Origin of the sequence: Limosilactobacillus pulli (assembly GCF_947381555.1) — a bacterium.
Taxonomy (GTDB): Bacteria; Bacillota; Bacilli; order Lactobacillales; family Lactobacillaceae; genus Limosilactobacillus; species Limosilactobacillus pulli.
Map to the genome: position 1 here is coordinate 57,672 of NZ_CANCWQ010000002.1, position 57,671 is coordinate 115,342.

Sequence of the window (57,671 nt, forward strand, 5' to 3'; positions counted from 1 at the left end):
AAACAGCACGTCATCAACCAAGATTACGTGCTTATCGTTGATGTCGACGCCGAGATCGGTCGTCTTGACTTCTGGCTCTACCTTGTGATCAGGACGATGACGGTCATCACGATACAGCGTAATGTCGAGCGTTCCAACTGGCACCTTGACCCCCTCCAGCTGTTCCATGCGCTTGGCAAGCCGCTGAGCCAGATAGACGCCACGGGTTTTGATTCCAACAAAGACCAGGTTTTCGACACCCTTGTTTTGTTCGATAATCTCATAGGTAATACGGGTCAGTGCCCGCTGCATGCTTGAACCGTCAACGATTTCATGAGCCATGAAGTTCACTCCTTTATTTTAATTGCTGAAAGAAAAAACGTCTCTTCGCACCAAAACGAGGAGACGCAACATTTATCCGTTCCTTTTCAGCCTCACGGGACCAAGTTAAAGGTGCTCAATACTTTAATTGTTAGTGTAACTGCCTAGCTCAGCAGTGTCAACCATCAGCACCAATTCTAATGAAGACTTAATCAAGCAACATCTTATTAACCTCTCTTCAAACCAAAAAGCCCGATACATTGCAGTACCGAGCCTAATTTAATTTTGATTAGCCTAACCAAGGATCATGCAAAATAATCGTCTGCTCACGGTCTGGGCCGACCGAGATCGTAGCCAGTGGCGTTTGGGATAATTCACAAATCCGCTTCAGGTAGTTCTTGGCGTTTTCTGGCAGCTCATCATAACTCTTGATCTGCGTAATGTCACCTTCCCAACCTGGCAGTTCTTCATAGACTGGTTCACAGCGGTCCAATTCGGCCAGACTGGCTGGGTAGTAGTCAATTTCTTGACCATCCAGACGGTAGGCCTTACAGATCTTGACCGTCTTTAAGCCTGACAAAACATCCAACAGATTCAGACTCAAGTAGGTCATACCATCAACCCGACGTGCATGACGCATAGCAACCGAGTCAAACCAGCCAACCCGCCGTGGACGACCAGTTACGACACCGTATTCATGACCGACTTCGCGAATGTGGTCGCCAATCTCATCATGCAGCTCCGTTGGGAAAGGACCAGCGCCGACTCGCGTGCAGTAGGCCTTGCAGATACCTACGACCGTGTCGATCTTGTTAGGGCCCACACCCGCTCCGGTTGGTGCACCAGCCGCCCCAGAGTTGGAGGAGGTTACATATGGGTAGGTACCGTCATCAATATCCAGCATCGTCCCTTGCGCACCTTCAAACAGGACTTTTTTGTCATCATCTAACTCATTGTTGACCAACAGCGAGGTATCAGTAACGTATTTCTTCAGTTCTTGACCGTACTCGTAGTATTCATTAAAGATATCATCGAATTCGAGTGGCTCAACATGGTAGATCTTCGTAAACAGCTCGTTTTTAGCAGCCAGGTTGGCCCGCAGCTTTTCAGCAAAAACGTCATGTTCCAGCAGATCGCACATCCGGATCCCAGTCCGAGCAACCTTGTCCATATAGGTTGGCCCAATCCCCTTTTGTGTGGTACCAACTTTCTTGTCACCCTTGGCTTCTTCTTGGCACTTGTCAAGCAACAGGTGGTAAGGCAAGGTTACATGAGCGCGGTTCGAGATCTTAAGGCCATCTGTACTGATGCCATTATCGTTTAAATAATGGATTTCTTCGAGCAGTGCCTTAGGATTTACTACAACCCCATTGCCGATTACAGAAAGCTTCTTAGCACCAAAAATCCCTGAAGGAATCAAACGCAGCGCAAACTTTTTGCCATCAAAGATAATGGAATGGCCAGCATTGTTTCCCCCTTGCGAACGAACGACGACATCGGCTTCCTGACTGAGATAGTCGGTCATTTTACCCTTGCCCTCGTCGCCCCATTGACTGCCGACGATTACTACTGATGCCATTAATTAGTCACCTCATCCAAAATTTCTTTATGAGCACGTACTTACTCAATGATATTATACGATTTACCTAAAATTTGCAAGATATTAACCGAACGTTTTTAAAAAGCCCAATTAAAAATGTGCGTTTTATGCTTGACGACTTAAATTTGATTGTGCATAATAGCTAAGGTTTAACGTATTACATTTTTTAGCCACAAAGGAGCATTGACTCATGGAAACTTTTGATTACGATGATATTCAACTGGTGCCCAACAAGTGCATCATCAAGAGTCGCAGCGAGGCCGATACCAGCGTTAAATTTGGCCCTAAGACCTTTAAGATCCCAGTCGTTCCTGCTAACATGGAAAGCGTGATTGATGAGGATCTAGCAGTTTGGCTGGCCCAAAATGACTACTACTACGTAATGCATCGTTTTCAACCAGAAGACCGTGCTGACTTCGTTAAGCGGATGCACGATCGCGGTTTGTTTGCCTCCATCTCGGTCGGCATCAAGGACAGTGAATACGATTTTATCGATCAATTAAAATCCGAACATTTAGTCCCTGAATACATTACGATTGACGTTGCTCACGGACACTCTGATTACGTAATTAAAATGATTCACCATATCAAGCAACAATTGCCTGAATCATTTTTGACTGCCGGCAACGTGGCCACGCCAGAAGCCGTCCGTGAACTGGAAAATGCCGGTGCGGATGCTACTAAGGTTGGCGTTGGTCCCGGTAAGGCCTGCATCACTAAGCTGAAAACCGGTTTTGGGACCGGGGGCTGGCAGCTGGCCGCCTTGCGCCTGTGCAGCAAGGCCGCTAGCAAGCCTTTGATCGCTGATGGCGGAATTCGTCATAACGGCGATATTGCCAAGTCGGTTCGCTTCGGTGCATCCATGGTCATGATCGGCTCGCTTTTGGCTGGTCACCAGGAATCACCTGGTCACTTAATCACCATTGACGGCAAGCGCTACAAGCAATACTGGGGTTCAGCTTCAGAAGTACAAAAAGGCGCCTACCGCAACGTTGAAGGTAAGCAGATGCTGGTACCATTCCGCGGTTCAATCAAAGACACCTTGCTGGAGATGCAAGAAGATCTGCAATCCTCAATCTCTTACGCCGGTGGTCGCGATCTCAAGTCCATTACCAAGGTTGACTATGTGGTCGTTAAAAATTCCATCTTAAACGGTGACTATTAATCAACATCAAGAGGCTGAGAATTAACTCAACCGCTTAATGATGGATAATAATGCCTCAGCACAGTAGCTGGCTGGGTCGAAAACAAACGCCGAAAATCGGTCGCAAGCTGATTTTCGGCGTTTTTTCTCACTCGCTTTTTAATTAAATCAAAAAGAGCCGCCCCGCTATTTGGCGAGACGGCTCTTTTGCTATTGGTATTAATGCTTGGGAGACTTACGTCAGTGGATTTAAGGAGTTATTTTGAACTAGCCATCAACGATAACCGTACCCAGCTTGCCAGCCAAGGCATCCTTCAAACCGCTAAGTGAAGTGATGATGGCTTCACGGTCTGGGTGATCCTTGACAAATGACATGCAGGCTTCGATCTTAGGCAGCATGCTGCCGGCAGCGAATTCCTTTTCGTCGATGTACTTCTTGGCTTCAGAAATCGTCAGTTTCTTCAGCGTCTTTTGATCTGGTTGGTTGTAGTGAACATAGACATAGTCAACCGCCGTCAGAATGATCAGCTTGTCAGCGTCAATGTTGTCAGCCAACAGAGCACTCGTCCGGTCCTTGTCGATAACGGCTGGCACGCCTTGCAGACCATCATCAGTAAAGATAACGGGAACCCCACCCCCGCCACCTGCGATAACCAGGTCGCCGGCTTCGATCAGCTTGTTGATACTGTCGATTTCCAAGATCCGCTTTGGCAGTGGTGATGGAACAACTTGACGGTAGCCACGGCCAGCGTCTTCAACAAACGTGTAGCCTTTTTCCTTTTCGATTGCTTCGGCTTGTTCCTTAGTGTAGAAATCGCCAACTGGCTTCGTTGGATTTTCAAAGGCCTGGTCCTTTGGGTCAACGGCAACTTGTGTAACCATCGTAACCACGTTCTTGTTCATCCAGCGACGGTGCAGCTCGTTTTGCAGACTCTGCTGCAGGTGATAGCCAATGTAGCCTTGGCTCATCGCGCCACATTCTGGGAATGGAAAGGCAGGTGCCTTGCCATTTTCAGCGGCATAGTTCATGCCCAGATTGATCGCCCCAACCTGTGGACCATTCCCATGACTGATAACTACTTGGTTACCTGAAGATACCAGGCTGATCAAAGACCAAGCCGTGTTCTTAACCAATTCAAGCTGTTCTTCAGGTGTCTTGCCTAAAGCATTGCCCCCTAATGCAACTACTACTTTAGCCATATGCAGTTCCCCCTTGGTAATAGAATCAATTAATGATGTGGATGTTTAATTATTCACCAAGAGTGGCAACCATAACGGCTTTGATGGTGTGCATCCGGTTTTCGGCTTCACGGAAGACAACGGAGTGCTTGCTTTCAAAGACTTCGTCAGTAACTTCCATTTCCTTAAGGCCAAACTTCTTTTCGATTTCACGACCAACCTCAGTGTCCAGGTTGTGGAATGCAGGCAGGCAGTGTTCGAAGATAACGTTAGGGTTTTCAGTAGCCTTCATAACGTCCATCGTTACTTGGTATGGCTTCAGCAGCTTGATCCGCTTTTCCCACATGTCGTCGGATTCACCCATGGATACCCAAACGTCAGCGTAGATAACGTCCATGCCCTTGACACCTTCTTTGATGTCGTTGGTTACGACGATCTTGGCACCAGTTTCCTTGGCAATTTCGTTAGCCTTGTCCAGCGTTTCCTTAGTTGGTTCAAGTTCCTTAGGCGTTACAACGTGGTATTCCATACCCATAACAGCAGCACCCAGCATCAGAGCGTTGGATACGTTGTCTTGACCGTCACCAACAAAGGCAAACTTGATGTCTTGGTAGTTCTTCTTCAGAACTTCCTTAGCAGTCAGGAAGTCAGCCAGAACTTGGGTTGGGTGGTCTTCATCAGTCAGACCATTCCAAACTGGAACGCCAGAGTACTTAGCCAGAATTTCAACGTTGCGTTGGGAGAAGCCACGGTATTCAATACCATCGAACATCCCACCCAATACGCGAGCCGTGTCCTTAACGGATTCCTTGTGGCCAATGTGAGAACCAGATGGGCCAAGGTAGGTTACGTGAGCACCTTCGTCTTTGGCACCAACTTCAAATGAACAACGAGTACGAGTAGAACTCTTTTCAAAAATCAAGGCAATGTTCTTGCCTTCCAGACGCTTGCCTTCATTACCCGTGTACTTAGCCTTCTTCAGATCTTCGGCCAGGTTCAGCATGTATTCCATTTCACGGGTGTTAAAGTCAGCCAGGGTTAAGAAACTGCGGTTACGTAAGTTAAATGACATTTTTAAGTTCCTCCTTCTTAATTACAGTCTCTATCATAGAAACCGTTTTCAGTAATCTTCACAATGATTCAAAATACTTCAAAAGAAAAATTTATTTTTTTGGTTATCTTAATCTTGATATATCAAGGAATGTAAACGCTATCTTAGAAATATGCATTAAATCGGTGCATAAAACATTACCATGCAAAAAGGATGTTTCCAATCAATTAAAAATGTTAAAATTCAAGAAACATCAAAGATTTTCCAAAAACTTCAATTTGAGAATGTTTATGCTTCAGGAGGTATTTTTATGAATTTTTACATTGCTGACGATGATCCGGATACCATTGCACTGCTCAGCGATCTGATTGAAAACGACTTCAACAACTCAATCGTCGGGGCCGCCGATAATCCGCAGCAGGCCTATGATGATCTATTGCGACTGCGGGTTGACATTATGCTGGTTGACTATGGCATGCCGGTGATGACCGGGATCCAGCTGATTGAAAAGCTCAAGGCCGCCAACAGTCAGCCACATTTCATCATGATGTCATCAGTCAGCGATGCCAAGACCCGTACAGCTGCCTATCAGGCCGGCATTGATTTTTTCTTGGAAAAGCCAATCAACCTGGCTGAAACCAAGCATATTATCCGCTTGATCGCCAGCTATATATTGATGACCGATAAGCTCAACCGCATTTTTGAGCTGGTCGGCAGCAGTGCTCCTTATCATCTGCCACAATCGCAGCAGCGTCAGCAAGTTGATCGAATCAAGTCAATTCTGCGCTTTTTGGGGATTACGGCCGAAACCGGCTCTCAAGACATCATTCGTATTATTTCATTGATGGTTGACCAAAAGCTGGGCTTTAACGACATCGACTTTGCCGGCATTTTACATTTTGATGCCCATACCAAAAAAATCGTTTTTCAAAGAATTCGTCGGGCACTCAAAGTTGGGCTCAACAATCTGGCCAACATGTTTTTAGATTATCCAGACAACGAGATTTTAATGGAATATGCCAACAATCTCTTTGGCTATAAAAACGTGCATAATGAAGTTTTAAAACTCAAAGGCGTACAAAACAACGGCGGTCAGATTTCGCTGCAGCACTTTTTTGATGGTCTATTGCAAGAAAGCATCATTGAAAAATAATCAAAATAAAGCTGAGAATAGAGTCTCAAAACAAAAAAATGGCTGAAGATTACGTTGCTTAATGCGTTGATCTTCGGCCATTTCTATTATTAAAGTTATTTTATTTTGTTAGAAAAATTAGTTTTTCCCAACCTCTTTTAAATCTCTTTTATTTCACGAGCGGCCACCAAGTATAGCCATCGGTGCGCAACCTTTTGCCGTTCAACGGCCTGCAGCGCGCCAGCATATAGATTCAGCTGACCGCTGTAGCGATCGACAATACGCTGCTCAAAACGTTCCTTGAGTGGGACCGTTGACAGATCCACGTGATCAGTCTTGTAGTCAAATAATTCCAGACCATCGCCGCTGATAAAGTAGCCATCGATAATTCCATGGACCAGCACTGGCGCATCCTCTTTTTCAGTCGCCAGATTCTTGAAAAGCTGAGCAGCATTGATCAGCATGGAAAAAGGCGCTTCACGATGCAGACTATCTACATGCGTTAGAATTCGCTGCCCAAGCTCGGTTTGATAAAAGGCCACGATACCTTCAACGTCAATGGCAGCTGCCAGCTCATCACTGCTTAACAGCTGATCCATTCTTAACTGAGCGATAGTTTGTTTGACCAGCTTTTCGTCAACCACACCGCCGGTTAGATCCAGCTTTTGAAAGACCAGGTGCGTTGCCGTCCCAATCTCGGTTGCCGAAAGCTGATGCTGCTGAGTCGTCATGAACTCAGGCTGAGCAAAGTCATCACTGCGATACCAGCCACTGGTCTTGACCTGCTGCTGATCAAACGTCAAGCGTCCCATCTCGCGATCATCCGGATCCTGAGTGGCAAACAGCTGCTTGATGTCACTAACCGCTTGATAGGCCGTCGTCACGATTGCTTGCGGATGCGGATACTTCATTTCTACGACTTGACGATAGAGCTGCTGTTGTTTTGGCGTCAGCTCTGCAGTTGCCGTGGCGGTTTCTTCAGCCCGAGTCCCACGCTGAGTTGCCAAATGTTCCAGCTGCTGCTGTAATTGAGTCTGATTATAGCGCTGTGCTTTAAAATCACCGATACTGGTCTGCCACTTTGCCTCATCGCCATCTGATTCCATATCCAAATCAGTCAGATCAAAATCGGTTGCACGCATGATCCCCATTCCGATCCAGTCCAAAAATGAATGGGCATTGAGGCGGGCCTGCGCACCAATTACGGCTTGATCGCTCTGCAGGGCTTTTTGCCAGGTCTTGGCTGCCTGAGCGCGTCCTGAGCGCGTGTTGCCTTCTTTGTTTTCATTGACTGAACCGGTAATGATCAGGCGTTGCTGGGCCCTGGTCAAAGCAACGTACAGGACCCGCAGATCCTCGGCCCGGCTGCTAGCCTTTTGAGCTTCAATAATTAAGTTGCGCTGCGGTAGATCATAGAGAATCTGTGGCAATGCATCCGGATTCTGATCGGCAGCCTGTCCCAGATACTTGATACCCAGACCTGCATTGGCATCAATAATTGCCTTGCCATTTTCATCCTTAAAGCCATGTGCCGTATCAATCAAAAAGACAACCGGAAATTCCAGACCTTTCGCACCATGAATCGTCATTACGTTGACCGTATCACTGGCTAGTTGGGCAGGTGCTTCGCCAAGGTCCTGATTGCGTTTTTGCATGCGTTCGATAAAGCGAATGAATTGATACAGCCCCTTGAAGCTGCTTTCCTCATAGCCATGTGCCCGTTCATACAGAGCATGCAGATTGGCCGATCGCTGCTGTCCGCCCGGCATGCCGGCCACATAATCCAGATAGCCGGTTTCTTGATAAATCTGCCAGATCAATTCAACCAGCGAGCGCCGCTGGGCCGTTTCATGAAATTCATGCAGCTGTTTTAAAAAATACGCCGTTTTTTGATAGAGCGCGGCCAGGTCAATGCCATATGGATGATCATCAAGCAGCTTTAGATCATGATAGGTCGCTACAAAGCGCTTCAATGCCCCAAAATACTGGTCATGACGATCATTGATCCGCAAAAAGGCCATTTCCGGTTCCGTTAGATTTACGATTGGTGAGCGCAAAACGGCTACCAATGGAATGTCTTGATATGGGTTGTCGATGATCTTTAGCAATGAAACAATCGTCCGTACTTCAGTCGACTTAAAGTAGTTTTCAACGCCATGCACGGTCAAAGGAATATTCAATGAAGCAAATTCGTTGACCAACGTGTTGTTGATCGACTTAGCCCGCTCTAAAAGCACAATATCACCAGGCTTGATGTCTCGATGACCATTGGGTGCGTCTGGGTCAAAAATCTGCTCATGATTATCCAGCATCTGGCGAATCCGCATCCCTACCATCCGCAGCTCACCTGACTGACGGTCGGCTTCATGACTGGCTTGCTCGTCATTATCCTCGGCATTGGCGTCATAGAGCATCACCTCAACCGGCTTAACCTGGTCTTTTGGATACCATTGCGCTGCAAATTTCAAATGGGCTGCCTCATCATAGTCCATCTCACCGACTTGATGATCCATCAGCTGACTGAATAGCAAATTGGTAAAGTCGGTTACGTTGGGCATGGAACGGAAATTTTCGGCCAGATTGATCAATTCGCCTGGCGAGTTCGGTTGCAGCTGATCCTCTTTGACAAACGTCTGATATTTATGCAGGAACATCGTTGGATCGGCTTGACGGAACCGGTAGATTGATTGCTTGACGTCACCGACCATGAATAGTCGATTGACACTTGGATCATGGAGCTGCTGCAATATTTTTTCCTGCAGCGGATTGGTATCTTGATACTCATCAATCATGATTTCCTTAAAGTGCCGCTGCAGATTTTTTAAAGTCTGCTTCCCGGCCTTGGTGTCAACCGTCAAAATCTGATACGCATAATGCTCCAAATCGGAAAAGTCCAGCAGATGCCGTTGTAATTTAAGCTGCTGATAGTTTTGGCGATACTGCCAGACTACGTCAACCAGTTCGTCAACGATGCCTTTAGCTCCCGCTGACAGTTTGATCAATAGACTGGCATCCATAAAGTAATGATCGTGGAGGCTTTGAATACGGTCCTTCAGATCATTGCGGGCATCTTTGATCGATTCGTAGGCGGCCATAGCTTCAAGCTCGTCTTTTTTAGGCCGTCCCTTAATCGTTGGAAACTGTTTTTTATTGAGCTTAGCGCTGATTGCATCCCAAGTATCCGATTCGATCAGCTGCAATAGCTCAGCTGCGGTTTGCGTATCTGCTTTCAGCATTGATGCAGTCGTATCTAGACCGGCTGATTGGGCTTGATGCGTTAAAGTAAGAAAGTCGGCATGAATCTGGGTTAATTCGCGTTTCAAGACGGGCAGCAGCTGTTTTTGATAAAAACTCGATTTGGTCAGCTCACCATCTGCCAACTCATACATTTTAGGCAGCTGCTTGAGCCAGGCATGCGGATCCGCTTGAGCATTGGCAACCCGATCCAGTTCCATAACGATATCGCTTAAAGCATCATCACTGCGGTCGTTGACAAAATTCAGCACCAGCTTTTCAAATGGTCGCTGGCTAGGATCTTCAATTAGTGCATCTCTGGCATAAAGCTCTTCTCTTAAATCATCCCAGACTTGATCCTGCAAAAGAATCGTTTCGGTTTCATCCGTCAGCAGACGAAACTGCGGATCCAGATCGATCAGGTAGTAGTAGCGCTTGATCAGCTGCTGGCAAAAGGCATGAATCGTACTGATATGGGCAATCGCCAGCCGGTTGATCTGATCGCGCAGATGCCGATTATTAGCTTCTTTTTCCAACCGGCGTCGAATCCGATCTCGCATATTATCGGCCGCTTCGTTGGTAAAGGTAACCATCAGCAGTTGATCGATATTAAGATTGGCGTCTTCTTTCAACATTTTGATGACCCGGTCAACCAATACCGTGGTCTTGCCTGCCCCCGCCGATGCCGATACTAAAATGTCATGGGTTCTGGCATCAATCGCTCGCTTTTGCTGTGGCGTAAACTTGGTATCACTCATTTTTATCCCCCTGTGATTGATCTTGTTTCAGCTTTTCTGCCACGTCGCGCTCAGTCAGTAAAATATCGCGATAGTGTTTTTGATCCAGCATTGGGTCAAAGCGATAGATATCTTGATAGTCGCTGTATTGCAGGCCATCTTGTTTATCCAGTCGATAAGGTCTTAGTGACGTATCGCCATTAAAGATCTGTGTGGCTGCGTTGACGATGCGTTCTTGGTTGCGAGCCAACAGTGCTGCCAGCTGTTTTTCATCAACCAGCGCCATCCCACTGTTGGCCTTGAGATTGCCGTTTTTGAACGCTCGCAGGCTGAGCAGCTGGGGCTTAAAGTCATCGATACCGCGATCCAGGTCGCTCAACAATTGTCGATCATTTAATAAAACACCGCGATAGCGATGACTCTTCAATTCCTCACTGGCCAGACTGCCACTGAGGCTCTCCCATTTAAAGACTGGATTTTGCAAATGCAGATAAAGCGCACCGGCAATCTTAGCCGTCTGCTGATTAAGCTTAAGCTGATGACTGAGACTGTTTAAATAAGACAGCATTTGCAGAGCCAAGCCATCATAAGCCTCAACCAGATTGAACTGCTGATTGCCCGACTTATAGTCAACCACCATTAAGTAGGGCTCCTGATTCAACTCAACAGCATCGATTCGGTCAATGCGGCCGCGCAGATAAACCTTGTGTCCCTGGTCAAGTGGGTAAATCAATGGGGCAAAGCTGTGTTGTCCTTGATCACTGAGGTCCATCACGCCAAATTTCTGTTCCGTTACCACGTTTTGGGCGTGGGTCAGCTTAGCCTGGTTGCGCAGTACTTTTGTCATCGTTTCAACCAGCCGTTCCAACTGTCGTTTGCGAAAGGCCAGGCGCTGGTAGTTTTGCGTCAATTGAATCAACTGTGGCTGTTGATCAAAGGCCCAGGCCATTGATTGGTGCGTAAGGTGCTGAAGCTGATCGTCATTTAATTCGCTTAACTGCAGGTTTTGTTGATTGAGCAGCCGCATAAAGCAGTCCAGACTGTCATGGAAAAACGTCCCGGATTTATCAGCCGAGATTTCCAGTTCTTCGCGCTTTTGAATGCGCAGACCATATTTAAGAAAATATTCGTAAGGGTTGCGGTAATAGTCCTGCAGCTGTGAGATTGATGCATAAAGCGTATTGTGCTGCAGCTTAGGGGCCGTTTGAGGCAGCGGCTGACCATTTTGCATTGCCTGGGTCTGAGCATCCAGTGCCTCCGGATCCCATTGTCCATACAGCCGTTCCGCCAATGCAGCCGGCAGCGGTGTCGTTTCATTGGCGTATTCGAGACTTTTGGCAGTCCAATCATAGCGCGTAAGATTTTGGACCATTAGTTTGCTCAAAAAGCTCCAGGCCGCACCCAATGGCTGATGATCATCCAATGCCTGACGCAAGACCTGCATCAAATTACCCAAAACGGCTGCTGGGGCACTGACATACGGCCAGGCCTCAAGTGCCGAATCTTGCGGCTGAGCCATAAACGGCAAATCGTCTTTGAGCTGTTTTTTATCAGCATCCCAACGATCAAAAGCCATTGCCAGATCAATCATATAAGGCGACAGACCAAGTGGCTTTTCATCATTACCAAGCTGTGGTGCCGAAATAATCAGACGCTCTTTTCCACTCATAAAGCCCAGGTAGTTTAGGAATGGCTCACCACTCATTTTCTCAACTCCACTGGCTGGCAAAAACTGCTCATCACTCAAGCAGGCATTCAACAATTCACGATCTGGATCGCTGAGCAGCCCCGTAGCCGATTTAGCTTCTGGCATAACATCACTGGTAGCTCCCATCATAAAGACAACCTTGCGCGTGTCGGTCTGCACGATCCCGGTTTCAGAGATTACGACCTGATCCAGCGTTGACGGTATCTGTGAGTACTGGGCGGTCTCAAAGCCGGCCATCAACAGATCCGCAAACTCATCAATCATAAATGGCTGCTGTTGGCCTAGAATCTGCACGTACTCATCCAAGATATTGCAAAAGACTTGCCAAACCTGCTGCGGTTCTTGGGCTCTTGTCAGATCGATCTGACTATCGGCAACCGACCATTCCTGAAGCCGCTCGACGACACCCGCACCAACCAAAAAGCTATATAGTGCCTTGGCTGCTTCAGTACCATTTTGAGCTTGATCAAGCTGATTGAAAAATTTCTGCAGCCCATTGACGTAATCCTTGATGACGTTCAACGGTGCTGAAGCCAGCCGATCGCGTTTTTGCATATCAGCATGATGCTTTAGCTCTTCTTCATCAACGTTGGGATCAAAATGCCATTTCTGCTTGCTCAGCCAGTCGTCACCAGTGCGACCATACTGCAGACACCAGTTTTCCGTTTGGTAGATGGCGTTTTGAAAATACTTTTTGGTGACTGTCCGCCCCAGATCATCATGCATGTCTTTTGGTACCAATAGGCCGGTTTTTAATAGATGCATAACGTCGCTGGTAGCAAAGTGGCGCTGATAAACCTTAAACAAAGCTTCAATCAAATTGACCAAGGGATGGTTATTCATCAGGCGTTCCAAGTCATTAAAAATCGGTACCTCATGGGCTTTAAAGACCGAATCCAGCATCGTGGCATAGCCATCCAGATGCCGCGTTAGAATCAGAAAGTCACGGTAGCGGTATTTCCCAGTGCTGACCAATTGGCGGATCTTGGCAGCAATCAAATTCAATTCAGCTACACGATTGGACGCAGTAAAAAACTGAATGCTTTTAGGATCCTTGAGTGGCTCAATGGGCAGTTCACTAAGCATCTGCGTCTGCGCGGCAAAGACTCGCTCCAAAACCTGCAGATCTTCATTGACTCGTGGCTGATCAGCCATCAGATCGTCTGCCAGTTTTACGCCTGGCGTCTGTTTGGCAAAGCGCACCAAGCGATAGTACTGACAGCCAGACTCATAAAACAGATTATGTTCGTCTGGCAGCTCATTATGATAGGACCGATCCAAGATCAATGAAATCGTAGTAGCCTGGGCATTTTTAATCAGTGCCTGAACGATCTGCAGCTCACGGGCCGTAAACTGTGAGAAACGATCTAGATAAAAATAAGCATGCGACAGATCTTTTTGCTGCAAGTATTTTACCAGCAAGGCATCAATTTGACTGATGTCTTGATAGTCGCCCAAAGCCTTGACGAATTCGCCGTAGACCATAAAAATGACCTTCAATTTAGCCTGCCAGACGTCATCTAAAACCTGATGATTTGTCTGGGCCCAGGTTTTGGCGCGTTCCATGATGGCTGCATAGTCAGTTGGCGCAATTTTAGCCGTCTGCAATTCAGTCAGCTGTTGAGTCAGTTCCTTGATAAAGCCAGGCCGCTTGACCTCACCAGCAAACATCTGCATCTCATTTTGGTGCTGATTGACAATCTGGGCCGTCAGCATCGTTAAGCCGGTTGGTGAAAGCCGCGGTGCCTGAAATGCCGGTGTATCACGCAGCAGATACCAAGCCAGCCGGCTAAATGACAATACCTGAACTTTCATCTGTGCATAAGGCTGATCATCATCAAGCGCGGCCGTATCTTTTAGGCGATTCAGCACCTCAATCTCGGTTGCAAACTTAATATGGTTGGGAACCAGATAGAAAAACTCACCATTAGGATCGGTGACCATCTGCTTTTTCATTTCAGCCAACAGACTGGCCCGGTGATCATAGGCGGCCGTTCCCAAAATAAATCTCAAGCTGCTCATTGCGCTTTCCTCCGTTTTGATTGATTGCTTCAATTTTATCATGGACCGCCGCCATAAAAGACCGTGGTCGATAATTCCAATCTTACTTCTAATTCATGAATCTTGTGAATTATTGATCAACAGTCACCGATGATCATAATCAGCATCAGACCAGCATTTATAACGAATTAAAAATAAAAATAATAAATTTTAGTTTGTTGGTTGTCTTTGTGAAGCAAAAGTGGTTTAATGTAATTGTTACTTAGTGAGCAATAACTAAGTTAGGGTTAGGACTTTCATCCCAATAAAGTCATCTTTTATCTCAAATTCAAATCTCTCTACTCCATACTTGGTGGTTTTTAATCGCCTCAATGATAACTTTTTGATGTGTCAGTTTAACTGATGTCCTAACCCGCTGAAATTAAAAAACCCGTTGGCCAATCCTTGGTCAACGGGTTTTTTAGTTCCTTTATAGAATCGGTGAGAACAAGCGTGAAAACGTCTGTTTAAAGCGCAGCCAAAGCGGTTGGACTGCAAACATCTCAGGTGTCATAACCTTGCAGTCGCGAATATCATTGACAAAGATCTGTTCCAATTGATCCGTAATGCGGTGGTCATAAATAAAGGCATTGATTTCAAAGTTAAGCTTGAAGCTGCGAAAGTCAACATTGGCCGAACCAACCGAAGCCATCTTGCCGTCAACAACCATGGTCTTGGCATGCAGAAAACCATTTTGATAAAAGTAGATCGTCGCTCCTTCGTTGGCCAGCTGGTGGGCATAATATTGCGTAGCCCGATAGACAAAGGGATGATCTGGCTTGCATGGTACCATGATGCGCACGTCAACGCCAGAATGAATGGCAATTCGCAACGCATCCAAGACACTATCGTCAGGAATCAGATACGGCGTTTGGATCCAGATATGATCCTGAGCGGCATTGATCAGCCGCAAATAGCCAAGCTTGATTTTTTCCAACGGTGATTCTGGACCATTTGAAACGATCTGCAAGGCTGTATTGCCCTGCTTGACCGTAATTGGTGGAAAGTAAGGCCGATAGTAAATGATCTTATCGTGCACGTGCCGCTGCGATGCGTTCCAATCACGAATAAATCGCTGCTGCAATGAATAAACGCCCCCACCAATCACACGTAGATGCGTATCACGCCAGTAGCCAAACTTTGGCAGTCGGCCCAAATACTGATCACCGACGTTAAAGCCGCCCACGTAGCCGATCTGACCGTCAATAGTGACGATTTTTCGGTGATCGCGATAGTTCAGCCGAAAATCAAACAAGTTGCTGTGCGTCATCAAGAAGGGTTCAGCCAGGCCGCCATTTTGTCTTAAAGCATCATAAAAACTGCGCTTAACGCCCATTGAGCCCCACGAGTCATATAAAACCCGGACCTCAACGCCTTCTGCCGCTTTCTGCTCCAACAGCGTGCGCAGCTGATTGCCGATCTGGTCGTTATAGATCGTGTAAAACTCAATATGGATGCTTTTTTTGGCATTAGCTAGATCATCAAACATCTTTTGAAACAGTTCTTGCCCATCCGTATAGATATCAACCTGATTGTGCCGAGTCAAAAACGCGTTGTCGATGCTTTGAAACAGCATGATCGTTCGTCGATACATGCGCATGGTCTGTTTTTTAGGCCGCGGCATATCCAAAAACTGCTTTTTCTGCTCTTCTAAGGCCGCGCTCAGTTCCAGTTCCGTTTGCGACTGAATCCGTTCCATCTTGTCCTGGGGCAGCTTGCGTCCTAAAAATGCATATAGGATAAAGCCCAGCACCGGAATCAGGGTCAAAACCAGCAGCCAGGCCCAGGTCGCGGCAATATCGCGCTTTTCACGAAATACCGTATAAAGCGCGGCAATTTCGTTGATTAAGATAATTCCCCAAATAATCAACTTGATAATCTGCCACGTCGTTAAAAGCATTGTTCTACCTTCCTTTCGCTTGCTTTTTTTATTCTAACGCACCTTTTGATTCGAACCAACAACTTAATTGCGCTATAATTTTTCGAAATATGATAACTATTGTTAAAAAGGAATGAACGATTATGTTTAACTCACTGCCATTGGGAATCGGCCAGTACCATCTGTTTCACGAACTGTTCAAGGCCAATCCACGACTGGCGATTATCGCTTTGGCGCTGATCGTCATCTTGGCAATCTACTTGAATCAACGCCATTAAAAAAGAGCTGGCTTTTTACCAGCTCTTTTTTGCTTATTCAGCTTTTGGTGCTTGATAGTCTTTGTTTTTGCTAATAACCAGCTTGCCATCCTGCATGTCGGCGCGCAGATGCTTAACGTCCAGGTGATCCAGATAGTAGTCGGTAACCTGGTCGCGAATCTGCTGTTCAACGACCCGCCGTAATGGACGAGCCCCCATTGCCTCATCATAGCCTTGGTCAATCAAGAAGTTCTTGGCTTCCTCGCTAACCGCAACGTCCATGCCCTTCTTAGCCAGGGTCTTGTTGACGTCTTTGAGCATCAGGTCAACGATTTGCTTGAGATCCTCTTTCGTCAGGTGGCGGAATTCAACAATGGCGTTAAACCGATTGAGGAATTCAGGACGGAAGTATGGCTCCAGCCGCTTAGTCAGGCTCTCTTCTTTATCGTCAGCGGCTTTGATCATGGCATCACTGGAGTAGCCGGCATTGGAGGTAGCAATAATAATCGTGTTCTTAAAGTCGACCGTATTGCCTTGACCATCCGTCAGTCGACCATCATCCAATACTTGCAAAAGCAGCGTGATGACTTGCGGATCAGCCTTTTCAATTTCGTCAAGCAAAACGATTGAGTAAGGGTGACGACGAACCTTTTCTGTCAGCGTATTGCTGTTGTCATCGTAGCCAACGTACCCAGCCGTAGTCCCAATCAGCTTGGAAACGGCCGTCCGATCAGAGTATTCGGACATGTCGAGTCGAATAATGTCGTCTTTGTTGCCGAACATATCCAAAGCCAATTGCTTAGCCAGTTCAGTCTTCCCGACACCGGTTGGTCCAACGAACAGGAAGCTGCCGATTGGACGATTACCTTCGTCAAAGCCGGCCCGGTTCCGCCGAATTGCTCGTGCAACGGCGTCAACGGCCTCATCTTGACCAATAACCTTGCTCTTGAGCCGACCAGCCAGGCCTTTGAGCCGTTCAATATCGCTGGCGCCCATCTTAGAAACCGGAATGCCAGTCAGCCGTTCAACTGAGTCAGCAACATCGCTTGGCGTTGCCGTAACTTTTTCAGAAGCCGAGTGATCTGCCAATTCCTTTTTCAGATCAGCAATTTTGTCCTTGCACTGCTGAGCCTTTTGATAGTCTTCTTTTTCAGCAGCTTCGTTTTGTTCTTTTTCAACGCGCTTGATCTCGGCCTCGATCTCCTTGGCATCCTTAACAGGGTGCTTAGCTGCCAGGTGAGCAGCCGTCATGTCAACCAGGTCAATAGCCTTGTCTGGCAGGCTGCGCTGTGGAATATATTGAACTGAGTAGTCGATGGCAGCCTTTAAGACATTATCCGGCAGCGTGACGTTGTGGTGCTTTTCATACAGCCCCCGAATCCCCTGCAGAATCTTAAACGTATCTTCCTTGCTTGGCGCATTGACGACAACTGGGTTGAACCGCCGTGACAGGGCGGCATCCTTCATGATGGTATTGCGGTACTCATCTTGTGTCGTAGCCCCGATAACCGTGATTTCACCACGTGACAGTGCTGGCTTCAAAATATCGGACATCCCTTTGGAGCCATTGCCATCACCAGAGCTGCCGGCCCCAATGATCTGGTGAATTTCATCGAAGAACAAGATGACGTTGCCAGCCTTCTTGACTTCATCGACCAGCTTTTGCATATTTTCTTCAAAGCTGCCCCGATATTGGGTACCAGCTTCCAAACTGGAAATATCAATGCTGATAATCTGTTTGTTTTTAATTGCGGCTGGGACATCGCCGTTGACGATGGCTTGGGCCAAACCTTCAACGACCGCCGTCTTACCAACCCCGGCATCACCAACCAAAACTGGATTGTTCTTGATTCGACGACTGAGGATTTCCGCGGTTTCTTGAATTTCTTTGTTACGACCAATGACTGGATCCAATTTACCAGCCTTGGCTTCTTCAGTTAAATTGCGCCCCAGCTTTGCCAGCATATCGCCCTTTTTAGGTGCCTTGGCAGCAGTCTGCTTGGCGCCAGTCTGTGGCAGCTTGCCGGTTTGACGATACTGAGCGTATTCTTCTGGGGTCACTTCACGTCCATTGATCAGGTAGCGGCGATTTTCGGTATTAAAACCGTTTAGGCCGCCCATCATCTGGTTAAAAATGTCATTCATGTCATCGAATGGATCTACTGGAATCTGTGCCATAAGCTATTCCCCCTATAATTTTATATTCAATTGTAGTTCGCTAAATCAGTGGTCAATAAAAGGCCCAATGCTATACACTCGACCTCCTACTGCTACACTATGCGATTATCGTTCCAAGTAATGCTCTTCCAGCTCCTTTAGCACTTCCCACATCTTGCGGTGCTGTGCCCGAGCCAAAGCATCCAAGTCGCGCAGATTAAGCGGCGTGGCACTGGTCTGCTCCTTGTTGAACGATTTATGCAAGGTCGTGTAGCCGTAGCCGGATCGCTTGGACACTTGATAGATCGTCAAGTGATTCACGTCCAAATAATGCTTGATGTCGATTCGCACCATGCTCACTTCCTTTACGTTTTTTATTATATCACGTCTGTGGTATAACACAAGTGTAAAATACCACATTTGTAAAACATTTTTAGTTAATTTATGAGATTTTTCCTTCCTTATATATTACCAATGATGAAAGCGTTATCCTTCAATATGAACCACCGCTTTTACAAACAAATCCACGCTGATAATCTCTGTGAATAAAAAAATGGATAAAAAAATTTAACCATTTTCTCACTTTAGTCCTCATGTTCCCAAAATACCGCACCGCAAACGTTTATCGCAATTTTGACATCCTTTTTGTTCCTTGATTATCTTTTGCATAAAATATAAAAATATAAGGAATAGTTGACTTTTTATTCGTATTTCTGTATATTTAATAACAATTTATAAATCAATTATAAATTAAGAGCAATCAGAAACAGAAATATCGGAGGAAGAACTTATGAAACAAGAAAAGGAAAAAATCGTTTTAGCTTATTCTGGTGGTCTGGACACCTCAGTTGCCATTGCCTGGCTCAAGAACAAAGGCTATGACGTAATCGCATGCTGTATTGATGTAGGCGAAGGCAAGGACCTGGAAGCCATCAAGGCTAAAGGTACCCAGGTTGGTGCCTACGCATCCGTTGTGATCGATGCCAAAGAAGACTTTGCAGAAAACTTTGTCCTGCCTGCTCTGCAAAGCAATGCCATGTACGAACAAGAATATCCCCTGGTTTCTGCTCTTTCCCGACCTCTGATTGTTCAAAAGCTCGTTGCCGTTGCCAAAGAATATGGTGCCACTGCCATTGCCCATGGCTGCACTGGAAAGGGCAACGATCAGGTTCGTTTTGAAGCCGGCATTCATGCCCTGGCTCCTGATATGAAGATTGAAGATCCCATTCGTGACTGGCACTGGTCACGGGAAGAAGAAATTGATTATGCCAAGAAAAATGGCATTCCCGTTCCAATTACCATGGAAAGTCCCTACTCAATCGATGAAAACCTGTGGGGACGGGCCAACGAATGTGGGATTCTTGAAGATCCATGGGCCAGCGCTCCTGAAGATGCCTACGATCGGACCAACCCAATTGAAAAAACGCCAGATACGCCTGAAATCATGGAAATTCAATTTGAGCACGGCAAGCCGATCGCCCTTAACGGTGAAGCCATGCCGCTGGCCGAACTGATCATGAAGCTCGATAAGATTGCTGGTAACCACGGAATTGGCCGAATCGATCATGTTGAAAATCGGCTGGTCGGCATCAAGTCGCGTGAAATCTACGAATGTCCAGCCGCCACGGTCCTCTTGAAGGCGCACAAGGATCTGGAAGATTTGACTCTGGAACGTGAGGCAGCCCACTTTAAGCCAGTCGTTGAACTAAAGATGGCCAACCTGATCTACAATGGTCTGTGGTACTCGCCATTGATGAAGGCCATTCAAGCATTCATTAAGGAAACACAAAAAGACGTTAACGGAACGGTCCGGGTCAAGCTGTTTAAAGGCAACGTTGTCTGTGAAGGTCGGAAGTCGCCTAATTCCTTGTATGACAAGAACCTGGCTACCTACACCTCAGCCGATGAATTTGATCAGGAAGCTGCCGGCGGCTTCATCAAGCTCTGGGAACTGCCTGACAAGGTCTATGCTCAAGTTCAGGCCAATGCTGCCAAGAACCAATCTGAATCTAGCGTAAAGGAGGAAACCATCAGTGCCGATTAAGCGGATGTGGGGTGGTCGGTTTGAAGAATCCGGTTCCGATCTGGTAAATAAGTTTGGAGCCTCGATCGAATTCGACCAGGAAATGGCCCAAGAAGATATTCAAGGATCATTGGCCCATGTCAAGATGCTTAAGGCAACCAAGATCCTTGATGCAGTGGATGCCGATGCAATTATCAAGGGACTGGAAACACTTGATAAAAAGCTGAAGCAGGGCCAGCTGTCCTTTAATATTGAAAATGAAGACATTCATATGAACATTGAGGCGCTCTTGACCGAAGAGATCGGTCCGGTTGCTGGCAAGCTGCATACCGGCCGTAGCCGAAACGATCAGGTCGCCACCGACTTACATCTATACGTCAAGGAACGACTACCCCAAGTAATCGTGGCTATCAAAAAACTGCAGCAGGTCTTAGTAGATAAGGCTAGTGCCAACGTTGAGACCATCATGCCTGGCTATACGCATATGCAGCATGCCCAGCCAATTTCTTATGGTCATTATTTAATGGCTTATTTCCAGATGCTGCAGCGTGACGCTGAAAGATTTGAGTTCAACATGCAGCATACCGACGTCTCTCCGTTGGGCGCGGCGGCTTTGGCGGGAACGACCTTTCCGATCGACCGTCAATTGAGTGCGAAGTACCTCGGTTTCTCAGATATCTATCACAACTCATTGGACGCGGTATCAGATCGTGATTTTGTCTTGGAATTTATCAGCAATGCCAGCATTTTGATGATGCACCTGTCGCGAATGTGTGAAGAGCTGATTTACTGGTGCAGCTACGAATTTGGCTATATCGAGCTTTCAGATGCCTATTCCACGGGTAGTTCAATCATGCCGCAAAAGAAAAATCCCGATACCGCTGAGCTGATTCGGGGTAAGACGGGTCGGGTCTATGGCGATCTGATGGGACTTTTGACGACGATGAAGGGCCTGCCGCTAGCATACAATAAAGATATGCAAGAAGATAAGGAAGGCGTTTTTGATGCCGTCAAGACAATCATCCCCAGCCTAAAGATCATGGCTGGCATGGTTGAAACGCTTAAAGTTAACCAAGATAAAATGGAGCATGCCGTTCATAACGACTTTTCCAACGCTACCGAGCTGGCCGACTATCTGGCAAGCAAGGGGATGCCATTCAGACAAGCGCATGAGATCGTAGGCGAGTTGGTCTTAAAGGGACTAAAGACTGGCAAGAATCTCAGCGATATCAGTTTGGATGAATACCAAAAGATCAGTCCGCTGATTGATGAAGACGTCTATCATGTCCTGCAGCCAAAAGTTGCCGTTCAGCGTCGGAACTCAGCTGGCGGAACCGGTTTTTCCCAGGTTAAGGCTCAAATTGAGGCTGCCAAAAAGTTATTAGAAGATTAAAATTAAAATTCCAGTAAGGCTGGTTATAACCTTACTGGAATTTTTTTATGTTATTTGATTAAATCAATGCGACACTAGCTGCTTTTAAGGTCTTAATGCGACATCAATCGCATCTTTGTTGATTGATTTTAAATGCATAATACGATTCGATATAATTATGTAGTTAATTTTGGAAACGTTAGGAAGAATAAAATTGAAGCTTAAGAAGTTAACCATAAACTGGTTCAGCATGCTTTGGCTGACCGTCCTCTTGATTGTGACGGTCGCGGTCTGTACTACCGCTCGCCAAATGCTTTCCCATGCTGCTGGCCAGTCCTTTTTGTTTTTATGGATGATTAAAAATACCGCTGCTTTAAGCGTTGTGGTTTTGCCAATGATGCTGGGCGCAATTGAGTTAAGGACCTCTCATCGCCAAACCACTGCAATCTTACTTGGGACTGTTGGGCTAATCTTATTTGGCATTGCCAATCATTTGAGTCAGCCGGCCATTTTGGAAAGCGTGCCTTCCGCTGAGCGCTACGTCGTTCAAAATATTTTTGTAACTTGGCTGGCATATCTGGCATTGATGCTTTTTGACCCTTGGCTTAAAAAATGGCTGCATCGTTTCAAACTACCATGGCGCCGCCGTTTTTTGATTATTTTAACGCTGACGCTCTGGCTGCTCAATCTTAATCACGCAGCCGGCGTTTTAGGTTTTGCTGGTGGCAACAGTTTTTTATGGTTTATCTATTTATTTGCCTTGGGTGACTGGCTGAATAACGACCTGCCTTTACAAAAATCGATCCGAATCGGTTGGCTGCTGGCTTTTAATCTATTGATTTTTTTGACGACGTGTCTGACGGCTTGGTTTAAGATCAATCAGCTGACGTATAATCCGCATGATGGACTGGTCTTGACTACGCACTATCAAGTCGCCATCAACGCCTTTCAAAACAACTATTTATTAATGGCTATTCTGATCGTTTTAACACTGGTCAAGCTGCTAAATTCACGCTCAGCAAGCGGCTTTTACGGTATTTTAGGCGGCTTGGTGCTGAATCTATTGGCTGTCCCCAAGCTGCTGGTGCCGTTTCTAAAGTATCAACCGGACTGGCATTTGATCGTCGCCATTTTGATTGTCTGGATAAGCACTTGGCTGCTGGCAATCTTGCTTAATCAATGGGCCACGCGCTTTGACTGGCGAATCAGGATCAATCTGACCACGATGCTAAATGGTTTGAAAATCGCCCTGTTCAGATACTGGCCACTGCTTTTGACCACCAGCATCATCTGGGGGATGACGATTTGGTCATTTGGCTATCTTTGGAACTGGCAGCTTAACATGGTGCAGTGGATCATCATGGATCACCATGCCATCGTCTGGGCCAACGTCTTGATTATGATGGCACTGGCTGGAATTTTAATGGCGCTTACCAATCGCTGGTGGATCAGCAGTACTTTGACAATCATCATCTATGGCGGCTGGCTGATTGCCTCGATTCTTAAGATTCAAGCCCGTGAAGAACCGATTCTGCCAACGGATTTGGCAACGATTACCGCTCCCAAAGAAATGCTGGGAATGGTCGATCCAACGATTCTGATTGCAGCTGGTGTTTTTGTCATCGTACTTTTAGGCTTTGCCATCGTTATCGAAATACGGTATGGCCAAAAGTGCCGCTTTAGGATTCAATGGCGTTATTTAATCGGTGCCCTTTCTCTTCTTTATCTAAGCGGCTTTGCCTTGATCAATCATACCAACTCGCCAACCTATCGCTGGGCCGAAAAAGTCGATGATACACCATATTTTTACGCTCAACTGCGTGGTGCCAAGGTCAACGGCACACTGCTGCAGTTTGCCAATAACGTTGATGTTCGAGTAATGGATAAGCCTAAAGGATATTCCAAGGCCCGTATGGAAAAAATCGGTCAGATCTATCTGCAGCAAGCAAAAAAAATCAATCGACATCGAACCCATGCTACTGTCGGCAACCAGCGGCTCGTCTTTATTTTAAGCGAAAGCTTTGCCGATCCAAGACGTGTACCTAATCTAAAGGTCAGTGGTAATCCGGTGCCATATCTGGATCAGCTTAAATCGCATACGACCAGTGGCTTGATGCTCAGTACTGGCTATGGTGGTGGGACGGCCAATATGGAATATCAAGCACTAACCGGACTTTCTATCGTCAACTTCTCACCAACCATGCCAACGCCTTATTCACAGCTGGTACCATATCAAAAACATGCTGTTGCCATTAATCAGCTGTTCTCATACAGTGATGGGATTCATCCGTTTACCGCCAATCTATACAGTCGCGTAAAAGTCTATCGCAAATTCGGCTTCAACCGTTTCTATCATCTTGATGGTGGCAGCCGCCTTTCCTATACTCACAAGATCGACAACAGTCCGCGTATTGATGACTGGTCAGCCTATCAGCAGGTCTTGTTGAACCTGAAAAACCATCATGGCAATCAGTTCATTCAGCTGGCTACCATGCAAAACCACATGCCTTATAACAATTTCTATCATCACAACAACTATAAGGTCAGTGGAACGGCCTATCGAACTCCTCAGGCTCAGCAGCAGATTGAGACCTACACGCAGGGCATCCACTATACTGACGAGGCACTCAAAAAATTCATCAGCCGTTTAGATCAAAGCAGCCAGCCGACCACCGTTGTCTGGTATGGTGATCATCTACCAGGCATCTACAACGGTGTTTCAATGGCTGAACACGGTCTGGTAATGCATGAGACCGACTATTTCATTTACAGCAATCCGGCTGCTCAGCGAATCAACCGCGGTCATGTTGACAAAACCAAGATCGTCAGTCCCAATGAGTTTATTCCGATGGCCATGGCGCAGATGGATTTGAAGGTTTCGCCATACTACGCGCTTTTGACTCAGGTTCATGAAAAACTGCCGGCAATCACGCTTGATACCAGCATTCACAGCCACAGCAATCGCCCACACAGTACTGCCGTCGAATATGTTGATCAAGATGGCCTAAAGACATCGCTTTCCTTAAAACAGATGCGGCTGTTCAACGACTATCGCATGGTTCAATACGATCTGACGGCTGGCCATCACTACCTGCTGCATGACTGGTTCATACTCAAGGTCCCACACTAACTAAAAAAGAGGCTGGGAATTAACTCAACCTCTTAACTATTTTATGGATAATAATGCCTCAGCGCAGTAGCTGGCTGGGTCGAAGACAAACTCCGAAAATCGGTCGCAAGCTGATTTTCGGAGTTTTTTCTCACTCTCTTTTAGCTAATCCGATCAGCCACGCCATTAACAATCGTCTGCAGCGTAATTTGTCTCATCTCAGCTTCAGCAGCTTTTTGTACCTGATCATAGACTTGTCCGAGGACTGGCTGAATGTTTTTGCCAACTGGACACTGCTGGTTGGTCTGTTCATCAATATGCAGTAAATGTTGGTTCTCCTCAACAGCAGCATAGACATCTAGCAGCGTTACCTCATTAGCTGATCGACTCAGCTGTGGTGCCGGAGCATCTGATTTTGACTTAAGAATGCCAGCTTTGACCATTTTGGCAATCAGGCTGCGAATCAAGCTGGGATTTGCGTCCACGCTGGCAGCCAGATCCTGACTACTGATTTTTTGACCATGGTAAATCTCTAGATAAACCAAAATATGTACGGCATCACTTAATCGATGGGAATACTTCATAATATGCGCACCTCTATTTATGATAAGGCAGACCATTGATAATCGTAAATGCACGATAGATCTGTTCGGTCAAAACCAGCCGCATCAGCTGGTGAGGCAGCGTAAACCGACCAAATGAGATCTGTTCATCAGCTCGTTTTAAGACTGCTGGGCTCAGTCCCAGTGACCCGCCGATCACGAAGGTAATGTCGCTGTGACCATAAGTTGCCAGTTGATTAAGCGTCTTAGCAAATTCTTCTGAACTACGCTCCTTGCCATTGATTGCCAGGGCAAAAACATACTCACGGTCTTTGATCTTGCTTAGAATTCGCTCACCTTCTTTGGCCATGACCTCATCCATCTCAGCCTGACTTAATGACTCGGGTGCTTTTTCATCTGGTACCTCGACAATTTCAAACTTGCAGTATCTCCCCAAACGCTTGGCATATTCGGCAATTCCAGCCTTAAAGTATTTTTCCTTCAACTTGCCAACACCAATTATCTTAATGTTCATTTAAAACTCCTTTACTACGATCGTTCGGTAATTCTATTAATTCGTCTCCCAATTAACCACGGCAGGTTATCCACAGCTCAAAACCAAAACAGCCGTTTGTATCCAGCCACTAAATCCATTGATATAACAATGTTTTTTAAACTTCAATAAATATGATAAAGGGTTTTCCACAATTCTGCAATCTTTACTTGTGGATAACTAAAAGTATTGATTTTACAAGCTTCTGATCTAACTTTAGCTTACCGATTCTTTTACACGCAACGTGGTGTTAAAAAATAGGCTGATTTAGTTTTCCACTGTTTTTGGAACATTTATCCACAGAAATTGTGGATAATTCGTCAAATAAAAAACGTGATCTTAACAATCAATTAATCATTAAGAACACGTTTTAAGGTTATTGATTATCCGATGAACTGCTGCTGTCAGCACTAGCAGCCTGCGTCAGCTTAACCGATACCGTCTGCTGCTTGCCTTGGCGATACAACGTCAACTTGATCGTATCGCCAACCTTATATTTGTACAGCTGAGTCTTCAGATCACCACCATCATTAACCTTTTTATTGTTGATCTTGGTAATCACATCGTATTTTTGAATTCCCGCCTGGTCTGCTGCCGAACCACTTTGGGTCTTCATGACTACGACCCCTTTGGTAATGCTCTTTGGCAGCTTGAGGACGTTTTGCTGATCATCACCGTCAACATTGCTTAAGTCAAGCATTTCAATTCCCAAGGATGGCCGGGTGATCTTACCATTGGCAACCAACTGATTGATCACTCTGACGACCTCGTTGCTTGGAATCGAAAAGCCCATCCCTTCAACACTGGTCCCTTGGTTATCACTGGCCAGCTTCATCGAATTGATACCGATAACCTGACCTGCCATGTTGACCAGCGGACCACCAGAATTACCAGCATTAATGGCCGCATCAGTCTGAATGACCGTCGTATTGGTGCCGGAATTGCTTGAACTGGCACTGATCGTCCGCTTAGGTGCAGAAATAATCCCCTTGGTAACCGTATTAGCATATTCACTGCCCATTGGCGAACCGATTGCCAAAACATCTTGACCAGCCTTGATCGAGTTGGAATTACCGAACTTGGCAACCGTCGTCACGTTGGCAGAGCTGATCTTTAAGACGGCCAAATCAGTCGTTGCGTCGGTACCAACCAGTTCAGCCTGGACTTTCTTGCCGTTGCTCATGATTACCTGCAGCGCGCTGGCTCCAGAAACCACATGATTGTTGGTAACGATATAGGCAGTATTGCCTGACTTCTTGTAGATTACCCCTGAGCCCTCACTTGCCGTCTGCAGCGAACTGGAATTGGAGCTTGATGAATCTGAATCCGCACCAAATATCGACAAAATATCATTGTCATCAGAGGAGCTGGTCTGCTTATTGATGACGCTGACCACGGCCCCTTTGACCACGTTATAGGCCTCAGTTGACTGATTGCTCTTAGTATCCTCATTTTTATTGATCTTAGTGCCCCCGGATTTGTTTGATCCAGATGGCACTTTGGTAGCTTCGTTTTGCTGATGAGTGACGATTGCATTACCCACGCCATATGATACGCCACCACCAATCAGGCCCGCTAAAAGTCCTACCCCTGCAACTTTGACGATTAACCGCTTGCCTGCCATAATCTAATACTTCCTTTGTTTTTTTTCAGTATAACAAAAAAGTATGAATATTAGTTGAAATATTTACAAAGCCAACAGTTCACTTGGCTGGTCAGGCTCGGCATCCTTTAAGTCAAAGTTCTGATCCACACCCAGATCATGCTGCTCTAAAATCGTGGCAACCGTTAGATGAGCCAACGAGCGGATATTGTTGTGCTGACTACGGTGTCCTAAAAAGACTCGCTTGGTATGGTTGCCGATCACATCCAATAAGGCTTCGGCACTCTCTTCATTAGAAAGGTGTCCCTCGTCGCTTAGGATGCGCTGTTTAAGCGGCCAAGAATAAGGACCCATTCTAAGCATTTCCGTATCATGGTTGCATTCCATCAAATAGGCGTCAGCATTTTCAATCGTCTTAGCTACACGCTGTGAGACGTATCCCGTATCCGTCAAAATACAAAAGGCCTGGTTGTCATGATGCAGCTGGTAAAATTGCGGGTAGGCCGCATCATGTGAAACGGCAAAGCTTTCTACCTCCAGATCACCAAAATCCTTAATCTTGCCTGGCTCAATAATATTTTTTTGTGCTAAGGGAATCTCGCCTACTTTTTTGGCCATCGCTTTCCACGTTTTGGCGTTGGCATAAACATCCATGCCATAGCGCCGTGCCAGTACGCCGACACCCTGCACATGGTCGCTGTGCTCATGCGTTACAAACAGGGCCTCAACGTCTTTAAGCGAGCGGCCAATCGCCTGCATTCTTTCTTCCAGGCGCTTACCACTGAGCCCAGCATCAATCAAAATCCGATGATGAGCGGTCTCTAGATAAGTGGCGTTGCCTGAGCTGCCACTGGCTAAAATGCTGTAGTACAGATTGTCATCCGAGTTTGTCACTTGTTATCCTTCTTTGCCTATTGATTCAGCTGCGTCGTATCAATCTCTTGGGGCGTGTCGCGCATCAGCGTATTATTGAATGCATTGACCCTTAAATGCTGCACGTCACCGGAACTTTTAGTCTTGATCTCAACATACCAGGTTGGTACATAGACTGCCTGGTCTTTGGTCAGCAGAGTTTTGGCATATCCCAGCTTAGCCCAGCGAATCTTTGAGTTGTTGGGGATATAGTTATGCTTATACAGCCAGATCACGGCCTCTTGCTGACTGATGGTAACGGCACGTGGTCTTAGAACCTGTATATTGTTCAGATAAGTCTGTGTGTAGCCATAGACCTTATGATTCTTGCCAACTTTAAAGCGCAGCTGCCCTTCACTGCCAAATACTGCACGCCCTTCCATCTTTTGCGTATAAATAATCGTATTGGCCGTCGACAGATCCCGATTATATGCATATTGCGATCCGTACAAAACATGATGCGAATTTTTGATAAATACATTTAGCTGCTGGTCAGGATTGAGCATACTAACCTTGATCGGCGAGGTTAGCTCACTGATCAGCATACCATTGCTTAACCGGACCGATTGATCGTTCAGTTTATTGACAGCAGCTGCCAGCTGACTGTTGGCTCGCTTACCGGATATATAATACCCCGTCTGCTGCTTGGTTGACAAATTGGCAAAACTTATCTCATCGTTGCGCATTTCTTTGAGAATCGTCTGTTGCTGACTTTGCTGTTTGACCATTGCCGTAAAATGCGTACCAATCAAAAAATAGCTGGCCAAGACGACGTCAAAGATTGTAAAAGCAATCACGAAAATCCATTGAATTCGTTTAAAGTTCATGCCGCGCCCCCTTATTTATCGTCCGTCAGCGTCTGATAGTCGACCCATTTGCCATGATAATAGACGTAATAGGTTGGTTCCAGTTTAACGACCTTGGTATCGCTATCTTGATTATCCCAGCGATAGCCAATGCGCAGTCCTGAAACTTCTTTATCCTTACCTGCCTGGCGCAGCTCATTATAGACGACTGACGAAGGCGGCAGTTTAACCTTTGATTCATTAATCGGCAATGGTACGCCCAGGCTGTAGAGCGACAGCTGGCAACGCTCCACGCCATCCGCGTTGGCCTGCAGCTTCACGGTACCGTAGCCATGATCGTTAAAGATCGGGAAGCCTTCCACGTAGCTGCGGAATACAATTGTCTGCTTTTTTTCGTTAACGGCATCAAATCGCATCCAGTCCAACGTTGTCCCGGTTGCCGTCAAGCGTTTGTACAAATGACGATACAGGCTGGCCCCTTGATAGGTACTATCTTTGCCCAGATAGTTGGCAAAGCCGACCACACTTGTATCACGATGATAATCAAGCCGCTTGCTGGCACCATCCATATAGATCGTATCATTGCCCTTTTTCTTGGTGGTAAAGACCGATGAATTGGTTGAGCGCAGCAGATTCTGTGTCAGATTATCAATATCTTGCGTCGTCAGCTGATAGGCAAAGACCGGCAGCTTAATCGCATGTGGATAGGTTACGATTGGCTGGTTGTCTACAATTTTATGATCAACGTCGATGCGCTGACCGGATCGACGAACCAGCTTTTTAATTCTGGCCCGAGCGGCATTATTTGTAATGTTCATCCGATAGACCGTAAAGTCATCGTCATTAAGCAGATAAACAACGTTGCGACCCTTGAGCGGAATCACGATATGGTTGATCTGCGACATTTTTTTACTGTCAACCGACTGTGAGAATGTCTGATTGAAGATTCCCGTTGCCATGGCATCTGGATAAGACAGCATGATCGAGTTGTCATTGCGCAGATAGTTCATATAGGTTGTCGAGCTGTCGTGAGCAACGCGCCGAAAACCTGAAAGCTGCCATTTCTGCATATCGTTGCGCAATGTCAAAATCAGGTTCTTTTTTTGACCATACAAAAGCTGCTGCGACTCATCAGACTTGGTTAGGATTACCTGCGTTGGCAAATAAATGTCGCCCACCGACTGCAAGGCGGTCTGCTGCGTAGTCCCTTTTTCGGCATCATTGTTGGCAAACCATTCATAGCCAAGCGAGTTCGTCCATAGCAACGCCGAAAGAAGCATACTGAGAATGACAACCACGGCCAACAAAATACTCAGCCAATTTTCTTTGATTTTGGTCATTAATCCCAGTCATCTCCTTCATCATCATAAGGTACGTAAGGCAATGAGATATAAAAGGTCGAGCCCTTGCCTTCCACACTGTCAACCCAGATCTGACCACCCAGCATATTGACAACTTCCTTTGAGATTGCCAGACCAAGTCCACTACCACCCTGCTTGCGACTGCGGGCCTTATCAACCCGGAAGAAGCGATCAAAGATGTGTCCTAGATCCTTTCTAGGAATCCCCAGCCCTTGGTCACTGATGCTTAAGATCACGTGGTTATGCGTCTCCAATAAGCGAGCCGTAATTACGCCACCATCCGGCGAATACTTGACGGCATTATTCATAATGTTGTCTACCACCTGGGTAAACTTATCAGGATCGATCTCAACCCAGAGATCCTTGCTGGTAAAGTGACGTTCGATAGTGTAACGCTTCTTTTGCGGATCTTCTTCTTTTTTGATGATCATGTCAAAGCGGTCCAGAATATATCTAAACAGTTCATTAATATTGACGTATTCCAAGTTTAGCTTGGCGGTACCAGAATCCATTCGCGAAAGGCTCAGCAGATCGTTGATCATTCGAATCATGCGCTCAGTCTCGTCTTGAACGACTTTTAAAAACTGTGGGGCAATGTCTGGATCTTTCCAGGCTCCATCGCTCAAGGCCTCCACATAGCTCTTAACACTGGTCAGCGGCGTACGCAGCTCATGGGAAACATTGGAGACAAACTCCTTGCGCTCCCGTTCCTCTTTTTGCTGGCTGGTAACGTCATGCAGCACACAGACCAAACCAGAAACGAAACCCGACTCACGTTGAATCGGCGAGAAATAGGCGCTTAAAATCATATCATTGCCATCAACGTTTAGATCAAACAGGGTCTGCTGCTGCGAGTTGTCGATCAATTGCCGCACCGTGTAGTCGCGTCGTACGTCCAAGACATCCAGAATCGACTTGCCTAAAACATCATCTTCTAAATCAATATCCAGCATCTGCAGCGCCATGTTGTTGATAATCGTAACATTGCCGCGTCGGTTGGTTGCCAATACTCCATCACTCATATGCGACAGCACGCTGTCTAGACGCCGCCGTTCAGAATCGGTTGACTCTTGAGCCTCTTCAACGCGAACGGAAAGATTATTGACTGCACCGGCCAGCTGCCCCAATTCATCATTGCCCATAACTTTAACCTGGCCAGAATAATCGCCACGCGCAATTCGCAGGGCCTGTTTACGCATTTCCTCAATCGGCCGCGTAATTTCACGTGAGATCAAGACTGCCATGCCCAAACCAAGTACCACGGTAATCAAGGCCGCTGACAGATAGATCAAAGAAATGCCGTTAACACTGTCATAGACGCTCTCTAAATTGGCCCGTAAATAAACAGCCCCCACCACGTTATTGGTATTAGCGCTCACCAAAGGAATTACGTTGACATAATAGCGATTATGACTGGCATTATCATAGATATTCTCAGTATGGGAACGATTATTAAGCAGGGTATTCTTAACGGCCTCGTCAGTAGTTTTTTGGCCAACGATATCCTGCGTACCGGCATTGCTGGTTCCTCTGACGATTCCTTTGGCATCGACTACACGAATCTCAGAGATGTTGTTATTTTTGACTTCTGAAAGAATCTGCTTGATCTGCTTGTTGGCCAATTTTTCGTTAGTACGGCTCAATTGCTTTGCCAGCGAGCTGTCAACATAGGTCGGCAGCTCAATCTGCTGCTTAAAGGTATTAAGATTTTCATGTTCCAGTTGACGCACAAAAACCGCCCCGACGACTTCCAAGGTCAGCATCAGCATTAGCGCAAACACCAGGGCGATTTTAAAATGAATACTTTGATAAAATTTGATTTTGCTGTTCAAAACTAACTGATCCTTTTAGTTTTGGCTTGGGTTGGCCAAGTAATAGCCAACCCCACGACGAGTAATCAGCCATTGCGGATGACTGGGGTTGTCTTCGATTTTTTCACGCAGCCGTCGTACCGTTACATCAACCGTCCGTACATCACCAAAGTAGTCATAGCCCCAAACCGTCTGCAACAAGTGCTCACGATTAATAACCTGACCAATGTGCTGGGCCAGATAGTAGAGCAGTTCGAACTCACGGTGCGTCAAATTAATATTTTCGCCACGCTTGGTTACCGTGTAGGCATCGGGATGAATCGTTAAGTCACCGACCTGAATATCGGCATTCTGCGTCTCAGCTGCTGGTGCTGCTGCCGCTTCTTGCCGCCTTAGATTAGCCTTGACCCGTGCTACCAGCTCACGATTGGAAAATGGCTTGGTAACATAGTCATCAGCACCTAATTCCAGACCCAAGACCTTGTCCAATTCAGAGTCCTTGGCCGTTACCATGATGATTGGCATCGTATGTTTAGCCCGAACACGCTTAGCAACCTCCAGGCCATCAATCTTAGGCAGCATTAGATCCAAGACAATTAAATCTGGCTGCTCGCTTTCAACCTTTTCCAGTGCTTCTTCGCCATCATAGGCAACGACGACCTCATAGCCTTCTTTTTCTAGATTAAACTTAATGATATCCGAAATTGGTTTTTCATCATCAACTACCAATATTTTTTTTGTCATTGATTGATTCCTCCATAGATTTACTGATCAAAACTCAATTAAACTGAGTCGTAGAGGTTTTTTGTACATAAATTGCGGTTCTATTATAGCATAGTCGTATTAATGCTTTTGAATCTCAAAATTTTTTTGCTAAAACTGTTGACAAAACATCTAAAAGCATTTAATATATATAACTGTTGTTGATGTTCAACAACGATTAACAATTTGGGCAGTTAGCTCAGCTGGCAGAGCAACGGACTCTTAATCCGTGGGTCCAGGGTTCGATCCCCTGACTGCCCATCAGAGGTTTACAAAGCGCTTGATCAATTAGTCAAGCGCTTTTGTTATGCCATAAATTGTAATTCTAGACTGATTGGCAACTGATTGCAAATTTTTTCAACTTTTTATTTGAAAAGGTATTGCATTAACATAATATATCTGATATTATAATATTCGTTGTTAAGGACATGGGCAGTTAGCTCAGCTGGCAGAGCAACGGACTCTTAATCCGTGGGTCCAGGGTTCGATCCCCTGACTGCCCATCATGTCGCCATCGGCTTTTAGTCGGTGGCTTTTTTTATTTTCCAAATCCACACTATTAAAAAGAGGCTGGGTCAATTCCCAGCCTCTTTTTAATAGATAATAGTACTCAGCTTAGCAGCTGGTAGATCAGACACTGATCAACCAACGTTTGATCAATCCAGCCATCCTTTAGTCTGCCAAATCAGCAGGCGTTGGGACAATCTTGGCATATTTTAGCCGGCCAATCTTATTTTCCTGACCGACATTAACCTCAAATTCATCCGCAAAACCACAGTTGAGACAGGCAACCACAATCTGATAGCGCTGCGAATGATCATCATTGGTTGCTTCCCAGTTGCGCTCAGCAATCACCAGTGGCTTTTGATGACATTTGCTGCAGGCAATCTTTAAGCGGTGTTCCTCACGAAAAGGATCACCGGTTTTGCCAACCATCCCCCAACGATCCTCGCCATAAACCTGATCAAAATTATTGTAAAACATACGCTCACCTTGAATCTAAAACTGCTCGGCATCATACTGACGGGTCATGGCCACAGCAAAGACCACAACTTCAACGATCATGATTGAGACTGCACAGATAACAAACAACGGCCGGTAGGAGAATCTTTCAATAATCAGACCGCCAAACAAGGGACCGATCGCTTTGCCGGTTGAAGCAAAAGCATTCAGCATTCCCTGATACTTTCCCTTATCACCAACCGGTGATAAAAGATTGATGATGGCCGGGATCGTCGGAAAGGCCGTTGCCTCGCCAAGCGTCAAAACAATCATCGCCAAAACGAACATTGCATAGCTCTTGGCAAATAAAAGCAGGATAAACGATAATCCACATGTAAAAATCCCAAAGTAGACAAAGTAGTAGTCATTGGTAATCTTTTTGGTCAGCCAACTAATCACGGCCTGGAACAAGACAATCAAAATCCCGTTGATCGTCCACAGCATACTATACAGCGTCATTGAAATACCCATATCCGTCATGTAGACCGACATGTTGCTCGACCATTGTCCATACATGATCCAGACAATGGCAAATGAGATAAACAGCGTCCAGATGATCTGGGCATTGGCTGCTGGCAGCTTATCATGCTTAGGACCAAAGTCTACGTCCACCGTATGGTGATAGCGTGGCTTGATTGGTACGATATTGAAGAACAAGACTACGACCAGCAAGAAAAAGGCATACATAACCACTGTAATGGCAAACAGTGGCGACACGCTGTTATGAGCCATCTGATAGAGCGGTCCGACAATCGTGGTTCCCAAGACCATCCCCAGGTTATTGGCAAAATAAAGCATGTTGAAGACAAAGCGACCATCATGGCTGCGTACCCGCGTCCCAAATGAGTTGACCATCGTAATGATCCAGCCGTTAAAAAAGCCGATGATCGTCAGCATGACCGGATAGATTGGCCAACCGTTTCTAAAAATCAAAACTGCCATTGAGACCATCGCTAAAATCAGACCGCCAATCATCAAATGCCGCGGATTTTTGCGATCAAACAGCATCCCGGCAATATAGCTGCCGACGACATTGGCACCAGAATAAAACAGCAGCACAACTCCTGAGACAGTCAATGACTGATGCAGCTGGTCATGGATATAGATTGTCGTCAATGGCCAGATAAAGCTGTTGCCAATACTTCCCAAAAACGATCCCAAAAGCAGCCACTGCAATTTAAATCCTGTTTTCTTCATTTACCCGCTCCCCTTCTTTTCAATATTTCTCTCTTAATCTTAGTGCAAAATCAATACAAGACAACAAACAAGCAGCTGCTGATTACTCAACTGCTGCTTGTCGTTTAAGCCGGTTCGGTATGCTGATAGTCAACCGCGGCGAACTTGTTATAGGCTTTGTTAAAGAGCAGCTTGACGGTTCCCCGTGGGCCGCTCCGGTTTTTTTCGATGATGATCTCGACTTCACTCAAGCTTTGGTCGGGATCATTAAACGTTTTTTCTTCTTTTTGATCATCATCATCGTCGGCACCTTCACGATCATAATAATCAGCACGGTACAGGAAACTGACGATATCGGCATCTTGCTCGATCGATCCAGATTCACGAATATCAGAAAGTACCGGCCGCTTGTCTTGACGCTGCTCAACGCCACGCGAAAGCTGCGAAAGAGCGATTACCGGTACACTGAGTTCCTTGGCCAGCTTCTTGAGCTGTCGCGAGATCTCTGAGACTTCCTGCTGGCGGTTCTCCGGGTTGCTCCCTTCAATCAGCTGCAGGTAGTCAATCACAATCAGACCAAGGTTGCCGTTTTCCTTAGCCAGCCGCCGACACTTGGCCCGAATCTCCGGTACCTTGATCCCTGGTGTATCATCAATATAAATGTTGGCCTGCGCTAAAACACTGGAGGCAACCATAAAGTTGTTCCACTCATCCTGATTCAGTTGACCGGTTCTCAGGTGATTGGCATTGATATTGCCCTGTGCGCAAAGCATCCGGTTAACCAGCGATTCGGCCCCCATTTCCAAACTGAAGATCGCAACCGTTGCATCCGAGCTGGTAGCTACGTTTTGGGCGATATTCAATGCAAAGGCAGTTTTCCCCATGGCCGGACGTGCGGCAATGATCACCAACTCATCATCATGCAGACCAGTCGTCATCTCATCCAACTGTGGATAACCGGTTGGCAGCCCCGTAACGTCGCTCTCGTTTTTAGAAAGCTCATAGACGTGATTGATTGAGTCATTTAAGACGGTATCAATTCTTTGAAAGCCTGCCCGATTACTGGATTCAGAAACCCGCAAAATTGATGTTTCAGCCTCGTCTAATAGCTCATTGACGCTTTCTTGGCCCTCATAGCTTTTCTGTACGATTTCTGTTGCTACGTCAATCAGATGTCTAGCCGTAGCCTTATCATGAACGATCCGGGCATAGTAGCCGATATTGGCCGCAGTTGGCACTGATCCAGCCAGCTCAGCCAAGTATTCAACGCCGCCAATGTTATCCAATTGATGCTCGCTTTCCAGCTCACTTTTCATTGTCAAGACATCGATCGGCTTTTCCTGGTCGTTAAGCTTAACCATCGCCGCAAAGACGATCTGATGGGCACGCTGATAAAAATCATCTGAGGAAACGAACTCCATTGCTTCCTCAATGGCGCCATGCGATAGAAAAGCCGCACCCAAAACGGCTTTTTCAGCGGCCAGATCACGCGGTGCGGTGCGCGTTGAACTTAAACTGGCATTGTCCATTTGCTGACGGCCTTTCGTTTATTTGGCAGCTACGTGCACGTCAATCGTTGCCTCTACATCATGATGCAGTTTGATTGGTACGTGCACAAAGCCGGTTGCCTTAATTGGTGCAGGCAGCTCAATCTTGCGTTTGTCGATCTTTAAGTTGAACTGATCTTCCAAAGCCTTGGCAATCTGCTTGGAGGAGACTGAACCAAAGATACGGCCATCGGTACCAGCCTTGGCACTCAATTCAACAACCGTGTCTTCTTGTTCCAGAACCTCTTTTAAGCGCTTGGCTTCTGCCAGTTCTTCTGCCTCATGTTTTTCGGCTGCCCGCTGCTGTCCCTTCAATTCACTCATGGCAGCTTTAGTGGCTTCCTTGGCCAGGCCACGCTTAATCAAATAGTTTTGAGCATAGCCATCGGGAACTTCTTTTAATTCACCGCGTTTACCACGGCCACGTACGTCTTTAATAAAGATAACTTTCATTGTTGCTGCTCCTTTTCTGTTTCATTCTCAATCTGATCGTTTGTCGTTAAAAGTCTGATCAAATCTTCCTTAACCTCACTGACTGACTTACCGCCAATCTGGGTCGCGGCATTGGCCAGATGACCACCACCACCCATCTTTTCCATAATAATCTGGACATTGACGTTGCCCATTGAGCGGGCCGAGATGCCAACTTTACCATTGGCACGCTTGGCAATTACAAATGAGGCATCAATACCATCCATTTGCAAAAGCGTATCGGCTGCCTGAGCAACGATGACTGGATCATAGACGCGATCATCCTCACCGGCACATAACGCCATTTTATCATTATTCAAAAACTCAACGGTAGCAATCAGATGATTTCTTTCCATAAAACTATGGACGTTTTCTTTCATGAAATATTGAATCATCAAACCATCCGCTCCAGCCGAACGTAAGTAGCTGGCCGCATCAAACGTCCTGGTACCGGCTTGCTGCGTAAACGACTTGGTATCAATCTGAATTCCCGTCAGCATTGCCGTTGCCTCCAGCTTATTTAACGACTCGCTTTCTCGTGGCTGATATTCAAACATTTCCGTAATCAACTCACAAGTCGAGCTAGCGTAAGGCTCAATGTAAACCAAGAGTGGATTTTCAGGAAATTCCTCGCCACGTCGATGATGATCGATGATAATCGTTCGGTCGGCCAGCCGCTCATAAAGCTGGGGTGAAATTGACATACTTGACTTGGAGTGATCCACCATTACCAACAGACTGCTGTCGGTGGCCTTACTAATGGCCTCATCCGGTGTGATAATCCGATCACGAATACTTTGATAGTCGTTGATCTCCATCATCAGCCGGGCAATATCGCTGTGAACCTTTTCCTTATCCAAAACAATCCAGCACTCATGACCATTCATTTCCGCAATTCTTCTAATTCCCAGACAGGCCCCTAAAGAATCCATATCTGGGTTGGAATGACCCATTACAAAAACCTGGTCAGCCTGCGTCATCAGTTCCTGCAGTGCCTGACTGATCATCCGTGCTCTAACGCGAGTCCGCTTCTCCATTGGATTGGTACGGCCACCATAAAAGCGCGCCCGCTGATCCTCTTCTCTGACGACAACCTGGTCGCCACCACGGCCAAGTGCCAGATCAAGATTACGCTGGGCCATGTCAGCCAGTTTGATCAAATCACTTTGACCATATGCAATCCCCACGCTCAAAGTTACTGGCGAGTTTTGCTTGGAGGTATTTTCGCGAATCACATCTAAAATCTTGAACTTTTGCTTCTCTAATTCAATCAGCGACTGATAGTGCCCGATTACGAAATAATTATCCTCATTGATTACTCGCAGCAGCAGATGATTGTCTTTAGCCCAGTGACTCAATTCTGAAGTCACATAGTTATGCAGATTAGAAACTGCCGAATCACTCATTCCCTGCGTCAGCTCAATATAATTGTCCAGATAGATATTTCCCAGGAAAATCTGTTCATGTCGATAGCGTTCACTGATCTGCTCATATTTGGTGACATCCAGCAGATAGCAGACATGATAGCGATCCTGCACTAAAAACTCAAATCGATGATCACGCCATGAAACGACTACCGGCCCTTTATCATGACGATGCTTTTCGATCAGCTTGGCCAGCTCTTCATCAGCTTGATCCAGTGGCTTGCCAACGATATGCTCAAACTGAAAATAACGAGCCATATAAGGATTGATCCAGCTAACGATACCGTTTTTGTTCAGCATTACCATTCCAATCGGCATCTCCAAAAGTGCCTCTTGCTGGCCGCGCTGCACCTGATAAGTCAGATTATTGATATATTCCTCAGTATCGACTACTAATCGCCGCAGCTGGTGGACGCTGATCCAGATCCCCACAAAAGCAATTACCAACAGGATCGTCCCCAGGATCCAGTTGGTATAAAAGGCCAGGATCAGACACACAATCGTCATCAAGGTCAGATAGCAAAAATTCCATCGAACTGCATGATTCCTGATTAAAAAATTCCAATTGTTATGTCGAAAGAAATTACCCATATTCTTCTCCTATACGACAATCTAGATATCCCTATCTTATCACAATCGGTTCTTCATCTCATCGTTGACGTTTTTCCCGATAAATAAAAGCAAAAAAAAACATGATGACACCAGCCATCATGTTTTTAATTATCCGCTGAATTAGTCTTCAGCAACGAATGGCAGCAGACCCATGATCCGTGCACGCTTGATAGCGATCGTCAGACGACGTTGGTTCTTGGCGCTGGTACCCGTTACTCGACGTGGCAAAATCTTGCCCCGTTCAGAGATGAAACGCTTCAGCAAATCAGTGTCTTTGTAATCAATGTATTCGATGTGGTTAGCGGCGATAAAGTCGACCTTGCGACGACGACGACCGCCACGACGTTGTTGAGCCATGAAATTACCCTCCTTAAATCATATATTTTGGTTTTAAATTAAAATGGCAAATCATCTTCAGCCGTACCGTCAGCAGATTTAGCGTCATTAGACTTAGGTGCTGGGGCAGCATCGCTTGAGTTAGCAGCAGGTTGACCGTTGGTTGGCAAGACACTGTCATTTAGATCAAACGTGCCATCATCGTTTGATGATGCAGCTGGCTGAGAGTCTTCATTGCCGAATGGAAAATCATTGTGGACTGGTGCTTCTTGACCAGGCATTGGCGCATTTTCAAAGGGATTACTGAATCCGCCTTGATTGCCAAAAGATTGATTTCCCATTGGTTGAGAAGCACGACCGTTGTCATAGCCTTGCTGATAGCCGCCATTGTACTGCGACTGACCATTGTTCCAGCCACCTTGATTACCACCAAAGCCGGACTGAGAACGACCGCCGCCACTGTATGGCTGATTGCCACTGCGACGCGGCTCCAGCAATGCAAAGTTATCAACCTGTACTTCCGTTACATAAACGCGCTGGCCTTGATTATTCTCGTAGCTGCGCGTCCGGAGCGAACCGTCAATTCCAACCAAGGCACCTTTATGAGTGAAGTTGGCAAAATTTTCGGCTGGCTTTCGCCAAATAACACAGTTGATAAAGTCGGCATCACGCTCACCTTGAGCATTCCGAAACTGACGATCAACGGCCAGCGTGAAGGAGGCCACTGATGTGCCGCCTTGAGTGTAGCGCAATTCAGCATCTCTTGTCAGACGACCGGTTAATACGACGCGATTAAGCATGGACCTCGTACTCCTCTCTAAAACTTATTCAATTGGATTGCAACGTGATTTAGGCTTCGCGCTTAACAATCATGTGACGCAGAATGTCGTCGCTGAACTTAGCCAGACGATCAAATTCGTTCAGAGCTTCGTCACTGTCAGCAGTCAGGTTGACTACGTGGTAAGTACCTTCCGTGTACTTAGCGATTGGGTAGGCAAACCGACGCGTTGACCAATCCTTTGAATCGATGATGTTGGCACCATTGTCCGTCAAAATCTTGTCAAAGCGAGCTACCAGTTCGCTCTTAGCAGATTCTTCGATGTCAGGACGAATGATGTAAGTAATTTCATATTTGCGTGTTTCCATGAATGTTACACCTCCTTATGGACTCTGGCTCTTATCTTCAAGATTAATAAGAGCAAGGAGAGCAGACGTTTTAACGTATACTCACAGAAAAAGATATTAGCATAAATAAAAATTAATTACAAGCGATTCAATCATCTGATCAAAAAAAGCTGAATTGTGGCCCTCTGTCTAAACTATATGCCGTAATTCAGCTTTTGCATTTTATTTAGTTGGTTTCTTCTTCAGTTTCTGCAGCTGATGAATTCTCAGCAGTCGCATCATCTGTTTGATCTTCTTTGACTACTTTGGCCATCGTTGCCACCTTAGAGTCATCATCCATTCTGATCAGGTGAACCCCAACGGCTGCCCGACCAGTCTGCGAGACGGTCTCAATACCAAAGCGAATAATTACGCCCTTATCGGTAACCAGCATGATATCCTCATCGCCGCTGACCGTCGTCAAACCGGCCAGCGGACCATTCTTGGCCGTTACGTTGACGGTCTTGATTCCTTTACCGCCCCGACCTTTGATTGGATATTCAGAGGCTGGCGTCTGTTTACCAAAACCGTTTTCGCTGATAACAAAGACATTGCCGTCACTGTTAAGCGGAGCGGCCCCAATGATGCAGTCGCCATCGCGCAGTTTGGCTCCACGTACGCCGGCTGCCGAGCGACCCATGGAGCGGACGTCTTCGGCATTAAAGCTGACTGCATAGCCCAGTCGCGTTCCTAGAATCATGTTCTGTTGACCATCGATGATATTGACGTGAATCAGCTCGTCACCATCATGGAGCTGAATAGCTTTCAGACCATTGCTGCGAATGTTGCGGAAGTCATCAACCGGCGTTTTCTTAACCGTTCCCTGCTTGGTAACAAAGAACAAAAACTTGTCAGCATCGTCAGCCGCATTGGAGACGTTGATCACGGCTGTAATCTTTTCGTGATTATCGATCCCCAGCAGATTGATGATCGGAATTCCCTGTGCTGAACGACCGTACTCTGGAACCTCGTAGCCTTTCATCGAAAAGACCTTGCCCGAGTTGGTAAAGAACAGCAGGATATCATGTGTAGAACTTGAGATCAGATGCTCGATAAAGTCATCTTTATGCACGCCCATCCCTTTAACGCCACGGCCACCACGATTCTGTGACTTGAACTCATCAACCGGCAACCGCTTGATGTAGCCGTTATGCGTCAGCGTAACCACGATATCTTCTTCTTCGATCAGGTCCTCGTCTTCAATGTCGGTAATGTCACCGACTTGCAGCTCAGTCCGGCGCTTGTCGCCAAAACGACGCTGAATCTCCAGCAGTTCATCATAAATGATCTGGTTAATGCGTTCTTCATGCGCCAAAATGTCTTTGTAATCGGCAATGGCCTCAGTCAGCTTTTGGTGCTCGTTTTCAATCTTTTCGCGTTCCAGACCAGTCAGCCGAACCAGCCGCATATCCAAAATGGCTTGAGCCTGACGCTCATCCAGCGTGTAGCGCTCAATCAGTTGACTTTTGGCGATCTCACTGGTCTGGGCCTCACGAATGATTTTGATAATCTCGTCAATGTGATCCAAGGCAATCAGCAGACCCTTGACAATGTGATCACGGCTCTGCGCTTTTTTCAGATCAAATTCGGTCCGCCGCCGGACAACGTTGATTTGATGCTCCAGGTAGTACTGCAGAATCTGTTTGAGGCTCAATACCTTTGGCGCCCCGTTGACGATGGCCAGCATGTTGAAGTTAAAGGTCGTCTGCATCAAAGTCATCTTGTACAAGTTGTTTAAGATGACCTCAGCACTGGCATCGCGCCGTACGTCAATGACAATCCGCATCCCTTCTCGGTCGGTTTCATCATTGATGTCGGTAATGCCTTCGATTTCTTTTTCACGAGCCAGCTCAGCAATTCGCTCAATCAAACGGGCCTTGTTGACCATGTATGGAATCTCGTGAACGACGATGCGCTGACGGCCATTCTTGGATTCTTCAATATCAACCTTGGCCCGCACAATAATCGTACCGCGGCCAGTCTCATAAGCCTTGCGAATGCCGGACTTGCCCATGACTACGCCCCCGGTGGGAAAATCGGGCCCTGGCAGCACCTTCATCAGTTCTTCGGTCGTCACATCGGGATTTTGCATCAGCAGATGAATGGCATCGATAACCTCTCCCAGGTTGTGGGTTGGAATATTGGTTGCCATCCCCACGGCAATCCCAGAAGCACCGTTAACCAAAAGATTAGGGAACCGTGCTGGCAAAACGGTAGGCTCTTTTTCACTGCCGTCATAGTTGTCCTGGAAGTCAACCGTATTCTTGTTGATATCGCGCAGCATTTCAACGGCAATCTTACTCATTCGGGCCTCGGTATAACGCATGGCGGCTGCCCCGTCACCGTCAACTGAGCCAAAGTTACCGTGACCATCAACCAGCATGTAGCGATAGCTGAAGTCCTGCGCCATCCGTACCAAACCTTCATAAATCGAGGAGTCGCCATGAGGGTGGAATTTACCCATAACGTCACCTACGATACGTGCGGATTTTTTATATGGCTTATCTGGCGTCACGCCTAATTCATTCATTCCATAAAGGATCCGCCGCTGAACCGGCTTAAGCCCATCGCGAACGTCAGGAAGTGCCCGCGCTACGATAACGCTCATTGCATAGTCCAGAAATGAATTTTTCATCAATCCGGTCAGATTGACATCAGTAATCCGCCCTGGCATATCTTGATCTGCCACGTTTTTTCCTCCTTAGCTGATTTTACAGATCCAAGTTCTCAACAAACTTGGCATTTTCTTCAATAAATTCGCGCCGTGGACCGACTTTGGTTCCCATCAGCATTGGGAAGATTTTCTCGGCCTCGGCAGCATCGTCTAAGTCAACCCGTAACAGGTGACGCTTTTCAGGATCCATGGTCGTTTCCCACAGCTGTTCAGCATCCATTTCACCCAGCCCCTTATAACGCTGGATAACCGGCTTAGGACTTGGCTGCAGCGTTCCCAGAACCTCTTGCAGCTCTTCATCAGACTCAACGTACTTAACAAACTTGCCTTGCCGAACCTGATACAGTGGTGGCTGTGCAATGTAGACGTAGCCATTGGTAATCATTGGCTTCATGTAGCGATAGAACAGCGTCAACAAAAGCGTTCGAATATGGGCACCATCGACATCGGCATCCGTCATAATGATCAGCTTGTGGTAGTTGGCCTTGGTAATATCAAAGTCGCTGCCAAAACCAGTGCCCAACGCCGTAAATAGTGAGCGAATCTCATCGTTGGCTAGAATACGATCCATCCCGGCTTTTTCGACATTCAAAATCTTACCGCGAATTGGCAGGATTGCCTGCGTCAGCCGAGAGCGTCCCTGCTTGGCACTACCACCGGCTGAGTCCCCTTCGACGATAAACAGTTCTGAAATTGCCGGATCCTTGCTGGTGTTATCAGCTAATTTCCCGGGTAATCTTGAGATTTCCAAACCGCTCTTTTTGCGGGTAACCTCACGGGCACGCTTGGCTGCTACCCGTGCCTTTGAGGCCAGCATCCCTTTTTCAACGATCTTATGTGCCGTATCGGGATTCTCCATCAAAAAGCGCGTAAACATCTCACTGAAGATATGATCAGTTGCCGTTCGTGCATCTGAATTGCCCAGCTTGGTCTTGGTCTGACCTTCAAACTGTGGATCGGGGTGCTTGATCGAAACTACGGCCGTCAATCCTTCCCGTACATCATCACCGGAAAGCGTCGTATTGCCTTTCAGTTGACCGCTCTTGCGACCATAGTCATTAATAACCCGCGTCAGCGCTGTCTTAAAGCCCGTTTCGTGCGTTCCGCCTTCATAAGTATGAATGTTGTTGGTAAACGTCATCAGCGTGCTGCGGTAGCCCGTCGTGTACTGCAAAGAGACCTCAACCGTAATGCCCTTGTCTTCGCCTTCAACGTAGATTGGCGGATCAAACAGGACTTCTTGGCCTTCGTTTAAGAATTCAACATAGTGACGAATTCCGCCTTCATAATGGAATTCTTGGCGCGTTGGCTTTTCTTCACGCTTGTCTTCGATCGTGATCTTAAGGCCCTTGTTTAAAAAGGACAGTTCACGAATGCGATCAGTCAGCGTTTTGATATTGTAGATCGTTGTTTCACGAAAGATTTCCGGATCCGGCTTAAAATGCACCCGCGTTCCATGCTTGAGCTCTGAGATACCTTCTTTAACGACCTTCATCGGCGTCTTGACATGGCCATGATCAAAGTCCATGTAGTATTCCTTGCCTTGGCGGGTAACGTAGACATCCAGCTCGGTTGACAGGGCGTTAACAACTGAGGCACCAACCCCGTGCAGACCACCAGATACCTTGTAGCCGCCGTTGCCGAACTTACCACCGGCATGCAAAACGGTAAAGACCGTCTCCAAGGCCGGTTTGCCAGTTTCTTTTTGAATATCAACCGGAATCCCACGGCCATTGTCGGTTACCGTAATACTGTTGTCTGGCTCGACAACGACATTGATCTCATCACAAAAACCAGCCAGGGCCTCATCGATACCATTATCGACGATTTCCCAAACCAGATGATGCAGACCTTGAGCACTAGTGGAGCCAATGTACATTCCCGGACGCTTCCGAACTGCCTCCAGCCCTTTTAAGACCTGAATCTGGCTGGCATCGTACTCGCTGGCCAGTTCTGCTTTTTTCTCTGCTTCAAGTTCTTTATCGCTCACTTTATGTCCTCCTTGTCGATCGTTCCATGGGCAATCTGAAAAATCGTTGGGCGATTGATCAATTGTCGTGCCACGCCACTGAGGCTGGTCGTTGTCAAAAACGTCTGAACCTTATCTTGAATAGCTGTCAATAGATGCGTCTGTCGATCATCATCAAGCTCTGACAAAACGTCATCCAATAGTAGCAATGGGTACTCGCCAGTCTGCTCGTTCATCAAATCGATCTCAGCCAGCTTAACCGATAATGCTGTTGTTCGCTGCTGGCCTTGTGAGCCAAAGCGATGAACGTCTTGATCATTGACTAAAAAACGGATGTCATCACGCTGCGGACCATAAAGCGTAGTCCCCAGCTTGATTTCCTGGGCCAAATGCTCATGGTACAGATTCTGCAGCTGCGTAGCGATTTCTTTTTCCGTCGTTTCATCTTCGACCATTACCTGGGAAATATATTTCAGCTTCAAGACTTCTTTTTGCTGGGAAATATGATCATGCAGCTGGGCCGACCACGTTTCCAAGCGCTTAATCAGCTTAAAGCGCATTGCCATTACTGCTGCACCGCTGTCAGCCAATTGATCCGACAGCACGTCCAGCAATACCTGATCTGCCTGGCCACCATACTTCAGCTGCTTTAAGTACTCGTTACGCTGCTTTAAGAGCCCCCTGAACTGGCTGATCGCATACAGATAACGGCTGCTCATCTGACTGAATTCCGTGTCCATAAATTGGCGCCGTTCTTGAGGGGCTCCTTTAACCAGTGCCAGATCTTCAGGTGCAAACAAAACCACGTTCAGGTTGCCAATATAAGTCGACAGCCGTGACTGAAACAGATGATTGACCTTGACCCGCTTGCCGCGCGTTCCCAGCAGCACTTTCAATGGCACGCGTCCCGTCTGCTTAATTACCGTCCCTTTGACCAGTGCCTCTTTTGCCTGCCAGTTGATCAGCTCACGATCATTGGCTGTTCGGTGACTGCGCGTCATTGCCAAGACATAAATGGCTTCCAGCAGATTAGTCTTGCCCTGAGCGTTTTCCCCAATGAACACGTTAATGCCTGGGGAAAACGCTACTTTACGATTCTCATAGTTTCTAAAATTTCGCAGTTCAATTTCCGAAAGATACATTGATTACTCAGCCACGATCTCAACGTCTTCAATACCGCTGATCTCAACTTGATCGCCGGCACGCAGCTTACGCCCACGACGATCTTCCAACTCGCCGTTAACCTTGACCTCATGTTCGCGCAAAAACCACTTAGCGGCACCACCCGTAGGAATGATGCCTTCTTCTTTCAGCAGCTGCCCAAGCGTAATGAATTCACTGCTGATTGCGACTTTTTTTGAATTTTGCATACTTTTCACCTACTTTATGCTTGCTGTTCTATTATAGCTTTTATAAGACGTAAAAACAAATTTAAGGGCGTTTTTAGGCCTTGTCAGCAAATATTATCCCAATTAATCATTTTTATCTAAAACAGGCTATTTTCGCTCAGAAAGCAAATTTAAGTGATTTAAGCGTTTTCTTGTATTAGAAAGTGATTTATCCACATATTTTCAACGATTTATTCACTTATCCACAACAAAAAGCATCCACTGTGGATAAGTGGATGCTTTTTCAACAGATTTAACTGATTAGTAAGTCCGGACTGGCGTAATCAACTGAACAAAGTTGGCTTTTTCTTCAGTTGGAACCAGCGTAAATGGCCGCAGTGCCGTCGTAAACGAAATCAAAATCTTAGTCTGGCCAAACGACTTCAGTGCATCACGCATGTAGTCAGGGTTGAATGAGATTTCCAAAGGGTTGCCCACAATCTGATCAGCATTGATTTCTTCTTCAACGTTACCCACATCAGCTGACGTTCCAGAAACCGTGGCAATCTTGTTTTCTGGGTTGACAGTCAGCTTAACGACATTGTTGCGACTTTCATGAGACAGCAGTGAGGCCCGCTCGATTGATGCCAATAGGTCACTGGCCGTAATTTCGAGACGCGTATCGGACGTTTCCGGAATCAGACGGCTGGTTTCTGGATAATTGCCTTCCAACAGACGTGAGTAGAAATGAGTATTGCCAAAAATAAACAATGCTTGATTTTCCGTAATCTGCATTTTAACGCCATCTTTTTCATCACTGATCATTTTTGCCAGTTCCGTCATGGATACCCCCGGCAAAACGATATCAAAATCAAGCCCTGCCGTTTCTGGTAATTCAACCTTACGTTGTGCCAACCGGTGACTGTCCGTAGCTACCGCCGTCAAAATACCATTATTCAGCATAACGTGAATCCCAGTCAAAATTGGTCGACTTTCTTGCTTGGAAACGGCAATCCGCGTTTGGTCAATAACTTCACGCAGCATATCAGAAGCCAGTTCAACCGTATTTTCGCTTTCAACTTCTGGCAGGTGTGGATAATTGTTGGCATCCTGACCATTAATGGTAAATTCCGCCGTCCCTGACGTGATCCGTACCTGCAGACCATTAAAGACTTCAATCGTTGCCTGCTTGTCCGGCAGCTTTTTGATCACTTCGTTAAAGAAGCGAGCTGGCAAAACGATTGCCCCAGGTTCTTCAATTGATAACCCATAGTTGCTGTCAGCAGCCTCTAAGGTTGATTCGATCGTAATGTCAGCATCACTACCCGTCAAAATAACACTGTGATCCGTTACGACCATCTTCAGACCAGTCAGAATTGGAATCGTAGTTTTGGATGAGATTGCTCGTAAGACATTATTGAGCTGATTAATAAATGCTGGACGATTGATGGTAAATTTCATAAGTGAATCTCTCCTTGTTGCTTTATATATATTATATAAACTTTAGTAGTAGTAATAGGACTTGTGGATAATGTGGAAAACCACGATAAATGTTGTTAGATTAAGCTTTCATAACTGTGGAAAAGCTGTGGATATCTTGGGGATAACTTTTGATTTTTCCACAATCAAGGCTGCAGCTCCATTCTAAGGTTGCGAATGTCATCTTGTAGATTATCGTCTTCTGCCAATTGATTTTCAATCTTATCAATGGCATGCAGCACCGTCGTATGATCCTTGCCGCCAAACTCCTTGCCGATTTTTGGCAACGAGCTTTCGGTCAGCTCGCGGGCAAGGTACATGGCAATCTGACGTGGAAAGACGATCTGCTTGACGCGCTTTTTACCCACGATATCGGACTGACGAATATTATAATAGGCCGCAACCTTTTTTTGAATCAAGTCGATCGAAACAACCGCCTCATCGGCAGCCTCCATTCCCTTGAGCGTTTCATTGGCTAGGTCAATCGTGATGGGCGTGTGGTGAAGCTGGGCCGCCACGCGTACTCGTAGCAATGCACTTTCAAGCTCGCGGACATTGGTGTCGACCTTGCTGGCAATAAAGCTTAAAACGTCATTGGGAACGTTGATCTGTTCTTCTTCGGCCTTACTGCGTAAAATGGCCGTCCGTGTCTCCAGATCAGGCGACGTAATCTCAACGGGAACGCCCCAGACGAACCGTGAAACCAAACGATCCGTCAAATCAGGAATCTGCTTTGGGTTGCGATCAGCAGTCAGCACGATCTGCTTGTTGTTGTCATGCAATGAATTGAAGGTATTGAAAAATTCCAGCTGCGTTCCTTCCTTATTAGAAAAGAACTGGACATCATCCACCAATAAGGCATCCAGATCACGATACTCGCGTCGAAACTGTTCTTGGTTATTATTTTTGATGGAATTGATGTAGTCATTAGTGAAGGTTTCACTGGTGACGTATTTGATTCTGGCATTGGGATTATGCCGCAGCATGTTATTGGCAATTGCCTGCATGAGGTGAGTCTTGCCCAGTCCTACTCCGCCATAGATTAGCAACGGATTATAAAGTCCGCCGGGTTGTTCAGAGGCTGCGTAGGCCGAGGCATAGGCCATCTGATTACTACGACCCTCAACGAAGGCCTCAAACGTATATTCAGGATTTAAGGGTGTTTGTTTGGTCATATTGCCGCCAGTTGGTGAAGGCGGGGTTAATAATTCTCTCTCAAGCGTATAACGCGGCTCAATGTGGACCAGCGTCTCATTAAAAAGCAGGTCCTTGAGCTTGTCAGTCATTTCATTTTGCCAAAAGTCCCGGTGTGATTTGGTGGGCAGCTCAATGGTCAGTTGATCGTTTTCGAGAGAAATTGCTTTAGCTGGGGCGATCAGGTTGTTATAGGTTACGCTGCCAGTAGTTTTGCGAAACTCTTTTTGAACCGATTCCCAGAGAGAGTTTAGCTCAATCAAGTAAATTCCTCCTCAAGGTAAATAAAATCCAAAGAATATTTTAGCATCGATAGTCATAGTTTTCCACAAGGCTGTGTAAAAACTATTAACAAAATCCACAGACATGTTGATAACTTTTCTACAGGCCTGTGGATTTGTGGAAAAGAAATAGTAAAAATAAAGTTAATCACTGGCAATCTGTGGATAACTTCAAGGAATAAAAAGTGGTTTAATCATGTTTTCGTAGTTATCCACAATCCTGTTGATAACTTTTTCCACAGCCTGTGGGGAACTGTTTTTGCTTTGGATAACTCTGTGGATAAATTAAAATATCCCTAGTTTTCCCATCATAATTGTGGAAAAAATTGGGGATAACTATGGGGGATAGATTAGATAAAAAACGCCAAAATAACGCAAGATAATCATTTATTCTTGGCGCGGGATGTGTTATACTTCAAAAGTATGTTTGAAGAGATTGTCTTTTTGGACTGTAAATAAAAATAATAAATACAAGCGAGGAGGTGCACTCAATGAAGCGCACATTTCAACCAAAGAAGCGTCACCGCGCACGCGTTCACGGCTTCCGCAAGCGTATGAGCACGAGCAACGGCCGCAAGGTATTGGCTCGTCGTCGTCAAAAGGGCCGCAAAGTATTATCTGCATAAAATCGGCCACTATTTAAATTAGTGGCTTTTTTTCTAAAAGGGGCCGGGGCATTCATCCACTGCATTACGTGCGGTTGTGCCTCAGCCCTTTTTGTATTTATAAAGGTTGGAGCGAACATGCGAAAGTCATACCGAGTAAAAAAGGAAAGTGAATTTCAGCGGGTCTTTGAAACTCATAATTCCGTAGCCAATCGAAAATTCATCATCTATCAAATGGAGAAACCAGGACAAAAGCATTTCAGAGTCGGCATCTCAGTTGGCAAGAAGGTTGGAAATGCCGTCCACCGCAACTGGCTGAAGCGACGCATCCGACAGACGCTGCTGGAAGTCAAGCCTGAGATCAAGTCTGACGTTGATTTTTTGATCATCGCGCGGCCAGCTGCCGATGGTCTGGAAATGGCTGAGGTTAAAAAGAACCTGGTTCATGCAATGAAACTGGCCCATCTGTTAAAAGAAGATTAAGAGAGGATCGCACTTTGAGAAAAGGACACAAGAAAATCTTAAGCCTGGCGGGAATTATGGGCTTGGCAGTCTTTTTGGCCGCCTGCTCCAATTCACCGATTAATAGTCATAGTACCGGCTTTTGGGATCATTGCATCATCTATAACTGCTCACGATTCATTATTTGGCTGTCCAACAACTTTGGCGGCTATGGAATGGGGATCATCATCTTTACGATTATCGTGCGGATTGTTATTTTGCCGCTGATGGTGTACCAAACCAAGATGTCGGTCAAGATGCAGGAATTGGCACCGCAGCTTAAGGAGATTCAAAAGAAGTATCCTGGACGCGATCGTGAATCACTGGAAAAGATGCAGGCAGCTCAACAAAAGCTCTACAAGGATGCCGGCGTGCACCCATTTGCCTCGATGCTGCCACTGCTGGTTCAGCTGCCGGTTATGTGGGCATTGTATCAAGCCATCTGGCGGACGCACGTTTTACGCAGCGGGAGCTTTTTATGGCTGCAGTTGGGACACACTGATCCATACTATGTTCTGCCGATTCTGGCGGCTCTGTTTACGTTTATCAGTTCTTGGCTGTCGATGGCTTCCATGCCAGAACAAAATGCCATGACTAAATCAATGACTTGGTTTATGCCAATCATGGTCTTCTTCATGGCTTTGGGCTTTAGTTCAGCCATCACGCTTTACTGGGTAGTATCCAATGCCTTTCAAGTTCTGCAGGTGCTGATCTTCCAAAACCCATTCAAGATTCGTCGGGAACGGGAAGAAAAGCAGGCTGCTGAGCGCCGGCACCGCAACAAGATTGCCAAGGCCAAGCGCAAGGCCTACCGTAGCAAGCGTAAATAATTGGAATTGGGTATAAGGGCGGGTTTGACCGCTCTTTTTTGATAATGTCTTTTACGTCTTTTACATTGAGGGGGAGTATTCACTATGGAAACTTTTGAGGCGCAGACCATTGATGAGGCAGTTGCTGCCGCATTAACTGCCTTTCAAGCCGATCGTGATCAGCTTGAAATCCAGGTTTTAGAGCAGCCACGGCGCGGTTTTTTAGGGATTGGTCATCGTAATGCCAAAATTAAGGCAGCATTAAAACAGCCTGCTCAGGTTCAGCCAAAGCAAAAGCCGATTACTGAGCACGCTGCTTTCAAGGTGGATCAAAATACTGAAATGACTGCCAAGCCAGCATCGATCAAGCCAAAAGCCAAGATTGAGTCGACTGCTGAATCGGCCTTAAATCAAGCCGGTAAACAAAGCAGCAAGCCATCAGCGAATTTAAAGTGCAAAGTCAATGAGGCCGATGAGATTGATGCACAGGAAATGGAGCGTCGCCATCAGATCAATGTGCAAAAGATGAAGCAGGCTGCCCAGGCCCTCTGTGAGTATCTTAAAGACGTTTTAAAAGCATTAGGCGTAGTGGCTAAGCCTGAGATCGTCAAGCTTAAGGCTCATGAGCTGACAATTGATCTGCAGGCTGATAATTCGGGACGCGTGATTGGTTTTCATGGGCGGCGAATCAATGCTTTAGAACAACTGGGAACGGCCTTTTTGAACTACCATGGCGTTGACGATCCCGGTTTGGTACTGGATACGTCAAACTATCGCAAGAAGCGGCAGCAGTCATTGGAAAAACTGGCCGCGCGCTGCGTAACCGAGGTGATTGCCACGGGTCAGGCAGTCTTTTTGGATCCAATGCCGGCTCGTGAGCGTAAGTATCTGCACCGCGTCTTAGAAGACAATCCACGGGTCAAGACCTATTCGCATGGTCGAGATCCTTACCGCAGCGTTGTCGTGGCCCCAAAGAATTAATTGATTGACAACCAAACGCTGAAAAACTAAAATAGCGATGTTAATTGAATTTACCGTTAGTTAGAGTAGTGAAAGTGCTTTGACCATGTTGCTCCCAGATTGGGGAAGGGCGTGGACTCGGCACTTTTTTTATTGGCAGCGGAAAGGAGCAGAAAATGGCAAATTCAGAATTTGATACGATTGCAGCCATCTCAACCCCAGCCGGTGAAGGTGGCATCTCGATTATCCGCATCAGTGGCGATGAAGCAATTGAAGTCGCCAAAAAGCTGTATCACGGCAGCAAGGATCTGGCAAAGGTGGCAACCAACACCATTAACTATGGTCACATCGTTGATCCCGACAGTGATACGGAAGTTGATGAGGTCATGGTTTCAATCATGCGGGCCCCACATACCTACACCCGAGAAGACGTTGTTGAAATCAACTGTCATGGCGGACTGCTGGCCACCAACCGAATTCTGCAGCTGACGCTTAGCCATGGGGCACGACTGGCTGAACCGGGTGAGTTTACCAAACGGGCCTTTTTAAATGGTCGGTTGGATCTTTCGCAGTCTGAAGCCGTGATGGATCTGATCCGTGCCAAAACTGACAAATCAATGAAGGTCGCTCTCAACCAGCTGGATGGTGATCTGTCCCGCTTGATCAAGACCTTGCGTAAGGATATCTTAGACGTTTTGGCCCAGGTTGAGGTTAACATTGACTATCCAGAATACGACGCGGTTGAAGAAATGACGACCAAGATGCTGAAAGAAAAAGCCCAAGAGGTTCAGCAGCGCATTCAGGCCCTTTTAAAGACTGCCAAGCAAGGTAAGGTCTTGAGAGATGGTCTGGCAACGGCGATCATTGGTCGGCCAAACGTCGGCAAGTCCAGTCTGCTTAACACACTTTTGCATGAGGATAAGGCGATCGTGACCAATGTGGCCGGAACCACACGTGACGTAATTGAAGAGTACGTCAACGTAGAAGGCGTACCGTTGAAACTGATTGATACGGCCGGAATTCGCCATACTGAGGATACGGTTGAAAAAATTGGCGTTGAACGCAGTCGTCAAGCGATTGACACGGCAGATCTGGTACTGCTCTTGATCGACAGCTCCAATGCATTAACCGATGAAGATCGGGAACTGATCAAGCTGACGGCTGGCAAGCCACGCATTGTGATCCTAAACAAGACCGACTTGGCAAATAAGATCGATTTGGATGAATTAGGTCAATTGATCAATGGCGATCGGATTATTAAAACCTCAATCGTTGAACACCAAGGAATGGAAGAATTGGGTGAGGCAATCAGCCATATGTTCTTTGATGAAGGAATCGAAAGCTCACAAAATACCGTTATGGTGACCAATGCCCGTCATATTGGCCTGCTTCATCAAGCTAATGACGCTTTGAATGACGTTTTGAGCGGCATTGCAGCTGGGATGCCGGTTGATTTGGTACAGATTGACATGACGCGATGCTGGGAGCTTTTGGGTGAGATTACCGGTGACAGCTATCAAGATGAATTGCTGGATCAATTGTTCAGCCAGTTCTGTCTAGGAAAGTAAAGGAGATAAAAATGCAGATTTCACAAGGTAAGCCGTTTGATGCCGGCAGCTTTGACGTAATTATTGTAGGTGCAGGTCATGCAGGATCAGAAGCGGCATTGGCGGCGGCACGTATGGGCAACAAGACGCTGCTTTTGACGATCAGTCTGGAAATGGTTGCCTTTATGCCGTGCAATCCATCAGTTGGGGGACCGGCTAAAGGCATCGTAGTTCGTGAGATTGATGCCTTAGGTGGTGAAATGGGCCACAATATCGACAAGACCTATGTTCAGATGCGGATGCTCAATACGGGGAAAGGTCCAGCTGTCCGTGCGTTGCGAGCTCAGGCCGATAAGCATGCCTATCACCGAGCCATGAAACAGACGATGGAAGAAACGCCTAATCTAACGCTGCGGCAGGCCACGGTAGATCAGCTGGTGGTTGAAGATGGCGTCTGCAAAGGAGTCATTACCAATACCGGGGCCCGCTATTTTGCCAAGGCTGTGGTATTGGCAACAGGAACGGCAGCTCGCGGCAAGATCATCATTGGCGAATTGATGTATGAGTCTGGTCCAAACAATACGCAGTCAGCGACCAAGCTGTCTGAGAATCTGGAAGAACTGGGCTTCGATCTGCAGCGGTTTAAGACGGGGACGCCGCCACGCATCAACGGCAATACGATCGACTATTCGGTTACCGAGGAACAGCCAGGTGACGAAAAACCGCATCATTTCAGTTTTGATACGCCAGACAGTCAATACATCTCGGTCAGTGACCAGATTTCTTGCTGGCTGACCTACACTAATCCGACTACGCATCAGATCATTCGCGACAATCTCGATCGAGCACCAATGTTTACCGGAGTGATCGAAGGGGTCGGTCCACGCTACTGCCCTTCAATTGAAGATAAGATCGTTCGGTTTGCCGATAAGGATCGTCACCAGGTCTTTTTGGAACCAGAAGGCCGCGATACTGATGAATGGTACGTTGATGGCATGTCAACCTCAATGCCTGAAGAGATTCAAGAAAAAATGCTGCATTCCGTTAAAGGTTTGGAACATGCCAAACTGATGCGGCCGGGCTATGCCATTGAATATGATGTGGTAGCACCATACCAGCTGCACCCAACGCTGGAAACCAAGCTAATCAAGAACTTGTTTACAGCTGGGCAGACCAATGGGACATCTGGTTATGAAGAGGCTGCCGGCCAGGGATTGATTGCCGGAATCAATGCCGGTCTGCGCGCTCAGGGCAAAGGACCATTTGTCTTGAAACGCTCGGATGCTTACATCGGCGTCATGATTGATGACCTGGTAACCAAGGGCACCAAAGAGCCATATCGTCTGCTGACCAGTCGTGCTGAATATCGCTTGATTCTGCGTCATGATAATGCTGATCTGCGCTTAATGGAAAAAGGTCATGCAATCGGCTTGGTTTCTGATGAGCGTTTGGCCAAGATGGAGCACAAAAAGGCATTGGTTGAAGCCGAGATTGCACGCTTGAAGAAGATTCGGATCAAGCCAACCAACGAGGCGGCCAATAATCTGATTGAAGCGCACGGCGACAATCCATTGAAAGATGCTATTGCGGCTGCCGACTTTTTGAAGCGCCCATATGTTGACTATCAAACACTGATGGAATTGATTCCTGATCCTGACGAGCCACTCAGCCGCGAAGTAATTGAACAAGTTGAAATTCAATTGAAGTATGAAGGCTACATCAAAAAAGAAGAAGTCAAGGTAGAACGATTGAAGCGCATGGAAGCTAAAAAGATTCCAGCTGACCTGGACTACTCGGCAATTGATGGCCTGGCTACGGAAGGCCGTCAGAAGCTGGAGAAGATTCGGCCCGAAACTTTGGCGCAGGCATCGCGAATCAGCGGCGTCAACCCAGCTGACCTGGCAATTTTGAGTGTCTACTTACGTCAAGGACGTTTAGCAAAGCTTAAGGATTAGAGAATCTCTTGAAGGCGTCTTGGGTTTGGATTATCATTAAAGTTTCAGAGGGCGTTTTTTAAAGCGCCAATGACAGTATCACTAGAAAAATATGAGGATGATTTTAAAGTGAATGATCAAATTGATTTCCAGCCGATTCTGCTGGGAACGGACTTTAACTGCTATGGCATGGCACGTTCTTTTTATGAAGCCTATGGAATCAAAAGCATTGCCTATGGGGTTACGCATATGGCGCCAACTCGCTACACCAAGCTGGCTGATGTGCATGTGATCGAGGGCTTTAACGAAGATCCGGGCTTTATCAAGTCGATGCGCGAGATTGCCAAGGATCTAAAGCCAGATAAAAAATACTTGCTGCTGTCTTGCGGAGATGGCTACACGGAACTGATCGCCAAGCACTTGGATGAGTTGAAGCAATGGTTCGTCTGTCCATACGTTGACTACGATATGTTTCAAAAACTGGGTACGAAAGAAACCTTTTATGCAGCTGCTGAAAAGTATGGTCTGCCATATCCAAAGACCAAGCTGATCGAAGCTGCTGAATTTACAAAGCCAAAAGAAATTGAGCTGCCGTTTGATTTTCCGATTGCCTTGAAGCCTTCTGACAGTATCGCCTGGCTGGACATTCATTTTGCCGATCGCAAAAAGGCCTATGTCTTGGATACGCGGGATCAGTTTGATAAGCTGCTGCCTGAGATTGCTCAGGCCGGCTATACCGGAAAGCTGATCGCCCAAGACTTTATTCCCGGCGATGATTCCAACATGCGCGTGGTCAACGCCTATGTTGGTCAGGATCACAAGGTACGCATGATCTGTCTTGGTCATCCCTTGCTGGAAGATCCATCGCCAGTGGCAGTCGGCAACTACATGGTGATCATTCCGGAAAAGAACATGGAAATCTATCAAACGATTCAAAAGTTCCTGGAAGAAATCAAGTACGTTGGCTTTGCAGACTTTGACATGAAGTACGATCGTCGTGATGGCAAGTTCAAGATCTTTGAGATCAATTTGCGTCAAGGCCGCAGCAGCTACTACTGCACGTTAAACGGCTATAACTTAGCCAAGTACGTGGTCGACGATGCTATTTATCATCGACCATACGATCACACCGACTACGCGGATGGCAACAAGCTGTGGCTGAGCGTGCCTAAGAAAGTCTTCTACAAGTATGCTAAAGAAGGCCCAGACAAGGAACGCGCCAAGCAGATGCTCGAATCCGGCAATTGGGGTACGACGGCCTTTGACAAGCATGATACGCTCAAGCAACGGCTGTTGATGCACTACGCCTTTTCATTAATGCCTAAGAAGTACAAGGAATACTTCGTGCAGCGCTAATTTATTCAAGAACATAGGAGAGTCATTATG

The 57,671-nt window shown here is 46.5% G+C and carries 45 protein-coding genes and 2 tRNA genes (2 of these 47 cut by a window edge); 16 read left to right on the forward strand and 31 right to left on the reverse strand.

Annotation, left to right across the window (positions count from 1 at the left end):
• Together pyrR and QOS03_RS01080 are read right to left on the reverse strand one after the other, a co-directional pair.
• A protein-coding gene (gene pyrR, locus QOS03_RS01075; RefSeq protein WP_006500912.1) for a bifunctional pyr operon transcriptional regulator/uracil phosphoribosyltransferase PyrR crosses the window boundary here: on the reverse strand, positions 1-321 show its 5' portion. 210 nt of this gene lie to the left of the window's left edge; only the first 321 of its 531 coding nucleotides appear in the window; the start codon lies at positions 319-321; its stop codon lies beyond the left edge, outside the window.
• Between the two features lie 268 nt (positions 322-589).
• Positions 590-1,879, reverse strand: a complete 1,290-nt coding sequence (locus QOS03_RS01080) for an adenylosuccinate synthase (RefSeq protein ID WP_169461837.1) — start codon at positions 1,877-1,879, stop codon at positions 590-592.
• Positions 1,880-2,090: 211 nt separating this feature from the next.
• Between QOS03_RS01080 and QOS03_RS01085 the strand changes: the two genes are divergently transcribed.
• Entirely contained in the window at positions 2,091-3,065 is a 975-nt protein-coding gene (locus tag QOS03_RS01085) for a GMP reductase (RefSeq protein WP_272215935.1), read from the forward strand.
• 246 nt (positions 3,066-3,311) lie between these two features.
• Here QOS03_RS01085 and arcC read toward each other — a convergent pair whose 3' ends face one another.
• A complete protein-coding gene (arcC, locus tag QOS03_RS01090; protein WP_006500909.1) occupies positions 3,312-4,244 on the reverse strand; it encodes a carbamate kinase in 933 nt (310 codons plus the stop codon).
• Positions 4,245-4,293: 49 nt separating this feature from the next.
• Positions 4,294-5,295 (reverse strand): ornithine carbamoyltransferase, encoded by a 1,002-nt coding sequence (gene argF / locus QOS03_RS01095; RefSeq protein ID WP_006500908.1) that lies wholly within the window; start codon positions 5,293-5,295, stop codon positions 4,294-4,296.
• A 289-nt stretch (positions 5,296-5,584) separates the two neighbouring features.
• On the opposite strand from argF, the gene QOS03_RS01100 reads away from it, so the two are divergent.
• Positions 5,585-6,427, forward strand: a complete 843-nt coding sequence (locus tag QOS03_RS01100) for a DNA-binding domain-containing protein (protein WP_283575074.1) — start codon at positions 5,585-5,587, stop codon at positions 6,425-6,427.
• A 137-nt stretch (positions 6,428-6,564) separates the two neighbouring features.
• Here QOS03_RS01100 and addA read toward each other — a convergent pair whose 3' ends face one another.
• The 3 genes from addA to cls form a co-directional block, all read right to left on the reverse strand.
• On the reverse strand, positions 6,565-10,398 hold the full coding sequence (gene addA, locus QOS03_RS01105) for a helicase-exonuclease AddAB subunit AddA (protein ID WP_283575075.1): 3,834 nt from the start codon (positions 10,396-10,398) through the stop codon (positions 6,565-6,567).
• Positions 10,391-14,107: a PD-(D/E)XK nuclease family protein gene (locus QOS03_RS01110; RefSeq protein ID WP_283575076.1), complete on the reverse strand. Its 3,717-nt coding sequence runs from the start codon at positions 14,105-14,107 to the stop codon at positions 10,391-10,393. Before QOS03_RS01110 ends, addA begins: the two co-directional genes overlap by 8 nt.
• Before the next feature lie 448 nt (positions 14,108-14,555).
• Positions 14,556-16,025: a cardiolipin synthase gene (gene cls / locus QOS03_RS01115; RefSeq protein ID WP_283575077.1), complete on the reverse strand. Its 1,470-nt coding sequence runs from the start codon at positions 16,023-16,025 to the stop codon at positions 14,556-14,558.
• Positions 16,026-16,147: 122 nt separating this feature from the next.
• Between cls and QOS03_RS01120 the strand changes: the two genes are divergently transcribed.
• Positions 16,148-16,282 (forward strand): hypothetical protein, encoded by a 135-nt coding sequence (locus QOS03_RS01120; RefSeq protein WP_283575078.1) that lies wholly within the window; start codon positions 16,148-16,150, stop codon positions 16,280-16,282.
• A 33-nt stretch (positions 16,283-16,315) separates the two neighbouring features.
• Here the strand turns inward: QOS03_RS01120 and QOS03_RS01125 are convergent, their stop codons facing one another.
• Positions 16,316-18,439 (reverse strand): ATP-dependent Clp protease ATP-binding subunit, encoded by a 2,124-nt coding sequence (locus QOS03_RS01125; RefSeq protein WP_283575079.1) that lies wholly within the window; start codon positions 18,437-18,439, stop codon positions 16,316-16,318.
• A gap of 105 nt (positions 18,440-18,544) precedes the next feature.
• Positions 18,545-18,769 carry a hypothetical protein gene (locus QOS03_RS01130; protein WP_033934622.1) on the reverse strand — a complete coding sequence of 75 codons (225 nt, stop codon included), beginning with the start codon at positions 18,767-18,769 and terminating at the stop codon, positions 18,545-18,547.
• A 439-nt stretch (positions 18,770-19,208) separates the two neighbouring features.
• On the opposite strand from QOS03_RS01130, the gene QOS03_RS01135 reads away from it, so the two are divergent.
• The 3 genes from QOS03_RS01135 to QOS03_RS01145 all read left to right on the forward strand — a co-directional run bounded on the left by QOS03_RS01135 (position 19,209) and on the right by QOS03_RS01145 (position 24,943).
• Positions 19,209-20,462: an argininosuccinate synthase gene (locus QOS03_RS01135; RefSeq protein ID WP_283575080.1), complete on the forward strand. Its 1,254-nt coding sequence runs from the start codon at positions 19,209-19,211 to the stop codon at positions 20,460-20,462.
• Positions 20,452-21,834: an argininosuccinate lyase gene (gene argH, locus QOS03_RS01140; protein WP_283575081.1), complete on the forward strand. Its 1,383-nt coding sequence runs from the start codon at positions 20,452-20,454 to the stop codon at positions 21,832-21,834. Before QOS03_RS01135 ends, argH begins: the two co-directional genes overlap by 11 nt.
• Before the next feature lie 193 nt (positions 21,835-22,027).
• Positions 22,028-24,943, forward strand: a complete 2,916-nt coding sequence (locus tag QOS03_RS01145) for an LTA synthase family protein (protein WP_283575082.1) — start codon at positions 22,028-22,030, stop codon at positions 24,941-24,943.
• Between the two features lie 140 nt (positions 24,944-25,083).
• On the opposite strand, the gene QOS03_RS01150 is transcribed toward QOS03_RS01145, so the two are convergent.
• From QOS03_RS01150 to yycF, 8 genes are all read right to left on the reverse strand, one after another.
• Complete coding sequence (locus QOS03_RS01150) at positions 25,084-25,506, reverse strand: Rrf2 family transcriptional regulator (protein ID WP_283575083.1); 423 nt, start codon at positions 25,504-25,506, stop codon at positions 25,084-25,086.
• A 13-nt stretch (positions 25,507-25,519) separates the two neighbouring features.
• Positions 25,520-25,999, reverse strand: a complete 480-nt coding sequence (rlmH, locus tag QOS03_RS01155; protein WP_169461849.1) for a 23S rRNA (pseudouridine(1915)-N(3))-methyltransferase RlmH — start codon at positions 25,997-25,999, stop codon at positions 25,520-25,522.
• Positions 26,000-26,393: 394 nt separating this feature from the next.
• On the reverse strand, positions 26,394-27,641 hold the full coding sequence (locus QOS03_RS01160) for a S1C family serine protease (protein ID WP_283575084.1): 1,248 nt from the start codon (positions 27,639-27,641) through the stop codon (positions 26,394-26,396).
• Positions 27,642-27,704: 63 nt separating this feature from the next.
• Entirely contained in the window at positions 27,705-28,514 is an 810-nt protein-coding gene (locus QOS03_RS01165; protein ID WP_283575085.1) for an MBL fold metallo-hydrolase, read from the reverse strand.
• A gap of 17 nt (positions 28,515-28,531) precedes the next feature.
• On the reverse strand, positions 28,532-29,359 hold the full coding sequence (locus QOS03_RS01170; protein WP_283575086.1) for a two-component system regulatory protein YycI: 828 nt from the start codon (positions 29,357-29,359) through the stop codon (positions 28,532-28,534).
• A gap of 11 nt (positions 29,360-29,370) precedes the next feature.
• Positions 29,371-30,678: a YycH family regulatory protein gene (locus QOS03_RS01175; protein WP_283575087.1), complete on the reverse strand. Its 1,308-nt coding sequence runs from the start codon at positions 30,676-30,678 to the stop codon at positions 29,371-29,373.
• On the reverse strand, positions 30,678-32,531 hold the full coding sequence (gene walK, locus QOS03_RS01180) for a cell wall metabolism sensor histidine kinase WalK (protein WP_283575088.1): 1,854 nt from the start codon (positions 32,529-32,531) through the stop codon (positions 30,678-30,680). The genes QOS03_RS01175 and walK overlap by 1 nt, the downstream gene beginning before the upstream one ends.
• 15 nt (positions 32,532-32,546) lie before the next feature.
• Positions 32,547-33,254 (reverse strand): response regulator YycF, encoded by a 708-nt coding sequence (gene yycF / locus QOS03_RS01185; RefSeq protein WP_283575089.1) that lies wholly within the window; start codon positions 33,252-33,254, stop codon positions 32,547-32,549.
• A 206-nt stretch (positions 33,255-33,460) separates the two neighbouring features.
• Between yycF and QOS03_RS01190 the strand changes: the two genes are divergently transcribed.
• Positions 33,461-33,533: transfer RNA gene (locus QOS03_RS01190), tRNA-Lys, on the forward strand.
• 169 nt (positions 33,534-33,702) lie between these two features.
• Positions 33,703-33,775, forward strand: a tRNA-Lys gene (locus tag QOS03_RS01195).
• A gap of 169 nt (positions 33,776-33,944) precedes the next feature.
• On the opposite strand, the gene QOS03_RS01200 is transcribed toward QOS03_RS01195, so the two are convergent.
• From QOS03_RS01200 to dnaA, 14 genes are all read right to left on the reverse strand, one after another.
• The gene (locus QOS03_RS01200; protein WP_283575090.1) at positions 33,945-34,256 is read right to left on the reverse strand and encodes a hypothetical protein; all 312 of its coding nucleotides are present in this window, start codon (positions 34,254-34,256) and stop codon (positions 33,945-33,947) included.
• 15 nt (positions 34,257-34,271) lie between these two features.
• Positions 34,272-35,471 (reverse strand): MDR family MFS transporter, encoded by a 1,200-nt coding sequence (locus QOS03_RS01205; protein WP_283575091.1) that lies wholly within the window; start codon positions 35,469-35,471, stop codon positions 34,272-34,274.
• 104 nt (positions 35,472-35,575) lie between these two features.
• Entirely contained in the window at positions 35,576-36,979 is a 1,404-nt protein-coding gene (dnaB, locus tag QOS03_RS01210) for a replicative DNA helicase (RefSeq protein WP_283575092.1), read from the reverse strand.
• Positions 36,980-36,997: 18 nt separating this feature from the next.
• Positions 36,998-37,450, reverse strand: a complete 453-nt coding sequence (gene rplI, locus QOS03_RS01215) for a 50S ribosomal protein L9 (RefSeq protein WP_169461558.1) — start codon at positions 37,448-37,450, stop codon at positions 36,998-37,000.
• Positions 37,447-39,483, reverse strand: coding sequence for a DHH family phosphoesterase (locus tag QOS03_RS01220; protein ID WP_283575093.1), 2,037 nt, complete (start codon positions 39,481-39,483; stop codon positions 37,447-37,449). Before QOS03_RS01220 ends, rplI begins: the two co-directional genes overlap by 4 nt.
• A gap of 141 nt (positions 39,484-39,624) precedes the next feature.
• Positions 39,625-39,861, reverse strand: a complete 237-nt coding sequence (gene rpsR / locus QOS03_RS01225; protein ID WP_057779812.1) for a 30S ribosomal protein S18 — start codon at positions 39,859-39,861, stop codon at positions 39,625-39,627.
• Positions 39,862-39,899: 38 nt separating this feature from the next.
• The gene (gene ssb / locus QOS03_RS01230; RefSeq protein WP_283575094.1) at positions 39,900-40,640 is read right to left on the reverse strand and encodes a single-stranded DNA-binding protein; all 741 of its coding nucleotides are present in this window, start codon (positions 40,638-40,640) and stop codon (positions 39,900-39,902) included.
• 49 nt (positions 40,641-40,689) lie between these two features.
• A complete protein-coding gene (rpsF, locus tag QOS03_RS01235; RefSeq protein ID WP_169461561.1) occupies positions 40,690-40,986 on the reverse strand; it encodes a 30S ribosomal protein S6 in 297 nt (98 codons plus the stop codon).
• A gap of 205 nt (positions 40,987-41,191) precedes the next feature.
• Positions 41,192-43,693 carry a DNA gyrase subunit A gene (gene gyrA / locus QOS03_RS01240; RefSeq protein ID WP_283575095.1) on the reverse strand — a complete coding sequence of 834 codons (2,502 nt, stop codon included), beginning with the start codon at positions 43,691-43,693 and terminating at the stop codon, positions 41,192-41,194.
• A gap of 22 nt (positions 43,694-43,715) precedes the next feature.
• On the reverse strand, positions 43,716-45,668 hold the full coding sequence (gene gyrB, locus QOS03_RS01245; protein WP_169461563.1) for a DNA topoisomerase (ATP-hydrolyzing) subunit B: 1,953 nt from the start codon (positions 45,666-45,668) through the stop codon (positions 43,716-43,718).
• Positions 45,665-46,789 carry a DNA replication/repair protein RecF gene (recF, locus tag QOS03_RS01250; RefSeq protein ID WP_283575096.1) on the reverse strand — a complete coding sequence of 375 codons (1,125 nt, stop codon included), beginning with the start codon at positions 46,787-46,789 and terminating at the stop codon, positions 45,665-45,667. Before recF ends, gyrB begins: the two co-directional genes overlap by 4 nt.
• 3 nt (positions 46,790-46,792) lie before the next feature.
• On the reverse strand, positions 46,793-47,017 hold the full coding sequence (gene yaaA, locus QOS03_RS01255) for a S4 domain-containing protein YaaA (RefSeq protein WP_169461565.1): 225 nt from the start codon (positions 47,015-47,017) through the stop codon (positions 46,793-46,795).
• A 279-nt stretch (positions 47,018-47,296) separates the two neighbouring features.
• Positions 47,297-48,436: a DNA polymerase III subunit beta gene (gene dnaN / locus QOS03_RS01260; protein WP_272208779.1), complete on the reverse strand. Its 1,140-nt coding sequence runs from the start codon at positions 48,434-48,436 to the stop codon at positions 47,297-47,299.
• Between the two features lie 164 nt (positions 48,437-48,600).
• Positions 48,601-49,911, reverse strand: a complete 1,311-nt coding sequence (gene dnaA / locus QOS03_RS01265; protein ID WP_169461567.1) for a chromosomal replication initiator protein DnaA — start codon at positions 49,909-49,911, stop codon at positions 48,601-48,603.
• 509 nt (positions 49,912-50,420) lie between these two features.
• Here dnaA and rpmH point away from each other — a divergent pair.
• The 8 genes from rpmH to asnB all read left to right on the forward strand — a co-directional run.
• Positions 50,421-50,555, forward strand: a complete 135-nt coding sequence (gene rpmH / locus QOS03_RS01270; protein ID WP_003665227.1) for a 50S ribosomal protein L34 — start codon at positions 50,421-50,423, stop codon at positions 50,553-50,555.
• 117 nt (positions 50,556-50,672) lie between these two features.
• Positions 50,673-51,017: a ribonuclease P protein component gene (gene rnpA, locus QOS03_RS01275; RefSeq protein WP_169461568.1), complete on the forward strand. Its 345-nt coding sequence runs from the start codon at positions 50,673-50,675 to the stop codon at positions 51,015-51,017.
• 14 nt (positions 51,018-51,031) lie between these two features.
• Positions 51,032-51,865: a YidC/Oxa1 family membrane protein insertase gene (locus QOS03_RS01280; protein WP_283575097.1), complete on the forward strand. Its 834-nt coding sequence runs from the start codon at positions 51,032-51,034 to the stop codon at positions 51,863-51,865.
• 84 nt (positions 51,866-51,949) lie between these two features.
• Positions 51,950-52,825 (forward strand): RNA-binding cell elongation regulator Jag/EloR, encoded by an 876-nt coding sequence (gene jag / locus QOS03_RS01285; RefSeq protein ID WP_283575098.1) that lies wholly within the window; start codon positions 51,950-51,952, stop codon positions 52,823-52,825.
• A 155-nt stretch (positions 52,826-52,980) separates the two neighbouring features.
• Positions 52,981-54,372: a tRNA uridine-5-carboxymethylaminomethyl(34) synthesis GTPase MnmE gene (gene mnmE / locus QOS03_RS01290; protein ID WP_283575099.1), complete on the forward strand. Its 1,392-nt coding sequence runs from the start codon at positions 52,981-52,983 to the stop codon at positions 54,370-54,372.
• A gap of 11 nt (positions 54,373-54,383) precedes the next feature.
• Positions 54,384-56,306: a tRNA uridine-5-carboxymethylaminomethyl(34) synthesis enzyme MnmG gene (gene mnmG, locus QOS03_RS01295; protein WP_272217441.1), complete on the forward strand. Its 1,923-nt coding sequence runs from the start codon at positions 54,384-54,386 to the stop codon at positions 56,304-56,306.
• Between the two features lie 108 nt (positions 56,307-56,414).
• The gene (locus QOS03_RS01300) at positions 56,415-57,641 is read left to right on the forward strand and encodes a carboxylate--amine ligase (protein WP_283575100.1); all 1,227 of its coding nucleotides are present in this window, start codon (positions 56,415-56,417) and stop codon (positions 57,639-57,641) included.
• Between the two features lie 27 nt (positions 57,642-57,668).
• Positions 57,669-57,671 carry the 5' end (the start) of an asparagine synthase (glutamine-hydrolyzing) gene (gene asnB / locus QOS03_RS01305; RefSeq protein ID WP_283575101.1) on the forward strand. The gene runs 1,914 nt beyond the window's last position, so the window shows 3 of its 1,917 coding nt (coding positions 1-3); the start codon lies at positions 57,669-57,671; its stop codon lies beyond the right edge, outside the window.

Coding starts and splice junctions, on each gene's coding strand:
- QOS03_RS01080 (WP_169461837.1), bottom strand. CDS start 1,879: ATGGCATCAGTAGTAATCGTCGGCAGTCAATGGGGCGACGAGGGCAAG.
- addA (WP_283575075.1), bottom strand. CDS start 10,398: ATGAGTGATACCAAGTTTACGCCACAGCAAAAGCGAGCGATTGATGCC.
- yaaA (WP_169461565.1), bottom strand. CDS start 47,017: ATGCAAAATTCAAAAAAAGTCGCAATCAGCAGTGAATTCATTACGCTT.
- QOS03_RS01175 (WP_283575087.1), bottom strand. CDS start 30,678: ATGACCAAAATCAAAGAAAATTGGCTGAGTATTTTGTTGGCCGTGGTT.
- cls (WP_283575077.1), bottom strand. CDS start 16,025: ATGCTTTTAACGACGTGGCAGATTATCAAGTTGATTATTTGGGGAATT.
- QOS03_RS01170 (WP_283575086.1), bottom strand. CDS start 29,359: ATGAACTTTAAACGAATTCAATGGATTTTCGTGATTGCTTTTACAATC.
- QOS03_RS01200 (WP_283575090.1), bottom strand. CDS start 34,256: ATGTTTTACAATAATTTTGATCAGGTTTATGGCGAGGATCGTTGGGGG.
- QOS03_RS01220 (WP_283575093.1), bottom strand. CDS start 39,483: ATGGGTAATTTCTTTCGACATAACAATTGGAATTTTTTAATCAGGAAT.
- yycF (WP_283575089.1), bottom strand. CDS start 33,254: ATGACAAAAAAAATATTGGTAGTTGATGATGAAAAACCAATTTCGGAT.
- rlmH (WP_169461849.1), bottom strand. CDS start 25,999: ATGAACATTAAGATAATTGGTGTTGGCAAGTTGAAGGAAAAATACTTT.
- QOS03_RS01125 (WP_283575079.1), bottom strand. CDS start 18,439: ATGGCACAGATTCCAGTAGATCCATTCGATGACATGAATGACATTTTT.
- mnmE (WP_283575099.1), top strand. CDS start 52,981: ATGGCAAATTCAGAATTTGATACGATTGCAGCCATCTCAACCCCAGCC.
- QOS03_RS01150 (WP_283575083.1), bottom strand. CDS start 25,506: ATGAAGTATTCCCATCGATTAAGTGATGCCGTACATATTTTGGTTTAT.
- dnaB (WP_283575092.1), bottom strand. CDS start 36,979: ATGGACAATGCCAGTTTAAGTTCAACGCGCACCGCACCGCGTGATCTG.
- rpmH (WP_003665227.1), top strand. CDS start 50,421: ATGAAGCGCACATTTCAACCAAAGAAGCGTCACCGCGCACGCGTTCAC.
- QOS03_RS01110 (WP_283575076.1), bottom strand. CDS start 14,107: ATGAGCAGCTTGAGATTTATTTTGGGAACGGCCGCCTATGATCACCGG.
- dnaN (WP_272208779.1), bottom strand. CDS start 48,436: ATGAAATTTACCATCAATCGTCCAGCATTTATTAATCAGCTCAATAAT.
- argF (WP_006500908.1), bottom strand. CDS start 5,295: ATGTCATTTAACTTACGTAACCGCAGTTTCTTAACCCTGGCTGACTTT.
- rpsR (WP_057779812.1), bottom strand. CDS start 39,861: ATGGCTCAACAACGTCGTGGCGGTCGTCGTCGTCGCAAGGTCGACTTT.
- rpsF (WP_169461561.1), bottom strand. CDS start 40,986: ATGGAAACACGCAAATATGAAATTACTTACATCATTCGTCCTGACATC.
- mnmG (WP_272217441.1), top strand. CDS start 54,384: ATGCAGATTTCACAAGGTAAGCCGTTTGATGCCGGCAGCTTTGACGTA.
- recF (WP_283575096.1), bottom strand. CDS start 46,789: ATGTATCTTTCGGAAATTGAACTGCGAAATTTTAGAAACTATGAGAAT.
- jag (WP_283575098.1), top strand. CDS start 51,950: ATGGAAACTTTTGAGGCGCAGACCATTGATGAGGCAGTTGCTGCCGCA.
- QOS03_RS01135 (WP_283575080.1), top strand. CDS start 19,209: ATGAAACAAGAAAAGGAAAAAATCGTTTTAGCTTATTCTGGTGGTCTG.
- QOS03_RS01160 (WP_283575084.1), bottom strand. CDS start 27,641: ATGGCAGGCAAGCGGTTAATCGTCAAAGTTGCAGGGGTAGGACTTTTA.
- QOS03_RS01085 (WP_272215935.1), top strand. CDS start 2,091: ATGGAAACTTTTGATTACGATGATATTCAACTGGTGCCCAACAAGTGC.
- QOS03_RS01205 (WP_283575091.1), bottom strand. CDS start 35,471: ATGAAGAAAACAGGATTTAAATTGCAGTGGCTGCTTTTGGGATCGTTT.
- rplI (WP_169461558.1), bottom strand. CDS start 37,450: ATGAAAGTTATCTTTATTAAAGACGTACGTGGCCGTGGTAAACGCGGT.
- QOS03_RS01100 (WP_283575074.1), top strand. CDS start 5,585: ATGAATTTTTACATTGCTGACGATGATCCGGATACCATTGCACTGCTC.
- QOS03_RS01120 (WP_283575078.1), top strand. CDS start 16,148: ATGTTTAACTCACTGCCATTGGGAATCGGCCAGTACCATCTGTTTCAC.
- arcC (WP_006500909.1), bottom strand. CDS start 4,244: ATGGCTAAAGTAGTAGTTGCATTAGGGGGCAATGCTTTAGGCAAGACA.
- rnpA (WP_169461568.1), top strand. CDS start 50,673: ATGCGAAAGTCATACCGAGTAAAAAAGGAAAGTGAATTTCAGCGGGTC.
- ssb (WP_283575094.1), bottom strand. CDS start 40,640: ATGCTTAATCGCGTCGTATTAACCGGTCGTCTGACAAGAGATGCTGAA.